Here is a 57,671-nt window from a genome sequence, read left to right as displayed (position 1 = left end):
GTCAATCAGGACCCGTGCATGGGGTCGGACGCCGAACGTGCCGCGATGGCCGCCCACAGCGAGGCCAACCTCCCGTACGGCGCGGGGGAACACGAGTGTCCGTTCCCCGACCTGGCGGAGGCGATCGCGGTGACGGCGGTCGACTGCCTGCTGCAACGGCTGCCCGATGTCCGGTTCGCCGACGGAGCGTCCCTGACCTGGCGCCCGTCCGTCATCGTGCGCGCCCTGGAGGCCCTGCCCGTCCGGTTCGCCCCGACCGCTCGCTCGGTCCCAGCCTCGGAGGTTCCCCCTCGTGCTTGATCCGACGCCACCTCAAGTGACCTTGCTCGACCCGCGCGACCCCGTCGTGGCCGAGGGGCGCGGCCTCAGGGACCAGGGCCCCGTGGTGCGGGTCCGGCTCACCGGCGACGTGGAGGTGTGGGCCACCGGGGACCACGCCACCGCGCGCGAGGTCCTCACCCACCCGGACTTCCGCAAGAACCCGGCGCACTGGCAGGCGTACACCGACGGTGAGGTGCCCGACAGCTGGCCCTTGCTGGAGCTGATCACGCTCTCCGGCATGCTCAACGCGGACGGCGATGACCACACCCGGCTGCGCAAGCTGGTGGGCAAGGCCTTCACACCGCGCCGGATCGAGGCCCTGCGGCCACGCGTCGAGGAGATCGTCCGGGGCCTGGTCGACGAGCTCGCGGCCGTGCCCGGCCCGGTCGACCTGCGGCAGGCCTTCGCTCTGCCGCTGCCCATGGCCATCATCTGCAGCCTGTTCGGGCTCGATCCGGATCGGAGCGAACAGCTGGCCGACAACTTCGCGGCGCTGCACGACGAGAGTCGTGCCGATGAGGCACCGGCGGCGAAGGCCGGTCTCGCCGCCGTGATCGGTAAGCTGATCACGGAGAAGACCGCGGCGCCCGGCGACGATCTGACGTCGGCGCTGATCTCCGCCCACGGCGACGGGCAGGGCAGCCTCAGCGAGAAGGAGCTGACGGAGACCCTGCTCCTGTTCCTCTTCGCGGGGCACGAGACCACCGCCAACCTCATCGGGAACGCGGTGGTGAACCTGGTCGGCCATCCCGAACAGCTGGCCCTGGCACGCGAGTCGGACGCATGGCCCTCGGTCGTGGACGAGACGCTGCGCCGCGACAGCCCGGTCCGCACGGTGATGTTCTACTACGCCGCCAAGGACGTGCCCCTGTCGGGCACTCGGATCAAGGCGGGTGAGGCCGTGGTGATCCATGTGGCGGCCACCGGGCGCGATCCCCGCCAATTCGGCCCGACGGCAGAGGAGTTCGACACCCTTCGGCAGGCCGCCGCCTCCCACCTCGGGTTCTCCCACGGCATCCACTACTGCATCGGGGCCCCGCTGGCGAAGATGATGGGCACGACCGCCCTCCGGGCCCTGCACGGCCGGTTCGACGTCGAACTCGTCGGCGATCCTGTGCCGGTGGCCTCGTACTCATCCAATGCCGCCCGAGCGTTGCCGGCTCTGCTGAGGAACCGGACGAGCCCCTAGCCGAGAAGAGGCGACAAAGGTGGGCTGATAGTGTCCCGGCGCAGGCCATCGGACACAGCCTGTCACGGACGGGGAGCGTGAACGTTGGGAGGGCTGACCCCCATGCATTCCACCGGCACCCCCGAGCCCGAGCACCGTTCCGGCCCCGGTCGCCTGGTCCCCGGACGGGTCTCGACGGCCCTGCGCAAACGCCTTGCCTGGAGCCTGGAAGAACGTCGCGCCGCTCGCCTCATCTACAAGGAACTCCAACTGGCCCCCGACGCGGGGCTCATGGACCTGGTCGAGGCCGTCGGGAAGAAGCGGGGCCGTCCCATCGAGATCGTCCAGCGCCCCCTGAGCCCGCAGGCGACGGGCATGTGCCTGCCGGGGAAGGACGGGGACCGCATCGTCATCACCACCAACACCAGCCCGCATCACCAGCGTTTCATCCTGGGCCACGAGCTCTTCCACCTGCTCGAGGGCGAGGAGGACGACTGCGTCAGCGGGCACCACTTCCAGGGCGCCGACGCCCTGGAGAGCGAACTGTCGTCGCTGCCACCAGGGTTGGTGGACGAAGTGCTGAGCGGTCCCGTCTTCTTCCGTACGACGTTCGAGCGCAAGGCGGAGTGGCGCGCGGAGGCGTTCGGGACGGTCGCCGCGCTGCAGCTGACCGGGAAGAAGGGCGCGGGGTCGCTCACTTCCGCCTTCGCCAACCGGCGGTTCCACTGATGTGGCACCTGGTCCTCACCACGGTCAACCTCGCCATCGCCGCGTTCTCCCTCATCCTGGGATGCGCCAAGGCCCATGCGGCGCGGGGCAATCCCGACCTCACCCTCAAACTGACGGCCTCGGTCCTGATCCACTGCGGCGTGATCTTCCTGCTGTGCACGCCCGCCGTCTACCGGGCGGTGGGAGCGGCAGCGGGCTCCGCCAACCTTCCCGCCCTCATCGTCAACTCGGCCACCCTGCTGTGCCTCGGCCACGCCCACCTGATGACTCAGCTCTGGCACCCGGCCCGCAAAGAACGGACCGCGCTGCGCCGCACGATCGCGACCTGGGCACCGGTGTACGGCACCGCGGTCATCCTGATGGCCGTCCTCTACGCCTGGGCCGACGTGCAGGGCCCCGCCCGCCCCCTCCGCTACGCCGCGGCCTACGCCGACATCTGGCAGGTCGTCGCCTTCCAGGTCGTCTACTCGGCCGGCATCGTCGCCACCGCGCTGGTCACCATGCAGCAATGCCGTGGAGTCGTCATGCCGGGGCGCCCCGACCTCGACGTGGCCCTGCAGAAGAGCCTCAAGGCCTTCGCGACCGCCGTTGCCCTGGACATCGTCAACATCGCCCTGACCCTCACCGCGGTGATCTCGGCCGTCAGCACGGGCACGCACCGTCTCGACTTCCTTGCCGAGTGCGCGTGGCTCGCCACCATCGCCAGCGGCGTGGCCGCCAGTTTCGCGCTGGCCCGGCTCGTGTTCAGCTCCCGGCGCGCGGAGCGCCGCGACTGCCGGACGATGGAACAGCTGTGGAAGGTGGCGACCCGGCTCGGCGAGGACAACGGACAGCTCGTCCTCGCCCCGCAGCCGCTGTTCTGGTGGCGGAACTGGCGGGTGGAACTGCTCCGCCGGCTCGCCGAGATCCGCGAGGGCGAGCGCGTCCTGAGCCCGTGGTGGAGCGGGGCACCGGCCCAGGCCGTGGCCGGTCTTGCGGACCAGGAGTCCGACCTGCCCCGCGACTTCGACCTCGTCGCGGCGCAGGCCGCCGCCGTCGTGCTGCACGCGGCACACGCGCGCGGCCAGGGCCGCCCGCCGCTGCCGGACGCATCGCGCCTGAAGGCCATGCCCGGCGGCAGAGTCCCCGAGGAGGAGGAGCGGGCCCACCTCGTCCTGGTGGCACGGCACCTGAACCTCCCGCTGGTCTTCGAAGCCGTCACCCGCTCCAGCCGCTGAAGGGCGCCGTCAGTCCCCCAGCGGCGCCGCGAGGAGGTCGCGGACCTCTTCCGCGGATGTCTCCTGGAGCTCGTCCGTCACGAGCACCCAGCGCGTGATGCCGACCGACTCCAAGAAGGCCAGGTCGTGGCTGGCGATCAGGAGTGCTCCCTCGTACGACTCGAGCGCGCCGGTCAGTTGGCGCACGCTGGCCAGGTCGAGGTTGTTCGTCGGCTCGTCCAGCATCAGGAGCTGAGGAGCCGGGGCGGCGAGCATCATCGCCGCGAGCGCGGCGCGGAAGCGCTCGCCGCCCGAGAGGGTGCCCGCCTGCTGTTCGGCGCGTGCCCCCTTGAACAGGAAGCGCGCGAGCTGGGAGCGGATGTGATTGTCGGTGAGACCGGGAGCCAGCCGTGAGACGTTCGCCGCGACGCTCAGGTCGTCGTCCAGGACATCCAGGCGCTGCGGCAGGAACCGCACCGGCACGGACGTCCTGACCTCGCCGGACAGCGGGGCAAGATCCCCGGTGAGGGTGCGGAGCAGCGTCGTCTTGCCCGCGCCGTTGCGCCCGACGAGGGCGATCCTTTCCGGCCCGCGCACCTCCAGGCTGCCGTCCCGCAACTTGCCGAACTGCGGGCGCAGTTCGCGCAGGGTGAGCACCGTGCGGCCCGTGGGCACCGCGGTGTGCGGAAGGCTGACGCGGATCTCGGCGTCGTTGCGGATCGCGTCCGCGGCCTCCTCGCGCCGCTCGCGCGCCTCGTTGAGCCGGTCCTCGTGCAGGCCCCTGAGCTTGTCCCCCGACTCCTGCGCGGAGCGCTTCTTCTCGCCCGCGACGATGCGCGGGGCGCGCCGCTGGGCATCCATCTTCTTGCTGTGCCGCTGGCGCCGGGCCACCTTGACCTGGGTCTCCTCCAGTTCGCGCTTCTGGCGTCGTACGTCGGCCTCCGCTGCCCGCAGCATCCGCCCGGCCGCCTCCTGCTCGGTGGCAAGCGCCTCCTCGTAGGCGGACCAGCCGCCGCCGTACCAACTCACCGATCCGGCGCGCAGTTCGGCGATGCGGTCCACTCGCTCCAGCAGGTCGAGGTCGTGGCTGACGACGACCAGGACACCGGTGCGCCAGGAGTCGACGGCCTCGTAGAGCCGGCGCCGGGCGAACAGGTCGAGGTTGTTGGTCGGCTCATCGAGGAGCAGCACGTCAGGGCGTTCCAGGAGCAGTGCGGCCAGGCGCAGCAGAACGGTCTCCCCGCCGGACAACTGACCCACGGTGCGGTCGAGTTCGACGTCGCCGAGCCCGAGTGAACCCAGCGTGGCCAGGGCTCGCTCCTCGACGTCCCAGTCGTCGCCGACCGTCTCGAAGTGCTGCTCGCGCACGTCTCCGGACTCGATGGCGCGCAGCGCGTCACGCCGCTCGGCGATGCCGAGGGCCTGGTCGACGCGCAGGGTCGTGTCGAGGGTGATGTTCTGCGGCAGGTAGGCGAGGCTGCCGCCGACGGTCACCGAGCCCTGGGACGGGCGCAGTTGACCGGCGAGCAGGCGCAGCAGGGTGGACTTGCCCGCACCGTTCGTGCCGACGAGTCCGGTGCGGCCGCGTCCGATGCTGACGGAGAGCCCGTCGAAGACGCTCGTGCCGTCCGGCCACTGGAACGACAGGGCGGAACAGGTGAGGGAGGCGCTGGGCGTGGTGGGTACAGACATGATGACTCTCGCAGTCGCAGGCGCGGTGGACAGGGGGTGTCGTATGCGAGCACCACGCGGCGACCGACCGAGAGAGAGGAGGTGCGGCGGTCCGGAAGATCGAGGGACGGCTCATGCACCGAGGTCGCATCCACGCGGGGTCACGGGCGGCACGGCAAGGCCGGCTGCGGCGTGACGGGCGTACGGCGAAGGCCGTACGGCGCGATGATCGCGAACCTCAGATGCGCAACGTCCACCTCTATCGGAGACAACAGGACCGTTGAAACGATAACGACCGCGGGAGCGAAAGGCAAAGCCTTTGGTCACCTCCTGAGGCTCCGGAAGGCCCCAGAGGTCACCGCCGCGCCTGGATCAGGGCGTGCGTGCCGCTGGTGCGCCACCCCTGGCCGTGCTCGGCGACGAGCGTCGCCTCGGTCCGCTCGTCGAGTCCGACGATCACGTCGGACTTCAGCGTCCGCAGGGCGGCCACCGGGCCGGGGAAGTACGCGGTGCGCTCCTCGAACGGCGTGGTGGCCGGCCACAGTTGATCGCCGACAAGGCGCCGGTAGTTCAGGTCGCCCTTCATGACGGTCACATCGGCCCCGGCGAACTCCTGGCGCAGGTCGTCGGGCATGTCGGCGTACGGCAGCGGGGCGCAGGAGAAGGTGTGGCTGCGGACGGTGAGCCGGCCGGTACCCATGGCCGACCACAGGCGCTCGCCCACCTCGGCCGCGACGCCCCGCGCGCCGGTCAGGTGGCGCAGGCAGTCGATCACGTCGGCGGTCATGGCGTCCGAGACGTAGTACGGGTAGGGCTTGACGTGCAGCACGACCCGCTCGGCGCGCCGGTGCCGCAGGAGGTGGTCGATGAGGATGAGGTCGGGCAGGAGCTCTCGTCCCGCGTTGTCCGCGACCAGGCACAGCGTGGCCGCGCCGCCCTCGGGCAGCAGCGACCACAGCAGCGCGGAGTCGTCGGCGACGAGACGTGAGTCGGCGGCCCCTGCCGCGCCGCCGCCCACGGCGAAACCCAGGTCCGCGCGGTTGCCCCACAGCGCACCGAGGAGCAGGGCCTGACGCTGCTCGCCGAGGGGCCGCAGGGTCAGCCCGTCCAGGGCAGCCAGCTCATCGGCGGCCTCCTTGGTGTGCAGCTCCGCCTGCTTGAACGGACGGAACGGATCGATGCCCTGCCAGGGCCCGGCCTCGAAGTACCCGACAGCGGTGAGAAGTTGACGGTAGAAGTAGCTCTCGGACCACAGGAAGGGCGCGTCGAACCAGGACAGACCGACGTACTCACTCCCCCAGGCCTCCCACAGGTGGCGGTCGTGCGCGTCGGGTCCCGGCGGTTCGATCACTCCCTGCGTGGCCTGCGTCAGCAGGGCGTCGAGGGCGCGATGCTGACGCGGGCCGTAGGGGAAGGCGTCGCGCACCTTCTTGATGAGCGCGGGATGCCGCTCGGCGAGCACGCTCCGGGGGAAGGAACCGGGCACGTTGCTCAGGATGACGCGCGCTTCGACTGCTTCTGGCATGGCCTGCTGATCCTCCGGTTCGGTACTCATTTCGCACTCGGCGCCCATGCGGCACTCGACCGCTGGCGCGAGGAGCCGGGCAAAGGGTCTCATCAACCGGGCGGCGTCGGCCTGGCGACGTCCCGAAGGCCCGCTCCGTTGCCTCCGAAGGTGAAATGTCCCCGCTCCTTCACCTTTCCTTCTCACCATTTGACGTCTCATGGGCGGGCCTGACTACGGTGTCCGGCCCTCTATCCCCCACGTTTCAGAGGTACAGCTACATGCCCGCATTCAACCGCCGACGCTTCCTCCAGGCCGCGGGTGGCACCGCAGGCGTCGCGGCTCTGTCCGCCAGCATCATGCGCGCCGCCGACATCCCGGCCTCCGCCAGGTCGGGGTCGATCGACGACGTCGAGCACATCGTGGTGCTCATGCAGGAGAACCGCTCCTTCGACCACTATTTCGGCACGCTGGGCGGCGTACGGGGATTCGGCGACCCCCGCCCGTTGATGCTGGAGAGCGGCAAATCCGTATGGCACCAGTCCGGTGGCGGCGAGGAAGTCCTGCCCTACCACCCGGACGCCGACGATCTGGGAATGCAGTTCATCGCCGGGCTGAGCCATGACTGGGAAACCGGTCATCAGGCGTGGAACAAGGGCAAGTACGACGACTGGATCGCGGCCAAGACCTCCGGGGCCATGGCCCACCTGACCAGGGAAGACATACCGTTCCACTACGCGCTGGCGGACGCCTTCACGGTCTGCGACTCCTACCACTCGTCCTTCATGGGCGCGACCGACCCCAACCGCTATTACCTCTACTCCGGGCACGCCGGCAATGACGGCAAGGGCGGCGGACCGGTCCTCGGCAACGAAGAGGCCGGTTATGACTGGACCACTTATCCCGAGCGCCTGGAGAAGGCCGGCGTGTCGTGGAAGATCTACCAGGACACCGGCGACGGACTCACCGAGGACGGGCTGTGGGGCTGCCTGGAGGACGCCTACCGCGGCAACTATGCCGACAACTCCCTGATGTTCTTCAACAAGTTCCGCGACGCCCGCCCCGGCGACGCTCTTTACGAGAAGGCGTGCAAGGGGACGAACGTCAAGGAGAGCGGCCATCTCCTCGATGACCTCCGGGCGGACGTCAAGGCGGGCAAACTCCCGAAGATTTCCTGGATCGCCGCTCCGGAGGCGTTCTGCGAGCACCCCAACTGGCCCGCGAATTACGGTGCTTGGTACATCTCGCAGGTCCTTGACGCACTGACGTCGAACCCCGAGGTGTGGAGCAGGACGGCCCTGTTCATCACCTATGACGAGAACGACGGCTACTTCGACCACGTTCCGCCGCCCTACCCGCCGGCCGACTCCTCGTGGGGCGCGTCCACCGTCGACACCGAGCTCGACTTCTTCCCCGGCGACAGCGATTACAGCGCGGGTCCCTACGGGCTCGGCATGCGGGTCCCCACCCTCGTCGTCTCCCCGTGGTCGACCGGCGGCTACGTCTGCTCCGAGGTCTTCGACCACACCTCCGTCATCCAGTTCATGGAGCGCCGTTTCGGCGTCCACGAACCGCACATCTCCCCCTGGCGCCGCGCCATCTGCGGCGACCTCACGTCGGCCTTCGACTTCGGCCTCAAACACACCAAGCCCGCGTCCCTGCCGAGCACCGACGCCTATGAGCCGCCGGACGACGAACGGCACGACAGTTACACCCACTCACCGCCGGCCTCCCCGGCCCTGCCCAAGCAGGAGAAGGGCGCAAGGCCCACCCGGCCCCTCCCCTACGCGCCCCTCGTCACCGCTGCCGTCAAACCCACCGACGGGAGCATCGAGCTCACCTTCGCCCCCGGTGACGAAACCGGGGCCTGCTTCCTGGTCACCTCCGGCAACCGCGACGACGGGCCCTGGACCTACACCGCCGCGGCCGGCAAGAAGATCTCCGACACCTGGAGCACCGGCCCCTCCGAAGGGGCGTACGAGCTGACCGTGCACGGCCCCAACGGTTATCTGCGGACCTACGAGGGCACCGCCGCGACCACGAGCCCGGAAGTCAGCGCCCATCACGACAAGAGCACCGGCCGCCTCAAGCTCACCTTCACCAATCCCGCCAAGTCCGCCTGCCACCTCACCGTCACCAACGCCTACGGCGGCAAGAGCACCGGGCTCACCGTCGCCGCGGGTGGCCGAAAGACCCGCTGGGTCGACCTCGGCCACAGCAAGCGCTGGTACGACCTGCGCGTACGGTCCGACAGCGACAGCGCCTACCTGCGCAGGTTCGCCGGACACGTGGAGACGGGCGAGGCCGGCACCAGCGACCCGGCGCTGCGCACCGCCTGACCGCTCACACCTCGTCGCCCTCGCTCTCGCCTTCTCCTTGGCCTTCGCCGGCCGGCCTGACCCGTACGTGCATGCGCTCGCCCTGCGCCCCGAACAGGACGAGGAATTCCACGGGGATGTCGCCGGCGTTGGCGAAGCCGTGGGGCGTGCGGGTGTCGAACTCGGCGGCTTCGCCCGCCGTGAGGACGAGGTCGTGGTCGCCCAGGGCGAGCAGCAGGCGGCCGGAGAGGACGTAGAGCCATTCGTAGCCCTCGTGCATGCCCTGCTCGGGGCGTGCGGTCTTGCTGCCGCTCTTCTTGGCGACCGGCATGACCTGCTTGTAGGCGTGCATGCCGCCGAGGTACCGCGTCAGGGGGACCCAGGTGTTGCCGTGGCGCAGGAACGGCCTCGGATGGATGCGCGGGTCGCCGGTCTGCGGCGCGCCGACCAGTTCGTCGAGCGGGACGCCGTACGCCTTGGCGAGGGGCAGCAGGAGCTTGAGGGTCGGCTCGCGCTGCCCCGCCTCCAGCCGCGAGAGCGTGCTCAGGGAGATGCCCGTCTCCTCGCTCAGCCGGGCCAGGGTGGCGCCCCGCGCCTTCCGCAGCGCCCGCAGCCGCGGCCCGACGGCGGTCAGCACATCCGTGAGTTCGGCCTCGTCGCTCATCCCTCCATTTGCCGATGCGGCAAATAACTTTGTCAAGCCGAGGCGGTCGCACGCAGGGTTGCCACAGAGCAGAAGGAGCCCACATGAGCGACCAGCACACCCACGCCCACACCGCCCCCACCTCCCCGGCCGCCGGGGCTTCCACGACCTCCGCCGCAGCGGCCGAGGCGTTCTGGGACGAGCGCTACAACCAGAGCGGCCGCCTGTGGAGCGGCGAACCCAATGCCGCACTCGTCCGCGAGACCGAGGGTCTGACGCCGGGCAGCGCCCTGGACCTGGGCTGCGGAGAAGGGGGCGACGCGATCTGGCTCGCACGGCAGGGCTGGCGCGTCACCGCCACCGACATCTCCCGCGTCGCCATGGACCGGGCAGCCGAGCACGCGGCTCAGGCGCAGGTCGCCGACCGCGTCGACTGGCAGCACCACGACCTCGGCGCGTCCTTCCCCGCCGGGAGCTACGACCTGGTCTCCGCCCAGTTCCTGCACTCCCTGCACGAGATGCCACGCGAGCAGATCCTGCGGGGCGCCGCCGCGGCCGTCGCGCCGGGCGGCACCCTCCTGATCGTCGGCCACATGGGCTTCCCGGCCTGGGAGACCGCATCGCACCCCGGAGTGGACTTCCCCACCCCGCAGAAGGTGCTGGCCTCTCTCGACCTGGCGGCCGACCAGTGGGACGTACTCGTCTGCGACACCCATGAGCACTCCCTGACCGACCCCGACGGACAGCCCTCCACACGCACCAATTACACCGTCAAGGCGCAGCGCCAAGCCCCGAAGGACTGACCGCCCGCCAACACGATCGGACCGTGGTCTAATCGCTGCGGCCATCGTGAGGGAGGCGGAGCATGTCCACGCGCGGCGCGCCCGAAGGCGCGGCATCGGGCTCCGGTGCGGACCGGTCCGATCCGCCTCCCGGCTTATGGGCCAACCCCAACTACCGTATTTTCCTGGGCATCCAGACCCTGTCGGCCCTGGGTGACTCCTTCTCGTACGTCGCGATCCCGCTCCTCGTCCTGCACAGCACAGGATCGATCGTGCAGATGGGGCTCGTCACGGGGCTGACCGGCGTCGCCTCGATCGCCACCGGTCTCTTCGCCGGGGTGATCGCCGACCGGGTGGACCGGCGACGGCTCCTGATGGCCGCCGACGCGGCGCGCTGTCTCCTGTACGCCGTGATCCCGCTGGTCTGGCTCTTCGCGGCGCCGATGTGGCTGATCTACTCGGTGGTTCCGCTCGCCGGCGCCTTCTCCATGCTCTTCCAGGTGGCGTACGTGACATTGGTGCCCGCCATCGTCGAGCCCGGCCAGATCACCAAGGCGAACGGGCACTTGTTCGGTACGTACGCCGTGGCGAGCACGGGCGGGCCGACGCTCGCGGGCTTCGTCGCCTCGGCGTTCGGACCCGCCACCGCCATCGGGATCGACTCCGTGACATTCGCCGTCTCCGCGGCCGGCATCCTCTTCGTCCGCGTCCGCGCGACGCGGCCGCCCGACGACGACGCGAACCAGGACCAACGGGCAGGCGTGCGCGGGGAGTTCCTGGCCGGGGCCCGCTTCTTGTGGGCGCATCCGGTGCTACGCCCCCTGACGGTGCTGCTGTCGCTCCTGACGTTCCTCACGTACGGACTGACCGACGTCATCATCTTCCGGGTCAAGGAGGACCTCGGCCACGCGGACAGCACGGTCGGCTACGTCCTGACGGCCGGGACCGTCGGCACCTGCCTCGCCGCCTTCGCGGTGGACCGGGTGCGCAAACGCCTGGGATTCGGGGTCAGTTGGATCACGGGATTCGCCCTGGCCGGCATCGCCATCGCGTGCCTGGGCCTGTCGGAGAATCTGCCGACGCTCGGCGCGCTCGCGGCCGTCATCCTGTTCTGCACCGCCTTCACGGGGATCTGCTCGATGTCCTTGCGCCAGGAGGTGACGCCGGGTCACCTCCTCGGGCGGGTCACGGCGTCCTTCTGGACCATCCACTCCGCGCTCGGGCCGCTCGGCGCCGCCGCCGTCACGGCCGCGGTCGCGGGATTCGGCGTGGCCGCGGTCGGCCTGCTCATCGGGGTGAGTGTCGTGTGCATCGCCCTCAGCGGGGCGGCGACGGGCATCGGCGGAGCCACCGGCCGGGACCGGTACGTCGCCGGTTCAGCCCGTGACGATGCCGGCGACGAGGTTGATCGTCGTGGCCAGGATGCTCGCGCCGAAGACATAGGAAAGCAGGCAATGCCGTAGGACCACCGCGCGGATCGTGGAGCTGGAGACGTCCGTGTCGGAGACCTGGTAGGTCATGCCGAGGTTGAAGCTGAAGTAGAGGAAGTCGCTGTACGCGGGCGGGTCGTCGGAGTTGAAGTCGATGCCGCCCGTGGGGGCCAGGTAGAAGAGGTACGCGTAGCGGGTGGCGTACATCAGGTGGAGCGCCGCCCAGGCCATGAACACGCCGCCGAGTGCCGTCGCGGCCGCGGCGTGGCTCATGCCCGAGTCGCCGAGCAGGAGCAGCACCACGATGCCGATCAGGCCGCACAGGGCGGCCCCGACGACGACGAGTTCCTCGGTGACCGGCCGGAACTCCTCGCGCCGCACGTTGCGGTGGGTGGTGGCGGCGTCCATGGGCCACAGCACGATCCAGCCCGCCACGACGAAGAGCGTCTGCGCCGCGGCGATACCCGCGAGGATGCCGAGCGGCGCCCTGGTCAGTGCGCCGACCACCGCGCCGATCGCCGCCCCGAGGACCGCCGCCCCGGCCAGGCGGGGCACCGCGGAGAGCGGCAGCAGACGCTTCACGCGCTCAGTGCTGCAGGACGACGACTGCCTCGTCCGTGTAGGCCAGGAAGGTGAGTGTCTCCTGCAGGTACAGCTCGATGCCGCTCGCGTCGTGCGCCGTGTAGCCGATCGCCAGGTCGTGCCCCAGGAGCAGTTCGAAGTCGCCGCCGCGGGTGGACAGGACGAACGCGCCGCTCAGCGCGGGCGCCCAGATCGGATCGCTGCCCATGATCCGGCCCAGGTGCGCCGCGATCGGGTAGCCGTGGTCGGAGGTCTCGCTGACCTCTCGGTACTCCTCGGCGCCGAGCAGAAGTGCGTAGGGGCCTTCGACTCCGGCCAGCCTCAGCGCCGTGAGGGCCCGGCTGATCGCGTCGGGGTAGTCGAGCGGTTCGCCGGGCAGGGTGAGCACCGGGTTGGACGTCCGCTCGCGCAGCCCTTCGACGCCCGCCGCCGCGTATCCGTCGAAGATCGTGCGGTCCTCCGCGAACGCGATGGCGCGCGCCGCGTCCTTCACCGGCTGCCAGTCGGAGTCGCTCGAACCGCGCTCGACGTCGTCCACGGCGGCCCGGCTGACGGTGAACGGCACCCGCAGTTCGACCAGCGGCTTCGCCTCGCGCAGCCGCGCGCTCACGCCGGGGGCGGGCGAGGTGATGTCGGCGAGGTGTCCGGTGCCCGCGGCGGCGAGCTTCGGCCCGGCCGGGTCGGGGACGTCGACGACCCGGCGGCCCGCGACGAGGCGGCGGAAGGTGCGGCGGGCCTCCTCCTCGATCTCGGCCCAGGCTTCGGGGGTGATCGGGGCGAGCTCGCGGTGCAGGTTGTTCGGGGCGGCGGGGGTCGTCATGGCGCTCAGGCTCCTTTCAGACTGCCGATGCCCAGGGAGGCGTCGGAGGCGGCGTCGGCCACGGGGGCGGTGTCGGCATCGGCTTCCGCATCGACTGCCGCATCGGTGGGCGCGAATTCGGGGAGGTCGCCGAGCAGGTCGGCGTCGGGCACGAAGAACAGGCCGCCGGTCACGGCAGTGGAGAAGTCGAGGATGCGGTCCGTCCGGCCCGGAGGGTCACCGAGGAACATGTTGCGCAGCATCTGCTCCGTCACGGCGGCCGTGCGCGCGTAGCCGATGAAGTACGTGCCGAACTCGCCGCGGCCGACCTGCCCGAACGGCATGTTCTCGCGCACGATCTTCCGCTCGACCCCGTCGTCGTCGACGATCGTGTTGAGCGTGACGTGCGAGTCGTCCGGCTTGATGTCGTCCGGCAGTTCCACGTTGTCCTGCTTGGTGCGTCCGATGACGTGTTCCTGCTCCTCGACGGTGAGCGCCTGCCAGGCCGCCATGTCGTGCACGTACTTCTGCACGATCACGTAGCTGCCGCCCCGGAACCGCGGATCCTCGTCGCCGACGAACACGGCGTCGGCCGCCGCTCCTCCCCCGGGGTTCTCGCTGCCGTCGACGAACCCGAGCAGGTCGCGCTCGTCGAAGTACTTGAAGCCGTGCACCTCGTCGACGACGGTCACCGCGGGTCCCAGCCGCTCCACGATGAGCCGGGCCAGCTCGAAGCAGAGGTCCATGCGTCTGGCGCGCAGGTGGAACAGGAGGTCGCCCGGGGTGGCCGGTGCCTGGTGGCGGGGGCCTCGCAGCGGCTCGAAGGGGTGCAGTTCACGGGGCCGCGGCCCGGCCACGAGCAGGTCCCACCCGCGGGAGCTGATGCCCGCCACGCAGGTCAGTCCCTCGTCGGGGTGGCGGAACGCCACCGATCGGGTCAGCCCCGCCAGGTCGGCGAGTGCGTCGCGCACGGCGGCCTCACCACCGGGGGCCACGGTGGCCACCAGGAACACGGCGGCCCTGGCAGGCGGTGTGACCACGGGCTGCGGGGTGACCATGAAACTCCAGAGGGACCAAAGGATCAAAACGGACAGGGTCAGCGTATGCGCGCCCGCCTGGACGCGCAGGTCATCGGACGGCGGTGATCGTGACCTTGACGTGTTTCATGATCGGCTGGTCGCTCTGGGTGCTGTAGTCGCCGAGCGCGCACAGCACGTTCATCTCGGGCATGTAGCCGGCCGCGCAGCCCCGGGGGATGTCGTACGGGATGGCGAGGTAGCCGTTGAGGTGGCGTCTGCTGCCGTCCTTGGCGGTGCTGGTGATGTCGACCGGGGCGGATTCGGTGATGCCGCGCTCGCGCATGTCGTCCCGGTTCATGAAGACGAGCGTGCGCAGGTTCTTGATGCCTCGGTAGCGGTCGTTGTCGGAGTAGATGGTGGTGTTCCACTGGTCGTGCGACCGCATGGTGCCCAGGGCCAGCGTGCCGGGCGCGGGGACGACGTCGGGCAGGGCGGCGACGGAGAACTCGGCTCGCCCGGACGGCGTACGGAAGACCAGCTCGCGGGCGGGCTGCTTGATGCGGAAGCCGAGGGGAAGGCGCACTCGGCGGTTGAAGTCCTCGAAGCCGTCGAGGGCCTGGGCCATGGTGTCGCGGATGCGGTCGTAGTCCTCGATGTACCACTCCCAGGGGGTGGCGCTTTCGGGCAGGGCCGCTCGGGCCATGCCCGCGACGATCGCCGGCTCGGAGAGCAGGTGCGGTGAGGCGGGGCGCTTCATGCCGACGGACAGGTGCACCATGCTCATCGAGTCCTCGACGGATGTGCTCTGGACGCCCTTGCGCTGATGGTCCTTCTCGGTGCGGCCCAGGCACGGCAGGATGAGGGCCTTGCGGCCGTGGACGAGGTGACTGCGGTTCAGCTTGGTGCTGACCTGGACGGTGAGGTCGCAGGTCCGCAGTGCCTCGTAGGTGTACGGGGTGTCGGGCGCCGCGAGGGCGAAGTTGCCGCCCATGCCGACGAACACCTTCACCTCGCCCCGGTGCATCGCCTTGATGGTGGCGACGGTGTCCAGGCCGTGCTCGCGGGGCGGCTCGATGTCGCAGACCTCGGCGATGCGGGCCAGGAACTCCTCGCTGGGGCGGTGGTCGATGCCGCAGGTGCGGTTGCCCTGGACGTTGCTGTGCCCGCGCACCGGGGAGGGACCCGCCCCCTCCCGACCCAGGTTTCCGCGCAGGAGCAGCAGGTTGACGATCTCCCGCGCCGTGTCGACGCCGTGCTCGTGCTGGGTGACGCCAAGACACCAGCTGACGATGCTGCGGTCGGCGTCGCGGTACACGCGGGCCGCCTTGAGGATGTCGGCGCGGCTGACCCCGGACTGGTTCTCGATCTCCTCCCAGGGCGTGGCCTCGCACAGGGCGCGGTACTCGTCGAAACCGGTGGTGTGCCGGTCGATGAACTCCCGGTCGAGCGCCTTCGGGTCGGTCGGCGACTGTTCGAGGACCGCCTTCGCCATGCCGCGCAGGAGGGCCATGTCTCCGCCGATGCGCGGTTGCAGATTCAGGGTGCTGGTCCGTGTCGCCTTGTTGAGTGCCATGTCCGTGAAGTCGTGCGGGACGATGGTGCGGGTGGCGGCGGCCTCGACCAGCGGGTTGATGTGCACGATCTGCGCGCCGCGGCCGTACGCGTCGGCGAGGGCCGTGAGCATCCGGGGCGCGTTCGAGGCCGCGTTGACGCCCAGGATGAACAGCGCGTCGGTGACTTCCCAGTCCTTGAGGTCGACGGTCCCCTTGCCGGTGCCAAGGGACGCCGTGAGCGCACGGCCGCTGGCCTCGTGGCACATGTTGGAGCAGTCGGGGAGGTTGTTCGTGCCCAGTTCACGGGCCATCAGCTGGTAGAGGAAGGTGGCCTCGTTGCCCAGGCGGCCCGAGGTGTAGAACGCGGCCCGGTTCGGGTCGTCGAGGCCGCGCAATTCACGGCCGACCACATCGAACGCGTCCTGCCAGCCGATGGGCACGTAGTGGTCCGTGTCGGGGTCGTAGACCATCGGCTCGGTCAACCGGCCCTGGTTCTCCAGGTCGTAGTCGCTCCAGCCGTACAGCTCGGTCACCGAGTGGGCGGCGAAGAAGTCACGGCCGACCCGCTTGCGGGTCATCTCCCAGGTGACGTGCTTGATCCCGTTCTCGCAGATGTCGAGGTGCAGCCCCTTGGTGTCGTCCGGCCAGGCGCAGCCGGGGCAGTCGAATCCGCCGTCCTCGTGGTTCATCCGTTTGATCGCCCGCGGCCCGTCCACCAACGCGCCCTCGCGCACGAGGAATTGGGTCACGCTCTTGGCGGCGCCCCAGCCGGCGGCCGGATGATGATAGGGACGAAACTCCGGATCGCCGGTGGGTACGGGGCCCGCACCGGGCTCCGGCCGCTTCTGCTCCTCGTCGGACGCGCTCAAGACTGTCAACCTTCCGCCCTGCGGACATGCGCCCATAACGGCACTTTCCGCCCAGGCTAGGCCTGCCGTGCCATCCTCGCCACGGCTGGCGGCCTCCGGACCGAACCGGTACCCGCCCTGATGGCCGCGGTCAGCCGTGGGCCTTCGGCAGTCGCACCGTCAGGGTCACCATGCTCCCGCCGGGGCCCGCGGAAATGGTGAGCTCGTCGGTGAGCAGGCCGGCGAGCCACAGTCCACGCCCGCCCGCATGACCGTCGAGTCCGGGAGCCAACTCAGGAATGACGTCGGCACTGAAGCCGGGGCCCATGTCGTGGATGTGGCAGGCAAGATGGCCGTTGCTGCGCTGCAGGACCAGCGTGCCGCCGCCACCCGCGTGCTCGACCGCGTTGACCGCGACGGCGTCCAGAGCCACGATGAACTCGCTGCGCCGCGGCTCGGCCAGGCCTTGGTGGTCTGCGTACTGTTCGACGAGCATCCGCAGCCGGGGCAGGTCGTCCTGGGTGAAGCGCGATTCCAGCAGCGTGACGGGCGGGACCTCGCGAGGACTTGGCGTGGTCGTCATCAGCGGCCCACCTCACTGATCACCATGTGCGGCACCTGGTCGGCACCCGCTCGGCGCAGTATGCGGGCCGATGTCGGTGGACAGTGGACCCGGACCGGTCCGTGCGGGTGCTCCAGAACCAGCCGCAGCAGATCGACCGCGCAGGCCACGCCGAGGAAGACGAGGCCGGACAGGTCCACGGTCAGCGGCCCGGAGCCCTCACTGCGCCTGAGCCCTTCGCGCACGGCGCCGATGAACTCCTCCCGGGTGGCGACGTCCGCCTCACCGACCAACTGCACCAACCCCTCCGCCTGTTGCACGTGCAGGGCACCCAGGTGGGGAAGCAGTCGGCAGGGGTGTGCCTCGTGCATGGCCTCCAGGACACCGGGGTTGAACCAGCGGCTGTCGTAGGCGCAGATCTCGGTGTAGGGGCGGTCGGTGAACAGATGCTGGGCGTGGGACTCACGGTGCATCATCACCTCGACGTCGGCGCCGAGATCCCCCACCCAGTGCATGTCGATGTAGGTGCGCAGCCCGCTGTAGCCCTCGGCCAGGGCCCGTTCGGTCTCCTCCGTGATGCGCTCCCACTGCCGGTTGGGCGTGAACGCGTCCTGGGGGTGGATGAGGGCGCGCATGCTGCTGAGCACCAGCTGCCCCTGTTCGCGAGCGGCTCCCAACAGGGCCCCCGGCGCGTCCAGCCGGTCCCACACCTGTTCCTCGTGCATGTGCGGAGCGGCGAAGACCATCACCTTCTCGCGCTTCACGAGCCCGGACCAGGCGAAGGCGGACACCACGTCGCGGCCCGCATCGTCGTCGGCGTAACTGACGAAAGCATGGTCGCCCGCCCGCAGGTGCTGGACCGGGATCGTACCCACCGACGCCGAGCGGGCATCCGCCATCTCTCACCTCCGGGACCCAAGGGCCCGACGGGAACAAGTGCGGGCCATACGTTAGCGGCCCGTACCGCACGGCCGCGCAGCCCCGCAGAAAGCGACAGCCGACTGACGCTGCCGCCTCTCAAGGCGATCGAGAGTGCGCGAAGTTGATCCGTTCCGGGCTGGTTCTGTTCGCCGGATTCAGGACTTCGCGAGCGTGCGCTCCACGAGTGTGCGCGCGTAGGCGGTGTCCAGCCGGCTGGGGCGGAAGAGGATGCGGTACATCATCGGCGCCACGATCTGGTCGATGACCTGCTCGATGTCCGGGACGGCCTCGCCCCGGTCCGACGCACGGGACAGGACGATGTCGATCTGGTCCGCGGCGAAGGCGGAGCACTGGCCCGCGTTGCTCCCGTCCGGGTCGCCGAGGAGCGCGTCCCTGATGTACGCGCGCCCCGGCGGGGATGCCATCTCGTCGAGGAACTGCTCCGCCCAGGCGCCGAGGTCCGCACGCAGGGTGCCGAGGTCGGCCGGCGGCCCTTCAGGGCGCAGGTGTTCCACTGCGACGTCGGACAGGAGCTCCTGCAAGTCACCCCACCGGCGGTAGATCGTCGACGGCGTCACCCCCGCGCGGGCGGCGACGAGAGGAACGGTCAGTGCCTCGCGGCCCACCTCGGCCTGCAGCTGACGGACCGCCGTGTGGACCGACTCCTGGACACGGGCGCTGCGCCCTCCGGGCCTGACCATGGGCTTGGGACTCATGGCTCCACTTTATCTCCCTAACGCAAAATCGTTGCTTCTAAGCGCCGCCACCGCCACTCCAGCCACTCGCGATGACCGTTTCCTTTCGCGTGGCCACCTCATAGGCATGCCCGGCCCGCAGCACGGTCGCTTCGCCGTGGGGGCGGCCCATCAGCTGCATCCCGATCGGCATGCCCGCGTGGTCCTGACCGACGGGCAGGGTCAGCGCCGGTACGCCCGTGATGTTGGCCGGGGCACAGAGGCGGACGTAGCTGTCGGAGACGGCCTCCACCGTGCCGTCCGCCCACTCCACGCTGTCCTGACCGGACTTGACCGCCGTCATCGGTACCGACGGCGCCGCGATCACGTCGACGTGGCCGAGCATCTGCGCCCAGGCCTGGCGCATGAGCGCCCTCGCGCGCTGGGCCCGGAGATAGTCACCGGCGGTCACGAGCTCGCCCGCCTCCAGCAGGACACGGACGTCCGGCGCGTACAGCTCAGGCGTCGAGCGGAGCGTCCGCTCGTGGTACGAGGTCGCCTCGGGGACCATCAGTCCCCACTGGACGGCCTGGATGTAGCGCGCCATCGGGATCTCGACCTCGACGAGTTCGGCCCCCAGTTTCTCGAGCTGCCCGATGGCCCGGCGCACGCTCTCCTCGACCTCGGGGCTGATTCGCTCGAAGTAGTGGTTGCGCGGCACTCCCACCCGCAGCCCCGCCAGGTCACCCGCCTCCGGGGTGTCCCAGCCACCGGTCACGGCGGCGTGTCCGGCGGGGCCGCGCCGGACACGCCCCACCAGCGCGTCGAGGACCAGTGCGGCGTCCCGCACCGTGCGGGTCAGGGAGCCGACGTGGTCCAGGGACCAGGACAAGGACGTCACGCCGTGGCGGGGGATCAGGCCGTACGTCGGCTTGAGACCGACCACGCCGTTGAGCGCCGCGGGGACGCGGATCGAGCCGCCGGTGTCGGTCCCCAGCGCGAAGGTGGCCTCACCCGCCGCGACGGCGACGGCCGAGCCCCCGCTCGACCCGCCCGCGACACGGCTGTGGTCCCAGGCGTTGTGCGTCTGAGGGGTGGTCAGTCCGTACGCGAACTCGTGGGTGTGGGTCTTGCCGAGCAGCACCGCTCCGGCCCCGGACAGGCGCGCCGCGACGGTGCTTTCGCCTTCGGCGACGTGGTCCGCCCTGACGCGGGAACTCGCCGTGGTGGGCATGCCCTTGACGTCGATCAGGTCCTTCAGGCCCATGGGTATTCCGTGCAGCGGGCCGCGCGAGCGCCCCCTGGCTATCTCACGCTCGGCCTCGGCCGCCGATCGTCTGGCGGAGTCCGCGGTGACGGTGACGTAGGCCTGGTGGCGGTCTTCCACCGCGGCGATGCGGTCCAGCACGGAATCGGTCAGCTCGACCGGGGACAGCTCCCCCGCGGCCACCGCGGCGGCGGCATCGGCGAGCGACAGCTCAAACGGCTGCATCTGCGTCCTCCAGCCCTGCCGCATGTACGTCTTCCGGCGCGGCCGAGTAGGACATCGCGGGCGGCGTCTCCCCGAAGTCCAGTTCGCGCAGCATGGCGATGACGGAGTGGATGTGACGGGCGGTCGATGCCACCACCTCGTGACGGTCGTCTGCCAGCGGCAGGCCCGCCCGGAGTGCCCCTCGGGCGGCCTCCTGCGGGGTGAGTTCGGCGGCGTCCATGCGGGCCCTCTCGAATCGGTTCGGCTCGTCGCCCTGTGCCGGTCGGAGGCCCACTCCAGCGCGACGACACTCAAACGCTAATTGTTTGCTTTAACGCGACGATAGGCCCTACGCTCACTTAACGCAAACGCATTGCTTTTAGTCATGGGGCAGCGTCACGCCCACGCACAAGACGAAGGAACACCGCATGCCCGCCACCGCACACCGCGCCGCCATCCGCCACGACCCCCCGGCCTGGACCGTGGGAGACATCACCGTCCACCGCGTCGACGAAGTGCCCCTGCCCCCGCAGACGGGCCCCTGGCTGCTGCCCGGAGCCACTCCCGAGGTCGTGGCCCAAACCCCTTGGCTACAGCCGGACTTCGCGGACGAACAGCGCGTCCCGCGGCTCGCGAGCCACAGTTTCGCGGTCGACGTCGACGGACTGCGCGTGCTCGTCGACACCGGGATCGGCAATGGCAAGCAGCGGGCCAACCCCGCGTGGGACAACCTGGACAGCGACTACCTGAAGCGGCTGACCCAAGCGGGGTTCGCCCCCGACTCGGTGGATCTCGTCGTCCTGACCCACCTGCACACCGACCACGTCGGCTGGAACACCCGGGCGGACGGAGACAGTTGGGCGCCCACCTTCCCCAACGCCCGCTACCTCACGACCCGCACCGAATGGGACCACTGGGCCGGCGCCGACATGGACGAGGCCCGGCGCCAGATGTTCCGGGACTCCGTGCACCCCATCAAGGACGCGGGACTGCTCGACCTCCTCGACCTGCCTCTCGACGGCTCCGGCATCGGCATCGCCCCGGGCATCCGCCTGCGCCCCACTCCGGGCCACACGCCGGGCCAGGTGGCGGTGGAGCTGAGCAGCAACGGCGAGCGCGCGCTCATCACCGGTGACTGCATCCACCACCCGGTCCAACTGGTCCACCCCGACCTGGGAAGCTGCGTGGACACGGACCCCGCCACGGCGGCAAGGACCCGCCGGGAGCTCCTCAGCTCACTCTCCGGCACCGGCACGCTGCTCCTCGGCAGCCACTTCCCGCCGCCGACCGCCGGCCACGTGGTCCCCGAGGGAGACGCCTACCGCCTTGTCCCCGCAGCCGACAACCCCAAGCTCTCGGCTACTTGAGGTACGGACCGTCCGCTTCTCGGCGAGAGGGCCGACGCACCATCAGCCCGGACCGAACATCTCTCGGGGGCCGGACAGGCCCCCGGTTCAGCCTCGCTCGAAGACGGCGACGCTCCGTGCGGGGACGCAGAAGGTGCCCGAACTCTTCTCGTACGAAGACGACTTGACCACCGGGTCGGCACCCTTCGCCTGGACGGGGTGCAGCGAGTACGCGCTGCCCTTGAGATCCGCGACGCGCTGCTTCTGCGCGTCCGGGGTCGCGTTGAAGACGACCACGAGGTTCCCGAGCTCCATGGTGATGACGCCGGGAGTCTCGGCGGACGTACCCGAGAGCGGGTACGAGAGCCGCGACTGGACCTGGCCTACCGTGGCCAGGGAGAACGCGGGCTCGGTCGCGCGCAGCTTCACCAGGTCCCGGTAGGCGGCCGACGTGCCGTTGATCTCCGCGCAGCCCGGGGTCAGGGACGCGGATGTCAACAAGGGCTTTCCGTAGGGCCACTTGTCCTTGTTGTCGGCGGCCGGGGGCAGTCCGCGTCCGAAGCCGTTGCCGTCCCTGCAGTCCCAATGCAGTGCGTTGAACCAGTCGCCGCTGTCGTAGGAGTTGCGGTCCAGGGACTTGGAGCGCAGCAGGTCGCTTCCGGCCTGGGACAGGGACGGGCCCTGGGCCAGGGTGGAGGTCGCCATCGCGAGCACCTGCATGCGGGAGCGCTCGGCGGCCGTGGTGTCCGCGGGCAGCTTGAAGGCCAGGGCGTCGTACAGCGATTCGTTGTCGTGGGCGTCGGAGTAGGAGAGGGCGTCGCCGGGGGCCGCCGCGTAGCCGGCCGGGGCGCCGTTGTAGTCGACCTCGGAGCCCTTGACCCGCTTTCCGGCGGAGTCGGTGAAGGTGTACGCCGCGAGATTGCCGGTGAGGGCCACCTTCAGGAGGTCCTGGTAGTGCAGGAGCCGGGCCTTCTGCTCGGCCGGGGTGCCGTTCGCCTTCGACGCGTTGGGGTCGGTGAACAGGCCGCTGGCGAAGCCCTGGACGCCGGGGTCCTCGTCGAAGGGGCCGCCGCCGCGCACCGCGTCACGGCCGCGGTCGGAGAAGGTGGCGATGCCCGTGCCCGCCATGTTCTTCTGGGTGGCCTGGACGAAGCGTGCGTCGTCGGCGATCTCCCCGAAGTTCCAGCCCTCGCCGTACAGGACGATCTTCTTGCCGTCGACGCCGTCCTTCTTCGGGGTCAGCGCGTCCAGGGCCTTGCGTACGGCCAGGATGTTGGCCTTGGGGTGGTGTCCCATCAGGTCGAAGCGGAAGCCGTCGACCTTGTACTCCCTGGCCCAGGTGACAAGGGAGTCGACCACGAGTTTGCCCATCATGGCGTTCTCGGGGGCGGTGTTGGCGCAGCAGGTGGAGGTGGCGACCGTGCCGTCGGCAAGCAGGCGCTGGTAGTAGCCGGGCACGATCTTGTCCAGGACGGACTTGTCGGCCTGGCCGCTCGCGACGGTGTGGTTGTAGACGACGTCCATCACGGTGCGCAGACCGGACCCGTTGAGGCCCTGCACCATCTGCCGGAACTCGACCGTGCGGCGGGTTCCGGAGGGGTCGCTCGCGTAGCTGCCCTCGGGCACGGTGTAGTGCAGGGGGTCGTAGCCCCAGTTGTAGGCGTCCTTGGCTGCGGTCTTGGTGACGCAGGCCTGCTGTGCGTCGGAGTCCGGGGCGGGCGCCGTCAGGTCGCAGTCGGGCGTGGCCTGGTCGGCGGCGCGCTCGGGAATGGTGCCTATGTCGAAGGCGGGCAGCAGGTGGACGTAGGAGGTCCCCGCCGCGGCCAGCTCGCGCAGGTGCTTCATGCCGTCGGACGCCGTGTCGGTGAAGGCAAGGTACTGACCGGGGTGACGCGCCGTGCGGTCCTCGACGGAGAAGTCGCGGATGTGCAGTTCCTGGATCTGCGCGTCGCGCAGCGGAGTAGCCTTCGGCTTCTTCAGCCGCTCCCAGCCCTTGGGGGCGAGCCTCGGGTCGGCGAGGTCGACGGCGATGCTGCGCCGCGAGTCGGCGGTGAGCGCCGTGGAGTAGGGGTCGGTGACCTTGTTGGTGACGACCTTCTGGACGCTGGGCGCCCACACCTTCACGATGTACCGGTACTGCTTGCCCGTCCAGCTCCTGGCGCCTGCGACGGACCACACGCCGCTGGTGTCGTCGCGGCGCATCGCCACGCGTCTGCCGTCGAGTTCGAGGCTGACGGACTGGGCGGTGGGAGTCCACAGGGCCAGGGTGGGGCGGCCGTCGCGGAACTGCGGGCCGAGCGCGGCCTTGGTGGCGGTGGCGCTGTAGAGGTCGTCGAGTACGCCCTGCGTCTGGACTCCGGTGGCGGTGAGCAGGGTGCCGTCGGCGCTGCTGCGGGTGGCGACGAGCTGGCCGGTGAGGGCGTGGCGGACCCGGTCGCGGTCGCGTGGGTCGACGGTGAAGGCCGCGTAGCCCTTCAGGTGCGGGTACTTCTTGCGCTGGGCGTCGGTCAGGCCGGCCTCGGCCGGGGCGAGGCGGATCCGCCGTCCCTCGCCGGCGAGTGCGCCGTCCTTGACGGTCAGCTGCCCGTCTTGGGCGTACACCAACTCCTGGGTGGCGGCGTCGTCTTGGACGTCCCAGGCGACGGTGTTGCGGTCGACCCACTGCGCCCGGGACGTGGACAGGTCCAGATCGGCGGGCGCTTCAGCGGCGGCAGGTGCTCGGGGCGCCGCGGTGGCCGAGGACGTCAGGGGCGCGACCGCGGCGAGCAGGGCGAGGGCCGTGGTCACGAGGGTGCGGCGGGGGGAGCCGGTCAAGGGTGCTTCTCCTTGCGGATGACGGGATACAGGGACGGCGGCGGAAGGGGTACAGGGGTGTGGCCGCCCGGCGGCGGGTAAGCGGAAGCCGGGCGGCCTGTCGTGCGGGCTGAGCGGGCCGGGCGGGAGACGCTCAGCAGCTCTTGGCCCCGGTGTGCAGGGCGAGCGCGGTGTTCGGCGCCACGGTGGCCGTGAACTGGCCCGAGCCGTTGACGGTGACGCTCCTGCCGCTCTGGACGTCGCAGTAGCTGCCCGCGGCGAGGGACGTCTGGAAGGTCCGGGCGACCGAGGAGCCCTCGTGGTTGATGACCACGTATGCCTTGTCGCCGCGGCCGAACGCGATGGCGTTGTTGCCGTTGTCCCACCAGTGGGTGATGCCTGTTCCGCGTGCGGTGTTGCGGAACTTGACCATGCTGCGGATCTCGGGCCAGGCGTGCTGGCACTTCCAGCCGTCGCTGTAGCAGGCGTTCACCTGGCCGCCGCCCGGCGATCCCGCGTCGATGTTGCTGAACTCGTAGCCGGAGTGCACGTCCGGTGAGCCGTAGGGAAGGGCCAGCATGAAGACGTGCGCGAGGGTGTAGTTCGCGCCGTCCTTGTAGCTGAGGGTCTGGCCGTGCCGCTCGGTGTCGTGGTTGGCGACGAAGACGGCGGCCGATCCGCTGGGCATGTAGCCCCAGCCCTCACCGAAGTTCTTCAGGTAGGCGAGCTTCTCGTTGGTGAACACGCGCTTGAGGTCCCAGCCGTAGCGGAACTCCTGGGCGTCACCGGTTGCGGTGTACTCGCTCGGGGAGACCGCCTCGCCCGCGCCGTGGATCGTCTCCTGCTTGAGGTAGACGCCGGGGTTGCTGAGCCGGGACTTGATGTTCTTCAGGTCGTCCACGGGGATGTGCTTGGCCGCGTCGACCCGGAAGCCGTCGACGCCCAGGGACAGCAGGTCGTTCAGGTAGGCCGCGACCCGTCCGCGGACGTACTCCTCGCCGGTGTCGAGGTCGGCGAGGCCGCCCAGTTCACAGTTCTGGACGTTCCCGCGGTCCTGGTAATTGCTGATCTGCGACCGGCAGTCGTCCATGTCGGCGCCCGAGTACGTGCCCGGGTAGTCGTACTTGGTGAACGCTGAGCCCGCCGAGCCGGTGCCGGAGGCGTTCGTCATGTGGTTGATCACCGCGTCCGCGACGACCTTCACTCCGGCCGCGTGGCAGGTGTCGACCATGTTCTTGAACGCGTTCCGGTCGCCGAGCCGGGTGCCGATCTTGTAGCTGACGGGCTGGTAGGCGGCCCACCACGCCTCGCCCTGGATACGTTCCTGGGGCGGGGAGACCTGTACGTAGCCGTATCCGTCGGGGCCGAGCTGCTGCGTGCACGCCTTGGCCACCGAGTCGAACTTCCACTCGAAGAGCACGGCGGTGACGTCCTTGCCGCCGGGCGGGGCGGCCTGCGCCTGCGGGGCTCCGGCGACGATGCCGCCCGCGGCACCCGCCACCAGGGCGAGGGCCGCGGCGACGGGTCTGCGGACTCTGGTCTTTCGGCCGGCCATGAGGGCCTCCTGCATGAGTGAGGTGTGACTGCATGAGTGAGGTGTGACCTTGTCCGGCAACGCGCCGTGCCCGTCAGGCCGTTGAAGGATGTTGCAGAAACATTTCAACGCCGTTTTCGGTCGAGACCGTACGACCCCCGGGAACCTCGGTCAACCCTCCGCGCACACTCTCGCGGCAGACGCGGAGCCCTGGGATGCCATGCGCCGCAAAACCTTCCGCAAGACCTTGCGACGATGTTACGTTCAACCATGACTCCGGTCCGGGCGGCCGGGGGTCCCGGACAACGGGCCCCACGCGCCCGGCCGTTCGGACCGGTCATGGAACGGGGAGGCCCCGGAGCCACCATCACGACCCCGCTGCCCCGACCGGGCAGGCACCGGGAGCCTCCCTCTCAGCGCCCCGGCTGCGCCGTGGAGCCACGCACCACCAGCTCGGGCTGGAAGACGAACTCCGTGTGCTGCACCGGGTTTCCGTGCAGCTCTTCGAGCAGGGCCCCCACCGCGGCGCTCGCCATGGCCTGCACCGGCTGGCGCACCGTGGTGAGCGGCGGGTCCGTGAAGGCGATCAGGGGCGAGTCGTCGAAGCCGACCACGGAGACGTCACCGGGCACCGAGAGACCGCGCTCGCGCACCGCACGCACCGCGCCGAGCGCCATCATGTCGCTGCCGCAGACCATCGCCGTGCACCCCTGGTCGAGCAGCGCGCTGGCCGCCGCGTGCCCGCCCTCCACCGTGAACAGCGTGCGCTGCACGAGCTGTTCGGCCTCCCCCTGTTCCAGGCCGAGCAGCGCGTGCAGCGCCGCCGTGAACCCCTCCGCCTTGCGCAGCGAGGGGACGTAGCGGGTCGGGCCGATGGCCAGACCGATCCGCTGATGGCCCAGGTCGACGAGGTGGCGCACCGCCATCCGCGCGGCCGCGCGGTCGTCGGGCGAGACGAAGGACACCGGGATGTGCTCGTTGTAGCCGTTGATCAGGACGAACGGCACTCCGCGGGCGTGCAGTTCGAGGTACCGGGTGGGATCGGCCGTGGTGTCGGCGTGCAGCCCGGAGAGGAAGACGATCCCGCTGACCCGGCGCTCCTCCAGCTGCTCGACCAGCTCGTCCTCGCTGGCGCCGTCCGGCATCTGGGTGCACAGCATCGGCGTGTAGCCGTGCCCGGACAGGACCTGCTCCACGACCTGCGCGAAGGCGGGGAAGATCGGGTTGCTGAGCTCGGGTATGACCAGGCCGACCAGGCCCGCGCTGTGCCGCTTGAGCCGCATCGGCCGCTCGTAGCCGAGCACGTCCAGGGCGGCGAGCACCCGGCGCCGGGTGCCGGCCGCCACCCCCGGCTTGCCGTTGAGCACCCGGCTCGCGGTGGCCTCGCTGACGCCGGACTGGGCCGCGAGGTCCGCGAGCCGCGGGGCGCCCCGGTCCGACCGGTCGGCGTCCCGCGGCGGGGAGAGGGTCACACCGCCCACCAGACGGTGGTGTCGGCGGGCAGCTCGATCTTGCCGTCCGCGGTCTCCACTTCGGCGTTGGACAGGAGGATCCGGCCGGGGGCCGGGATGCGCACCGCAACGCCGGTGGTGTTGGCCGTGCACACGAAACCGTCGCGGCGGAAGGCCAGTACGCCCTCGGGGGCATCGAGCCACTCCAGCGAGTCGCCCGCACCGAGCCCCGGCTGCTCCCGGCGCACGGCAAGGGCGCGGCGGTACAGCTCCAGGGTCGACGCGGGATCGCCGGTCTGCGCCTGGACACTGAGCTCGCCCCAGCCTTCGGGCTGCGGAAGCCAGCTGCCGCCCGCGCCGAATCCGTAACTGGAGCCGTCGGTGGTCCACGGGATCGGCACCCGGCAGCCGTCGCGGAACCCGTCCTGCCCGCTCGCCCGGACGAACGAGGGATCCTGCCGCACCTCGTCGGGCAGCTCGGTGACGTCCGGCAGCCCCAGCTCCTCGCCCTGGTAGACGTACGCGGAGCCGGGCAGCGCCAGCATCAGGAGCGAGGCCGCGCGGGCGCGGCGCAGGCCGAGCGCGCGGTCGCCCGCGGTGCGCAGCTGGGTGCCGAGTCCGGGCGGGTTGGCGAACCGCGTGGCGTGGCGGGTGACGTCGTGGTTGGAGAGCACCCAGGTGGCCGGGGCGCCGACGGGACGCATCGCGGCCAGCGACACGTCGATGACCTCGCGCAGCTCCGTGGCGTCCCAATGGGTGCCCAGGTACTGGAAGTTGAAGGCCTGGTGCATCTCGTCCGGGCGCACATACGCGGCCGCGCGCTCGACGGTCGGGGTCCACGCCTCGGCGACGAGAATGCGCTCGCCCGCGTACTCGGTCAGGACCTTGCGCCAGCTGCGGTAGATCTCGTGCACGCCGTCCTGGTCGAAGAACGGCATGACGTCGTTGCCGAGCAGCTTGAGTTGGTCGCTGCGGCCGATGTCGGGCAGACCTTCGGCCTTCACCAGGCCGTGGGCGACGTCGACGCGGAAGCCGTCGACGCCCATGTCGAGCCAGAAGCGCAGGATCGAGCGGAACTCGTCGTGGACGGCGGGGTGTTCCCAGTTGAAGTCGGGCTGCTCGGGGGCGAAGAGGTGGAGGTACCACTCGCCGTCCGGCGTCCGCGTCCAGGCAGGACCGCCGAAGACGGACTCCCAGTCGTTGGGCGGGAGTTCACCGTTCTCGCCCTTTCCCGGGCGGAAGTGGTAGCGCTCGCGCAGGGGCGAGCCGGGGCCCTCGCGCAGGGCGCGCTGGAACCAGTCGTGCCGGTCGGACGAGTGGTTGGGCACCAGGTCGACGATGATGCGCAGGCCCAGGTCGTGGGCGTCCCTGACCAGGGCGTCGGCGTCCAGGAGGCTGCCGAACATCGGGTCGATCGCGCGGTAGTCGGCGACGTCGTACCCGGCGTCTGCCTGCGGCGACGAGTAGAAGGGGCTGAGCCAGACGGCGTCGACGCCCAGGTCCCTGAGGTAGGGCAGGCGGGCGCGGACACCGTCCAGGTCGCCCATTCCGTCGCCGTTGCCGTCGGCGAAGCTGCGCGGGTAGACCTGGTAGATCACCGCGCCACGCCACCAGTCCGTGTGGGTGCCGGAGGCGGGGGCTGCAGGGGCAGCGAGATGCTGGGTCATGTCTTCCCTGAGATCGAGAGGTCGAGTGCGAGGGGGGTTGCGTGCCGTGTCAGGACTTCGTCGCGCCGGCCGTGAGGCCTGAGACGAGGTGGCGCTGGACGAAGCCGAAGATCACCGCCGCGGGCACCGCGACGATCACGGCCGACGCGGTCAGCGAGCCCCAGTCGCTGGTGTACTGATTGACGAAGGTCTGCAGGCCGCCCGCCAGGGTGAGGTTCTCCTCGCCGGTCATGAAGGCGGAGGCGTACGCGACTTCGGCCCAGCCGGTGATGAAGCTGTAGAAGCCGGTGACGGCGAGACCGGGCTTGGCCAGCGGCACGATGAGCCGCCAGAAGGTGCCGAACGGGTTGAGTCCGTCGACCCGCCCGGCTTCGTCGATCTCCACCGGGATGGTGTCGAAGTACCCCTTCATCATCCACGCGCAGAACGGCACGGCGATCGTCAGATAGGTGACGACCAGGCCGACGGGCTGGTTGAGCAGGCCCAGGTTCGCCAGGAGGTTGTAGAGCGGCACGATGAGCACCGCGACGGGGAACATCTGGGTGATCAGCAGGAGCCACATCAGCGAGCGCATGCCGGGGAACCTGAAGCGGCTGACGGCATAGCCGGTGGTCGCGGAGATGAAGACGCCGATCACCGTGGTGAGGCCCACGACGAGCAGGGAGTTGCCGAGCCAGCTCAGGAACTCGGTGTCGTTGACGACGTGGTCGTAGTTGCGGAACGTGAAGTCCTTGACCAGGTCGGTGGAGAACGCCTCGCTCGTCGGCTTGAACGAGGTGATCAGGAGCCACAGCGGGGGAAGCACCGCGGTGGCGGAGGCGAGGAGGAGGCCCACGTGGAGCGCGACGGAGGCCAGCGGACCGCGTTCGCCGCGCTCCCCGACCTTCGCCTTCGGCCGACTCGGGGACGGGGTCTTCCCGTCGGTCATGGTGGTCACCACACTTCTCCCTGCTTGCGGAGCGCGCGGCGGTAGACGACCGCGAAGAGCGAAAGGAGCAGCAGAATGATGACGCCCCAGGCCGCGGATCCCGCGAAGTCGCGCGGGCTGACGACGAACGAGAGCCGGTAGGCGTACGTCACCAGGATCTCGGTGGCGTCTCCCGGACCGCCCCGGGTGAGCAGGAAGATCACCGGGAACATGTTGAAGGTCCAGATGCCGCTGATCAGGATCACGGTGCTGCTGACGGTGCGCAGACCCGGCAGGGTGATGTGCCGGAAGCGCTGCCAGGCGTTCGCGCCGTCCATCTCCGCGGCCTCGTAGAGCTCACCGGGGATCGACTGGAGTCCGCCGAGCATGGCGACCAGCATGAACGGGACGCCCAGCCAGACATTGACCGTGATCACCGAGAGCTTGGCCCAGGTGGGGTCGTTGAGCCACGGGATCGCGTCGATGCCGCCACCGGCGAGGATCTTGTTGAGGATGCCGTTCTTCTCGTTGAAGAGCAGGCGCCAGGTGAAGACCGAGACGAAGGCGGGCACCGCCCACGGCAGGATCAGCGCCATCCGGTAGAAGGAGCGCCCCGCCAGCTTGCGGTTGAGCATGTTCGCCAGGACCAGGCCGAGCGTGAAGGAGATGGCGACGCAGGAGACGGTCCAGATGATCGTCCAGGTCAGCCGGTCCCAGAAGATGCCGTCGGAGAGGACGGCGGTGTAGTTGTCCAGACCGACGGACTTGTAGGTCGCCGGGATGTGGTTGACGCCGATGGTGCGCTCGACGTTCGCCTCGTTGGCGTCGGTCGTCGAGAGGTAGAGGCCGCGCACCAGCGGGTAGCCGATGATCACGCCGATCACGGCCACCACGGGGGCGACCATGGCCCAGGCGTACCAGTGGGTGGACAGCGACCTGCGCAGCCGTCCGGGGGTCTTGCCGGTCCGCGGGCCGCGGCCGCGGACGCTCTGGGCGCCCGCGGCCTTGGCCAGCGACTGGCTGCTGTCAACAGCCATTTACTTGTAGTCCTTCAGCAGCTTGCGGTAGGCGTCGCCGACACCCTTCGCCCCGTTCTCGGGGGAGGTCTTGCCGCTGAGCACCTTCTCCATCTGCAGCCGGATCGGCTCGAACAGGGCGTTGGCCTCCGGGATCCAGGGCCGCTCCACGGACTTGTCCACGGCCGGCTTGAAGAACTGGACCATCTGGTTGTCCTTGACGGACTTCACGTCGTACACCGAGGTGCGGGTGGGCAGCAGGCTCAGCTTCTCGGTGGTCTGCTGCTGCACCTTGGCCGAGCTCATGTACTTGATGAACTCGTAGCTCGCGTCGAGGTTCTTGGATCCCGCGTAGGCCGCGAGGTTCCAGCCGCCCTGCGGGGATGCCTGCCGGTCGCTGCCGCCGGGGACCGGGGCGATGCCGAGGTTGTCCTTGTCGCCCTTGAACGACTTGCCCTGCAGAGCGCCTTCGATGGACCAGGGGCCGTCGAGCGCCATCGCGACGTCGCCGTCCTTGAAGGCGTTGAGCTGGTTGTTGTAGCCGTCGCTCGCGTCGGTGGTGGCCGCCTTGGAGTCGACCAGGTCCTTCATGACCTTGAAGGCCGCGGCGCCCTGGGGGTCGTCGACGGTGATCTTCTTGTTCTTGGTGTCGAGGAGGTCGCCGCCCTCGCCGTAGAGGTACGGGAGGTAGTAGTACGGGTCGTCGCCGCGGAGGTAGAGGCCGGTCTTGCCGGACTTCGACTTGATCTTCTTCGCGGCGCTCTTCACCTCGTCGAAGGACTTGGGCGCCTCGACACCGGCCTCCTTGAGCATCTTCTTGTTGTAGAAGAGCGCCAGGGTGTCGATGGTCTGCGGGGCGGCGTAGGTCTTGCCCTTGAACTTGGTGCTTGCCGCGGCCTGCGGGAGGTAGTCGTCCGCCTTGTCCAGGGCGGGGGTGCCCTCGAGCGGGGCCAGGTAGCCCAGGTTGGCGAAGTCCGCGACCCAGGCGACCTCGGTGCGCATCACGTCGGGGGCGCCGGAGTTGCCGCCGGCGGCGTTCTTGAACTTGGCGTTGGCCTCGCCGAACGCGACGCTCACGTAGTTGACCTTGACGTCGGGGTGGAGCTTCTCGAAGCCCTTGGCGAGCTTCTCGTAGGTCCCCTTCTCGGCGTCGTTCGAGGTGTCCCAGAAAGTGACGGTGCCGGACAGCTTGCCCGAACTGTTCTTACCGCTGTCACCGTCATCGCCACCGCACGCTGCCGCTGTCAAAGCCAGGGCCGCGACCAGTGCGGTGGCCGCTATGCCACGCCGCATGTGAACTCCTTCAACTGATCCCGGAACAAGGGGAGGCGAAACCCCCAACAGAGCTGCCTCCTACGAGCCGCACTCGACGCGGCGCCGGGTTGCCAGGGAACGTAACAGGATTGAAAAGCGCCGGAAAGACCTTGCGAGAAATTTCTGCAAGGTCTGCTGATCGTTACTTCTGTGTGTCCTTACGGTTGCTCTTGCTGCGCTTGACAGGCCCCTGAGGTGGGGTAATTACTCCCCGCTTCGCCCCGAATGCCCCGCAAGTACCTTGCAGAGTCAGTACTTGCTGCAAGCTTTCACAACCAGTGGGCAAGCAGGCAGATCACCGGTACAGTCCCTGCATGACCGCACGGCTCGTCGACATCGCAGCGCAGGCGGGGGTGAGCGAAGCCACCGTCAGCCGCGTCCTCAACGGCAAGCCCGGTGTCGCGGCGGCCACCCGCGAATCCGTACTCGCCGCCCTGGACATGCTCGGCTTCGAGCGACCCACCCGGCTGCGGCAGCGCAGCGCCGGCCTGGTCGGCCTGATCACGCCCGAGCTGGACAACCCGATCTTCCCCGCGCTCGCCCAGGTCATCGCCCAGGCCCTGACCCGCCAGGGCTACACACCGGTGCTCGCCACCCAGACACCCGGCGGCTCCACGGAGGACGAGCTCACCGAGATGCTGGTGGACCGCGGCGTCTCCGGGATCATCTTCGTCTCCGGACTGCACGCGGACACCACGGCCGACATGGAGCGCTACGAAGTGTTGCGCGGCAAGGGCGTGCCCTTCGTCCTCGTCAACGGCTTCTCCCCCAAGGTGCAGGCCCCCTTCGTCTCCACGGACGACCGGGCCGCGGCCCGCCTCGCCGTCACGCACCTCGCGTCCCTCGGCCACACCCGCATCGGGCTCGCGGTGGGCCCCAAGCGCTTCGTGCCGGTGCTGCGCAAGATCGAGGGCTTCCAGATCGGCATGCGCGAACGCCTCGGGATGTCACCCGAGGACTCCGAGCAGCTCATCGAGCACTCCCTCTACACCCTGGAGGGCGGACAGGCAGCGGCGGGCACACTGATCGGCCGGGGCTGCACCGCGATCGTGTGCGCCAGCGACATGATGGCGCTCGGCGCCGTCCGGGCCGCCCGGGAACGGGACTTGGAGGTGCCGCGGGACATCTCGGTGGTCGGTTACGACGACTCCCCGCTCATCGCGTTCACCGATCCCCCGCTGACCACCGTCCGCCAGCCGGTCCAGGCGATGGGCCAGGCCTCGGTCCGCACCCTCCTGGAGGAGATCGGCGGAACCCCGGCTCCGCACAGCGAGTTCGTCTTCATGCCGGAACTGGTGGTCCGCGACTCGACCGCATCCGGCCGGTCCGAGCGTCGCGAGACGTAGGCCGTGCCCGTCGCCGGCGCGTACGCCTGTACAGGGCGGGCAGCCGACCGGACCACCGCGTACCTGAGCGACGATGGCCGGGTCCACCACGGAGCGACACGGAGCGACACGGAGCGACACGGAGGAGGAGACATGGCATCGCAGACCGACGTGCGCACCGGCCGTGTGCTGTACGGGTGCATGGGGATCGGCGGAACGTGGGACACCACGCCGTACACCGCCAAGGACATCGCCGGGGCAGAGGCCGCCGTGGAGGCCGCCCTTGAGGCCGGCGTCACGGTGTTCGACCACGCCGACATCTACCGGCACGGCAAGTCCGAGGCGGTCTTCGGGGAAGTGCTCGCGAGGTCGTCCGGACTGCGCGAGCGGATCGTCCTGCAGACCAAGTGCGGCATCCGCCTCGCCGACGGCGAACGGCCGGGGCTGTACGACCTGCGGGGGCCGAGCATCGTCCAGCGTGTCGAGGAGAGCCTCACCCGGCTGCGCACGGACGTGATCGACGTACTGCTCCTGCACCGCCCCGACCCGCTGACGGGCCCGGAGGACATCGCGAAGGCGCTCACCTCGCTGCACGGGCAGGGCCTGGTGCGCAGGTTCGGTGTGTCGAACATGAGCGCCGCGCAGATCGCACATCTGCGGGCCCACCTCGACGTGCCGCTGGTCGCCAACCAGCTGGAGATGAGCCTGGAGAGCCGCGACTGGGTCGAGGCGGGCGTGCTCGTGAACACACCGGCAGCGGCCGACAACGGCTTCCCGCACGGGACGCTCGAGTACTGCGCCGCCAACGGCATCCAGCTGCAGGCCTGGGGAGCGCTCGCCCGGGGCCGCTTCACCGGCGGCGGTGACTCACCGACCGCTCGGCTCGTCAGCGACCTCGCCGCCCGCAAGGGGACGACACCGGAGACGATCCTGCTGTGGTGGCTCCAGCGGCACCCGGCCCGGATCGCCCCGGTCATCGGCACCAGCCGCCCCGAGCGCATCCTCGCCTGCCGGGACGCCGTGCACCGCGAACCGGAGCTCACCCACGAGGAGTGGTACGACCTGTGGGTCACCGCCCGCGGGGGCCCGCTGCCGTAGGCGCCGGGCAGCAGGCGCCAAGCGCTCCTACAGACGCCGGATGATCTGTGCCCCCACCCTCTCGACCGGCGTACGGCTGTAGACATGCACCAGGGCAAGGTGGAAGAGCGCCGGAGCCAGCGGGGCCCACCGATGGATGCGGTCGTCCCGCAGGACGTACTTGATCACGGCTGCGGGACGGAACGGCACGTAGTCGATGGTCTGGTGCTCCCATCTGTCCGCCACTCCCCTGCTCATACGGGCCTGCAGGTCCTCGCGGGTCAAGTCCTTCAGGCGAGCGTAGAAGTGGGCGCTCCAGTGGCGCTTGTCGATGTCCAGGACGAAGGCGAGCAGTTCGAGCGAGTACTCGTGCGGCTCGACGGCCAGTTCCTCGCGCATGCCGCGCCGGGCCACCGCGTGCAGGTCCGGGGCGCTCCTGCCGGACGAGTCGATGTGCCGGGACATCCCTTCGTTGACGGAGGAGTTCCACACCCCCGGTGCCATTCTGACCCGGTCGCTGCGCCGACTGACGACGAGCGTGTCGTCGGCGGTCACCACCGCGACGTTCACCGCGAAGCTGCACTGCAGGAACGCGGGGGCCCGCAGGGGGTCGTCCGGGTCGAGATGGCGGGAGCGGGGTGTCGTCCCGTCGGCAAGTCGGCGGTCCAGTTGCTGGGCGGCGAGAAAGGTGTAGTAGTCCGTCGGGCGCAACCGCAGGTGCACTTCCGGCTGCTCGTCGAGTGCGGTCCGCGAGACGTCGAACGACTCGACGGCGTAACGAGGGCCGTTCCACAGCGGTGTCCGGCCCTCGGCCCGCAACCGTGTGCTCTCCTCCTCGATCTCCGCACGCCACGCGACCATGTCGGACGGCAGCTCGATCTCCTCGTCGAGCACCTGGATGTAGACGGCTTCGGCGGGGATGGACGACTCGCCGTCCCCCTCCACGATCAACGCCGAGGTGTGGAGCGGCCCCACCGAGAAGGTCCTCCAGGCAGGGCTTGACTCCTCACGCTGCCTCAGGCTGCGTACCGCGCGCGTGGAGCGCGTACGCAGGCGGTACCAACCGTTCTGCAACGGCTGCTGGAACAGCACCGCGAACAGCATCCCCAGCATCGCGCCGACGACTCCATTGGCTACATCTATCCCGCCCATGCCACGCAGCGTAGAGGGATGTTGATCACGGCGGGCGTCAACTCCGCTGATTCCGGCGGCCATTATGGATGCCGTGCCCAAGCCGGCCGTCTACGTCCAGCCCCTCGTGAGCCAGAAAGCCCGCAGCCTCGGAGCCCTCGGTGAGCAGTGGCTGGCCGAGCTGCCCGGTCTCATCCGTGAGCTGGAGCGGCGCTGGTCCATCGAGGTCGGGCCGTCGCTGCCCGGCGGGACCGCCTCCTACGTGGCGCGGGCCCGGACCGGGGACGGGCGGGACGTGGTGCTCAAACTCTCCCTTCCCGTAACGGACTTCGCAGCCCAGGTGCAGACCCTTCGCCTCGCGCGGGGCCAGGGGTACGCCGTGCTCCTCGCCCACGATCTCGACCGTCACGCGATGCTCCAGGAAGCGCTCGGTCCTTCGATGGATCGGCTCGGTCTCGCCCCGCGGCAGCAGATCGAGACGTTGTGCGCCATGCTCCAGAGCGCTTGGCGGGTGCCTCGCGTCCCGGGGCCAAGCGTCGACCCGGCCCAGGAAAAGGCCCTCGCCCTGGGCGAGTTGGTCGGGCGGCTGTGGGAGAGCCTCGGCCGGCCCTGCTCGGAGCGGGTCCTGGCGCAGGCCCTGACGTACGCCGAACGGCGCGCCGCCGCGTTCGATCCCGAGCGTTGCGTCGTCGTGCACGGCGACCCTCATCCGGGCAACGCGCTGCGGGTCACCGCGCCGCGGGCCGGGGCAGAGGCGGGGTTCGTCTTCGTGGATCCCGACGGGTTCCTCGCCGATCCCGCGTACGACCTGGGGGTCGTACTCCGCGACTGGTGCGGGGAGTTGAGGGGCAGGGACAGGGCTTCGGCCGTGGCGCTTGTCCGCTCGTACTGCGCGCTGCTCGCGGGGCGGACCGGGGTGGAGCCGCGGGCGGTCTGGGAGTGGGGCTTCCTCGAGCGTGTCTCCACCGGGCTCTATGTGCTCGGCTTCGGTGCGGAGGAGCTCGGTCGGCCGTTCCTGGACACGGCGGAGTTGCTGGCCTGAAGAGGGGCTGCGCAGCGCCGCCGCCCCCATGTCCTTCGAGGAACAGCCTCAGGCGAGCCCCCCGGTCGCTCCCACACCACCAGCGACGGGCTGCGGTCGGACGCCGTACGTCCGGAGGGAGGCCATCGATCCTCCGGACGACCGCGCGGCCCGTCTGCTGTCCCGTCTAGCCGCAGTACTTGTCCCGGCTCGGCCGCTCGCCCGTCGCCAGGTAGTGGGAGACGGTCCGGTCGCCGCACGCATTGCCGTTGTCGAGGTAGGCGTCGTGTCCGGTCGAGTCCACCGTCACCATCGTGGCTCGCGCGCCCAGGGACGTGCGGAGCTTGAGGGCGCCGCCGAGCGGGGTCGCCGGATCGCGTTCGTTCTGGATGAGGAGGATGTTGGACGGGCCGCTGTCGGTGATCCGCACCGGGGCCTCCTCCGGCTGGAACGGCCAGGCCGCGCAGGGCATCGCGTTCCTCGGCATCCCCGCGGTCAGGGGGTACTTGGACCGGCTCTCGGCGACCTCCTTCGCGTACGCGCCTGTCGACCCGGGCCACTCGATGTCGTTGCAGAGGACCGCGGAGCCCACCGCGACGGCGTTCTGCAGCACCGCCTCCGGGGGAGCCTGCGGCGCGGGCAGGACCGTGCCCTTCCGGGCGGCCAGGATCAGCTTGGCCAGGCCGGGGAAGTCGTCGGGGTCGTAGAGCGTGTTCAGGAGGGTCTGGCGCAGGACGTTTCCGTTGAGCTCCTCGGGGTTGGCGCCGGGCCATGGGATCGGTTCGCGGTCCAGCTCGGCGGCCAGACGCAGGAAGAGCGGGCGCACCTCGGCAGCCGTCCGGGCCAGGCGGTCCGGATTGCCGGGCGCCGAGGCCCACTTGGCGAACTCCGGGAAGGTGTCCTCGACGCCCTGCTCGTGCCCGGCGAGCCAGCCGCGGGAGACCCGCGCGGGGTCGGGGTCGTCGTTGCTGTCGAGGACGATCCGGTCGGTGCGGTGCGGGAAGAGCTGGCTGTAGACCGCGCCGACGTAGGTTCCGTACGAGACTCCCCACGCGGAGACCTTCCGCTCGCCGAGCGCCGCGCGGATGCGGTCGAGGTCGCGGGCCTGGTTGGCGGTGCTGATGTGGCGGATGAGGTCGCCGCCGTTGCGTGCGCAGGCGTCCGACACCCGCCGGGCGGCGGTCATGTTCCCGGTGATGGAACCATCGGGAGCGGGCCAGGGGCGCAGTCCCGTCGTCGCGAGGTCGGCTTGGCCGAGGCCACAGCTGACCGGGGTGGAGCGGCCGAGGCCACGGGGGTCGAAGCCGATCAGGTCGTAGGCGTCCCGGACCGCCTGCGGCAGCTTCTGGCCCTTGCCCGAAGGGTTGTTGATGCCGGAGCCCCCGGGCCCGCCGGGGATCAGGAGCAGTGCGCCGCGGCGGGCCGCGGGGCTCTCGGCGGGGATGCGCGAGACGGCGATGCCGATCCGCTTGCCCTTGGGGTGGGCGTAGTCCATCGGGACTTCGACGGTGACGCACTCCTGGCGGGGGTCGAGACCGCTGCCCTTGCACGGCTGCCAGTCAAGGGACTTGGCCGTGGCGGGAGTGATGGGGACGGCGGGCGTGGAGGCCGTCGCGGCCAGCGGCGCCGTCAGGCCGAGGACGGCCGCGGAGGCGGCGAGCAGGGCTGCGTTTCGCTTGATCTTCGTCATGGGACGAGCCTGGCCGATCCTTTACGGCCGCCACATCCTCCCAACTGTCTTATGCGGATGGGGGTTTGCCCCCGCCTTCCCCCTAGGGGACGCAGGGTCGGATGTGGCGGGCGCCACACAGATCAAGGTATGTGACTTAGGTTAGGCTAAGCTAAGTTATCGAGTGCTCGCCTCTTCCGGAGGCGCTTCTGCCAAGGAGATTGACGCAGCATGACCTCACTCACCTGCCGCATCCGCCGTACCGCCGCAGTCGCCGTGGCCCTCGCCGCGGGCAGCGCGCTGGCCCTGACCGGCACCGCGTCCGCGCAGCCCGGCAAGACCACCGGCAAAGCGTCCGGCTCGACCGTCGAGTCCGCGCCGCTCGTGAAGGGGCTCTACCAGTCCGCGTACTCCGAGCGGAACAACGTGCTGTGGGCCACCTCCGCGGTGGGCCGACCGCCCGTCACCACCTCCAGCCTCCTGAAGGTCGACCCGCGCACGCTGAAGGTGAAGGAGACTTACACGCCTCCGGTCACCAACGCCGAGACCGGCGCCGTCGAGGCTGTCTACGGAGTCGCCGTCGACGACGAGCACAACACCGTCTGGACGACGAACACCCGCGACAACTCCGTCGCCGTCTACGACCAGCGCACCGGCAAGCACCTCGTCTCGCTGCCCGGCGTGAACCACGCCCGTGAGGTCGTCGTGGACGCCAAGCACAACACGGCGTGGGCGAGCAGCTTCGGCGACGGCACCGTCGTGGCCTTCGACACCCGCACCTTCAAGGAGAAGAAGCGCGTCACGGTCGAGGGATCGAGCCCGACCGGCCTCGCGGTGAACGCACGGACCGGCGCCGCCTACGCGGCCGACCTCAACGGCGACCGCATCATCGAGATCACCCGGAAAAGCGAGAGCCCCCGCCTCATCCCCACCGGTGACGGCCCGATCTCCATCGCGCTCTCCAAGGACGGCCGCACCGCCTACACCGCCGACCAGGCCGCCGGCGGCCTCTCGGTCGTCGACCTCAAAAAGGGCACCGTCACGAAGTCCGTGCCGACCGGCGCGGGCGCCCTGTCCGTCGCCACCGACCGCCGCTCGGGCAGCGTCCTGGTCGCCAACCGGACCCCCGGCACCGTCACGGTCGTCGACCCCGCCAAGGGCGCCGTCGTGGAGACCCTGGCCACCGGCGCCAACCCCAACCACGTCCAGGTGACGGACGGTACGGCGTTCGTGCTCGACAAGTCCGGCACCGGCCCCGAGGGCCAGGACCAGGCGCACCGCATCCGCATCGGCCGCTGAGGCTCGCGACAGCTGATGTTCGCGGCACCTGCGGCTCGCGGCCTCTGAGGATCAGGCCGCTCCGCACCTCCCCAAGTCCGGCCCGCCACCCACCCGTGGCGGGCCGGACGCCGTCACCGGTCGGTCGCCGGTGAGGGGCTACGACCCGAGCCGCTGGCCTCGTTCGCGCAGCGCGCCGCGTGCCTCCGCGGGGCCGCCCGGCCTGCGCAGCCTCGTACGTACGAGATGGCTCTGCGCCGCGACGGTCGCGATCACGCCCGCGCCGAGCAGCGGCCAGGCGAAGGGACCCGCGGCGATCACGGCGGTGACCAGGAGCGGTCCCCCGCTGCGCTGGGCGGACGAGGAAAGGCCGTGCACCCCGAGGTAGGCACCCTGGGCGTCATCGGGGGCGAGCGCGATGGAGAGCTCCCAGGACGCGATGGCGTGCAGGATCTCCGCGAAGGTGAACGCGATCGCCGCGACCACCAGCGCCGTGACGGTCGGCCAGATGCCACCGGCCACCGAGGCGGTCATGGCGGCGCAGCCGACGACGAAGCACGCGGCGAGCGGCACGAGGAGCCCGCGGGCCTTGTCCGGCGTGCTCCCGAAGCGGGACAGCGGGACCTGGCAGCAGACCACGAGCACGCAGTTGAGGACCATGAGCAGCGGCGCGAGACCGTGCGGGGCGTCGGTGGCGTGGACGATCCACAGGGGCATGCCGACCTGCAGCACCGCGTCGTCGAGGAAGAGCGCCGCCTCGGTGGCGGTGAACAGCAGGTAGGGGCGGTCGCGCCAGGGACTGGACGGCCGGGCCCGCGGGGCCGGTGCCGTGGAGTCGGTGACCACCCGGGAGGGGGAAGGCGGTTCGGCGCAGCGCAGGGTGAGGACCGCGGCGGCGAGGAAGCTGAGGACGTTGCCGATGAGCAGGACCTGGTAGGCGTGGGTGGTGCCGACGGCGAGGGCGAGCGCACCGGCCAGGCCTCCGATGGCCCAGCCCGCGTTGGAGACGGAGCGCTGCACTGCTTGGTACTTGGTGCGGTCCGGGCCCGCGATGCGGGCGGCGTACAGCTTGGTGAGGACGTTGGACCCGCGATCCGCGAGGCTGCTGACGGCCGAGTAGACGAGGAGCAGGGAGAAGTTGTCCGTGGTCAGCAGCGCCAACAGGGCGATGGCCTGCTGGACTTGGGCGCCGATGATGACGCGGGTGACGGGGAAGCGGTCGGCGAGGTGGCCCGCGAGCGGTGCGCCCGCGATGCCGACGGCCCCCGAGACGCCCATGAGCACGCCGACCTCGGCGACGGAGAGCCCGGTGACCAGGGTGAAGTAGAGGGCGGCCGCCCCCATCCAGAGTCCGGTGCCCGCCTTGTTGATCAGTGCGATCCAGAGCATGCGGCGGCCGTCGACACCCCCTGGTATGCGTGCGTACAGCGCGGCCCGCCTGCGGCTGAGGCTCACCTCACCACTCCCCCTTGACTCCGGCTTTTGTATTGATACATACTTGATTACGTGGCAGCACAATATGCGATCAGTGGCGCGACCGCCAAGGGAATCACCTCCTCCGTCGAACAGGCCGTGACCGAGGGCGGTTTGGCGCCGGGTGACGCGCTGCCTCCGGTGCGCAGGCTCGCCGACGATCTCGGGGTCAGCGCGGGGACGGTGGCGACTGCCTACAAGGAGCTCCGGCAGCGCGGGATCGTCGTGACGCGCGGGCGCGGCGGAACGGTGGTGGCACAGGCCCCGGCCGTCGGAACACGCCGGCCGCCGAAGGTGCCGCAGGGGGTGCGCGACCTGGCGGGCGGGCATGCGGATCCGGCGCTGCTTCCGGTGCTGCTGCCGCCCGACCGGGTGGACCCCGTCAGCGGTTCGCACCGCGGTTCGCCGCGCCGTGCGGAGCTTGAGGAGCTGGCCCGCGCGTGGTTCGCGCGGGACGGGGTGCCCGACGGCCGGGTGACCTTCGCGCACGGGGCGCTCGACTGCATGGCGCGGCTGCTGTCCGTGGAGTTGAAGCCCGGGGACGCGGTGGCCGTCGAGGACCCCGGGTTCCACCATCTCCTCGATCTGGTACCGGCGTTGGGCCTTCGCATGGTGCCGGTGGCGGTGGACGACGAGGGGATCAGGCCCGATGCGTTGCGCGGTGCGCTGCGGGCCGGGGTCAGGGCCCTGGTGTGCAGCCCTCGCGGACAGAACCCGATGGGTGGCTGCTTCTCGGAGGCACGGCGGGACGCCCTGCTCGGCGTTCTCGGCGGTTTCCCTGACGTGCTGGTCGTCGAGGACGATCACAACGCGGACATCGCCGGGCCGCCCGCGTACTCGCTGGCCGCCGGCGGACTCGAACGCTGGGCGCAGGTGCGGACCGTGTCCAAGCATCTGAGCGTCGACCTGCGGTGGGCGGCGCTGGCGTGCGATGCCACCACGCTGGCCCGGCACGAGGGGCGGATGCTGCTCACTTCGGGGTGGGTCAGTCACGTACTGCAGGAGACGGTCGAGCGCACGATGGCCGATCCCGCCGCGCGAGCGCTGGTGGGGCGGGCCGAGCGCGCCTACACCGAGCGGCGCCGGGCACTGATCGAGGAGCTCGCGCGGCGCGGGATCCCGGCGCGCGGGGCGAGCGGGATGAACGTGTGGGTGCCGGTGCGGGACGAGTCCGCGGTGGTCAACGGACTGCGATCGCGGGGGTGGTGGGTGGCCGCGGGGTCACGCTTCCGTATCGCCACGCCCACCGCCGTACGGATCACCACCGCCATGCTGGAGGTGGCGGACACGGCGCCGCTCGCCTCGGACTTCGCCGCGGTGCTCGGCGAGTCCGAGGCCACGTACGGGGGTTGATCCGACGGCGAGCGGGACAATGGACACGGCGTCCGCCGTCCCGCCTCGCCAAGGTCCGCTCCCCCGTGATCCGCTCCCCGAGTTCCACTCCCCGAGGTGCCCGATGATCAGCTGGCGTCGACTCGACGAACCGGACTTCCCTCTGCTGCGGCGGTGGCTGGAGCAGCCGCACGTCGCGCGCTGGTGGAACCACGAGACGTCGCCCGAGGCGGTGGAGCGCGACTTCGGCCCGGCGGCCCGCGGAGAGGAGGCGTCGGAGGATCTGCTCATGCTGCTCGACGGCGAGCCGTTCGGCCTCGTCCAGCGCTACCGCTTCGCCGACTACCCCGAGTACGGCGCCGAGTTGGCCGGCCAGGTGGAGATCCCCCGGGGCGCCATGTCCATCGACTACCTCATCGGGGATCCCCTCCGGGTCGGCCAGGGGCTCGGCACGCGCATGATCCGGGCGGTCGTCGAGGCCACCTGGACCGACCACCCCGATGCCACCGCGGTGCTCGTCCCCGTGCATGCGGGCAATCGCGCGTCCTGGCGCATCCTGGAGAAGGCGGGCCTGCGGCGGGTCGCCGACGTGTCACTGGAACCGGACAACCCCATCGACGACCGCGCCCACCACCTCTACCGAATCGACCGCCCCACGGACTGAGCCGCGGGCGGCTCAGAAGGGCTTGGTCGGAAGGTACTTGCCGTCCAGGGTGATGACGGCGCGCTCCCCGCCCTCCGGGTCGGCGACCTTCTTCACGTCGAGCCTGAAGTTGATCGCGCTGATGATGCCGTCGCCGAACTCCTCGTGGACCAGGGCCTTGAGCGTGGTGCCGTAGACCTGGAGCATTTCGTAGAAGCGGTAGATGGTCGGGTCGGTGGGGATCCCGCCGGGGATGGAACCACGCGTCGGAATGGTCTGGAGCAGCATCGCCGCGTCGGCGTCCAGACCGAGGAGCTCGGCGACGGCCTGCGCGGCCGGCTCCGGCAGGGCGTGCTGGCCGAGCACGGCGGCGGTGACGAAGGCGACCGAGTAGCCGGTGACGTCGGCTATCTGCTGCCAGGACAGATCCTTGCGCACCTTGGCCTCGACGGCGGTGACGGCCAGGGTCTGGCGGGCGGCGGGGTCGAACTGGGCTTGCGTCATGGGAAGACTTCCTTACGTGGTTGACGTGATGGGGGTGACGGGCGTGATGGGGGTGACGGGCATGGTGGGCGTGGTGGCGTCGTCGCGTGACGGTCAGGCGTTGACGGCGGCGGCGTCGAGTTCCTCGACCGTGCCGGTGGGGATGTCGTAGACCCAGCCGTGCAGCGCGAGCGTGCCCCGGAGCAGGGCGCGGGCCACCGAGGGGTGGGTGGCGAGGTTCGCCAGCTGGGCCCGCACGTTCTCCCGTACGAGGTCGGCCAGCTGTTCCGTACCCGGCCCATCGGAGTCCCCGGCGCGGACCCTGGCCAGGGAGGCGTCCGCGTGGCGCAGCCAGTCGGCGACGGCAGGCAGGCCGCCCAGGTCGTGCTGCTCGGCGAGTGCCGTCATCGCCCCGCAGGCGGAGTGCCCGCAGACGACGACGTCCGTCACGCCCAGGACGGCGACGGCGTACTCGATGCCGGCCGCCACCCCGTCCGAGCCGGGTGCGTAGGCGGGCACGAGGTTGCCTGCGGTCCGGATGACGAACAGCTCACCCGGCTCGCTCTGGGTGAGCAGCTCCGGCACCACCCGGGCGTCGGAGCAGCCGATGAAGAGCGTCGTCGGCGTGTGGCTGTCCGCGAGGTGGGTGAAGAGGTCCGCCTTCGCCGGAAAGACGTCGCGCCGGAAGCGCGCGACACCCTCGGTGAGGTCCTGCATGGTCACTCCCTTCGGTGGCATCGGCCCCGGTGGGGCTGACGAGATCCACCATGCATGACCTGGACCTATAGCGTCCAAGACGTAATTGCCATACCAGTCATCGATGCCATCTATAGTTGAGGGCATGGCCTTGGAACTGCGCCACCTGCGCTATCTGCTCGCCGTCTCCGAGCACGGCAACTTCACCCGCGCCGCCGAAGACCTGCGCATCTCCCAGCCGACCCTCTCCCAGCAGATCAAGCAGCTGGAGAAGTCACTGGGCGTCCAGCTCCTGGACCGCACCGGCCGCAGCGTGCGCCTGACCGACGCCGGGGAGGCCTACGTCCCCTACGCGCGCCGCGCCCTGCGCGACCTCGCCGCAGCCGAGCGCGCCGTCCTCGACGTACAGGACCTGACCCGTGGCCACCTGCGCCTGGCGATGACACCGACGTTCACGGCCTACCTCATCGGTCCGCTCATCGCCCGGTTCCACACCCGCCATCCGGCGATCAGCCTCGACGTGCGCGAGATGAACCAGGACAGCATCGAGGCCGCGCTGCTCGCCGACGAACTCGACCTGGGAATCGCCTTCAGCGCGGACCACCTGCCCGGCATCACCGGAACGGCGCTGTTCACCGAGACCCTCGGCCTCGTCGTGGGGCCCCGCCACCCGCACACGGGACGCGACGAGGCACTGCCCGTGCGGGAGATGACCGACGGGCTCGAACTGGCCCTGCTCAGCGGCGACTTCGCCACGCGCGGCCACATCGACGCCTACCTCGCCGCACACCAGGTACGGCCGCGCATCACCGTGGAAGCCAACTCGATCAACGCCCTGACGGAGATCGTCCACCGCACCGGCCTGGCCACGGTCCTGCCCGACGCGCTCACCCGCGACCACCCCCACCTGCACCCCGTCCCGCTCACCCCGGCACTGCCCGCCCGCACGGTGGTGCTCCTGCGCCGCGACAGCGCCTACACCAGTGCCGCGGCGCAGGCGCTGACCCGGCTCATCCGGCAGTGGGAAGCGTGATCCCGTCGAGGCGCTCGCGCTGCTCGTCGCTCAGCCGCAGGTCCCCCGCGGCGACGTTCTCCGCCAGGTGGTCGAGCGAGGCGGTGCCCGGAATCGGTAGCACGACGGGTGAGCGGGCGAGCAGCCACGCCAGCGCGATCTGCGCCGCGGTGGCGTCGAGTTCGGCCGCGACGGCAGCGATCTCGGCCGTCGCCGTCGAGGCCGCCGGGTGGACCGGACGCCAGGGCAGGAAGGCGATCCCGGCCGCGTCACAGGCGTCGAGCACGGCCTCGTGCTCGCGGTCGAGCAGGCTGTAGCGGTTCTGCACGCTGGCCACGTCGACGATGCTCCGCGCCTCGTCGAGTTCGTCGACGGTGACCTCGGACAGGCCGATGTGGCCGATCTTTCCCGCGAGTTGGAACTCCCGCAGCGCGCCGAGCTGATCGGCGAGCGGGACCTCCGGATCGAGGCGGTGCATCTGGAGCAGCCCGATCCGCTCGACGCGAAGCCTGCGCAGGGCCTGCTCGACCTGCTCACGCAGGAACTCCGGCCGTCCGTTGACCGAGGCCTCTTCGCCCGGCCGTGGCCGCTCGATGGCGACCTTGGTCGCGATCAGCAGGTCGTCCGGATAGGGATGCAGCGCCTCGACCAGAAGTTCCTCGTTGGCGCCCCAGCCGTACATGTACGCCGTGTCGATCAGTGTGATGCCCAGTTCGACGGCCCGCCGGGCCACCGCGACGGAGGCCTCCCTGGCCGCCCCGGCCTCGGTCGCGAGGCGCATCGCCCCGAACCCGATCCGGCGCACGCCGATCTCACCGCCGATGCGGAAGGTGCTCGATGTCATGTGTCGCGTCCACCCCTCAGTCGACGCGCCACGTTACCGGCGAACTGACCGCGCCGCGTGTGCGGAATAACTTCGCGGCGCCCGCCACGAATTGCGCATCCCCGTGCATTGACGGCGCACCCCGCCCGGTTCAGGGTGTTTCCTCCGACAAATCTCCGGCGCGTCTCCCACGCACCTCCGGACGCACCTCCGACGCACCTCCGACAGGACCTCAAGAAGGGCTCCCTTCATGCGAAGACGCGTCTTTGTCCGTGGACTGACCATCACCGGCGCGGGGTTGGCCCTGCCCGTGCCATTAGCCGGCGCCGCTCCCCCGCGGCCCGGCACCGGCACCGCAGCTGCTGCCTGGCAGCAGGTCGCCGCCCCGGCCGCACAGGCGGCCGCCCACCTGCTCGCGGTCGCCGCCGCGAGCCCCGATCGCGCCTGGGCCGTGGGTGAACAGGGGCGCAACGGAAGCACCGTCGGCACCCCGCTCGCCCTCAGCTGGAACGGCTCCGCCTGGTCGCTGACCGACCTCTCCCACCTGACGTACCGCGGTGGCCTGCGTGCGGTCGCCGCCGGTCCGGACGGCGCGGCCCGCGCCATCGGCACGAACACCGCGGGGCACGATCAGCTCCTGGCGTGGGACGGCACGACCTGGCGCGAGGCGGACTTCCCCGGCCGGGGTGAGCCGGGCACGCGGCTGACCGGCGTCGCGTCCGCGCCCGGCGGCGGGTTCTGGGTGTCGGGGCGGCACGGTGACCGCGCCGGGCTGATGCGCGGCAACGGCACGACGTGGCGCTGGTGCAGGCCGCTGCCCGACGAGGCCGCGCCCACCCCGTCCGGCGTCCACGTGACACCCGGTGGTGAGGTGTGGGTCCACGGCGACGTCATCGCCCGCTGGGACGGCGCCTGGACGGTGGTGCCCCGCACGCTCGGCATCCGCGCCTCGGTGACCGGTCTGCTCCCGGTCGCGCACGACGACATCTGGCTCACCGGATTCGCGTACGGCGTGGGCGGGCCGCCCGGCAAACCGCCCGGCGTCACGCTGGAGCACTGGGACGGCACCCGGTGGAGCAGCGTCACGTCGCCTTTCACCGTAGGCCTGTTGAGCGGCATCACGGCGGACGCGGCGGGGCGGCCCGACCGGATATCCGGCTGGGACTTCTGGGACCAGAAGCGCGCCCACTACCTGCGCTGGGACGGCACGGCCTGGATCAGTGAACGCGGACCGGAGACGCCATCCACCTTTCTGCCCCAGGGCATCGCCCCGATCCCGGGCACGGACGGCGGCTACTGGTCGGTGGGCACGACGTCCTTCTCGCCGTTCCCACCCGCCCAGCTCCGTGTGGAGCGCTTCGGCTGACCCCGACCGGTGCTGCCCGCCCGGCCGCTAGGCGCGCGGCGCGATGCTGAAGTCGAACGCGGAGGTTCCTGGGTCCACCGCCGTCACCCCGCCGTCGACGGTCAGTGTCGCGCCGTTGACGAAGGACGCGGCGGGCGAGAGCAGCCAGGTGATCGCCTCGGCGACCTCCTCCGGCTCACCCGGACGGCCCGCGGGGACGAGCCGCGTCGCCTCCTTGTACGCGGCGTCGGCGCTGCCGTCCCCCAGTCCTGCCTCCTCGGCGAAGCGCGTCATCCGCCGGTCGGCCATCTCCGTCCGCACCCAGCTGGGGCACACGGTGTTGGCGCGCAGCCCTGCCTTGCCGTAGTCGACGGCGAGGGAGCGGCACAGTTGGAGGAGCGCCGCCTTGGACGTCGCGTACGCCGCGTTGGCCACGCCGTTGCGCAGTGCGGCGACCGAGGCGACCGCGACCACCGAGCCGCGCGCCTCAAGGAGGTGGGGAAGCGCGGCCCGCAGCAGGAGGAAGGGCCCGGTGAGGTTGGTGCGCATCACGGCCTCCCAGTCCTCGTCGGAGAGGTCGCCGACTGCTCCGCTGCGCCCGACCCCGGCGTTGAGCACGAGCCCGTCGATGCGGCCGTAGGCCTCCATGGCCGCATCGACGAGGCCCGCGACCTCCGCGGGGTCTCCCGCGTCGGCGGGGTGGGCCAGCGCCCCGGTCTCATCGGCGACCCGGTGCAGCGGCTCGGGACGCCGCCCGGAGACGACCACGCGGTGCCCGGCCGCACGCAGCTGCCGGGCCGTGGCGGCGCCGATGCCCGTTCCGCCGCCGGTGACGACGACAACTCGGCTCTCTGTCATGCCTGTTCAGCCTCCGGACGCAGTCGTGAGCACATGACCGCGATCATACGTAGGCCGCTCACGACCACGTCCGGATGGCCTGCCGCAAGGCCCGCTGCGGGCCCCTTGGCCCCTACTCGTCGATCGCCGCGCCGAACGCCGCGGCCGTGCCCGGCGCACCGAGCGACTCGGCGCCGTACGTCCAGGAGCCCGACGCGGTGATGCCACCGGCCCCCGCGGACAGGACCCACACCACTCCGTCCCCGGCGTTCTCGCCGGGCGCGGCGGCAAGCAGACCGAAGCGGCCGTCGCGGTTCGGGTCCGTCAGGCGCACCTGGGCGCCCCACTTGTCGCCCTTCTCGGCCACGCCGGGGATGTCCGCGGAGTTCTGGTCCCAGGACTTGGCGCCGATCCCCGTCATGCCCTCGTGCGAACCACGCAGCACCCAGGCCGCTCCGGCGTCCGCGACCGTGCCGATGTCCTCGCCCGGTGCGCCGATCGCGACGTCCGCGAAGCCGTCGCCGTTCGTGTCCGCCACGGACAGGTCGGCGCCCCAGCCGTCACCGCGCTCGGCGGTGCCGGGCACGTCCGAGCTGTCCTGCGTCCACCACTTGGCCTCGTCCTTGAGGCCGTCCGCGTCGCCGTAGCGGACGCCCACCAGGCCGCCGGTCATCGTTTCGCCCCCGTCGTCGGGGGAGTTGGGCTCGCCGGTCACCAGGTCGTCGTAGCCGTCGTTGTTGATGTCGCCGGACGCGGCCACGGGGCCGCCGCGCAGATCCTGCTCGTACGCGAGGCCGTCGGCGTTCCCCGAGAAGTGCGCGGACCAGCCGTGCCCCGGCTCGTCGCCCACGGACACGCCGGACACGACGAGGTCCGCGTAGCCGTTGTCGTCGTAGTCGCCTGTGGTCAGCGACTTCGGCAGGATGTCGCGGCCGTCGGCCGCCGCGGACAGCCGCTCGGTCGCCTGCCGCTTCAGCGGGGCCTGCCCGTCGGCCTGCGGTGCGGCGTCGTACGCGAAGAGCTCCAGGTCGTCACGGTCCAGTACGGCGAGCACGTCGCCCGGCGTCTCGCCGGTGAAGTGCGCCGCGGCCAGGCCGAGGCCGAACTGCTCGCCCTTGGTGGGCTCCTGGGTCTCCAGCCAGTCGCTGGCCTCCCCGCTGAGGCCCTGCTTCGAGCCCCACAGGATCGCGACACCACCGGCGTCCGCCGTGTCGCCGATGTCCTCGCCGGGGATGCCGACGATCGCGTCGTCGAAGCCGTCCCCGTCCAGGTCGCCGGTGGCGACGGCCTTCCCGAAGCCGTCACCCGCCTCAGCGGCGCCGGCGACGCCGGCCGTCGACTGGCTGAACCGGGCGACGTTGGTGGTGCCTATGCCTCTGGACGATCCGTACTGGGCGGTGACGAGACCGGCGCCCTTCTGGCCGCTGACCGTCGCCCCTGGGGCTCCGACCAGCACGTCCTCATATCCGTCGCCGTTGAAGTCACTGTTGCGGTCGTTGGCGTGCGTACCCCCGGGGGTGCCAGCCACAGCGGAGGGGGCAGCGGCGATGCACGCCCCGGTGAGAAGGAGGAACGAGGCCGCGGCGAGGGCGGCCGAACGGTTCTTGCGCACGAGCGGCTCCTGTGAAGGAAAGTGGCCGGGCAGGCGCGAGGGTGTCCGGAAAGGGCCCGTTCCTTGTCCGGCGCCCTGTTCGACACCGCATGGGGCACAAGGGTTGTACGCGGCCTTCGATTCCAGGCTGATCCTCGGCTCAGCCGCCCTTCTTGGTGACCACGAACCGGCCGATGACCAGGCAGTCGATCTCGGTGGCGAGGAAGCACTCCAGCGCGTCGCGCGGTGAGCAGACGATGGGCTCACCGGCCACGTTGAAGGAGGTGTTGAGGAGGCAGGGCACATCCGTGTGCGCCGTGAAGGCGCGCAGCAGCTCCGCGAGCGCGGGATTCTGCCGCTCGTCGACGGTCTGGACCCGCGCCGTGCCGTCCACGTGACACGCGCCGGGGATCCGCTCCTGGAACTCCTTGCGCACCGGGAAGACGAACGTCATGTACGGGGAGGAGGTCTTCTTGCCCATCTCGAAGACGCGGGGAGCCTCGGATGCGAGGACGACGGGCGCGAACGGGCGGAAGGGCTCCCGGTGTTTCACCCGGAGATTGATGATGTCCTTGATGTCGGGGAAGGCCGGGTTGGCGAGGATGCTGCGGTTCCCCAGGGCGCGCGGTCCGAACTCGGCGCGGCCCTGGAACCACCCCACGACGTTCTTCCCCGCGAGCAGCCGCGCCGTCCTCTCGGCGACCGCGGAAGTGTCGGGCTCCTCCTGCCACTCGACGCGGTCCGTGTACTCGGCCAGTGCGTCGAGGATCTGCCGCTCGTCGTACGAGGGGCCGAGGTACGGGGTGGTGACAGCGTCCGCGGGCCGGTTCCTGAGACCGGCGGTGTACACGGCAGCGCCGATGGCGACACCCGGGTCGCTGGCCCCGAAGCTGACCTCCATGCCGGTGAACGAGGACCGCTCCAGCATCTTCGTGTTGGCCACGCAGTTGAGCGCGAGACCGCCCTCGAAGAGCAGGGTGTCCAGGCTCGATGCGGCGGTCAGGGCCCGCAGCTGATGCGCGGTCACGGCCTCGACCATGTGCTGGGCGAGACCGGCCACCTTGACCCGGAAGTCGAACTCCTCGCGCTTCTCGCTGTCGCCGCCGAACAGGTCGTCGAACAGTGCGTGGTAGCCGCCGATGTCGCTGGGGATCGACAGGGTGTACGAGCCGTTCTCGTGCAGCCGCACGACGCGCTCCAGCAGAGGGTTGTGCTGCGGCGGCGGGCCGTAGGCGGCCAGGCCCATCACTTTGTACTCGTCGTTGTTGGGGACGAACCCCAGATAGCGGGTGATCCTTCCGTAGGCCACGCCGAGCGAACTGGCCATGTCGACGGTGCCCTCGTCGAAGAGCCGGACCACGCCGTCGCGCAGCTCACCCATGACGGAGGAGAGGGTCTCGGCCCGGCCGTCGCTCACCAGGAACGCCGCGTCGCCTCCGCCCGCCAGATAGGCGCCGCACATGAGGTGGGCCAGGTGATGGGGCACCAGGGTGAGCTTGTTGGGGTCCAGCGCGTGGCCGGTGCGCTGGACGAAGTCGCCGTACACCGCCTCGCGGCTGAGCATGTCGGTGTAGAGCTCACCCGTGCGCCGCAGGGCGTCGAACTTGGCCGCGACCGGCATGTCGGCGCCGGATATCCGCGCGATCATCTCCTCGGCCACGGTCGGCGAAAAGCGCCAGGGGAAAGCGACGACGTCCACCTGGTCGAGTTCGACACCTGCGGATTCCAGGCACCATCTGATCGCGTTCGCCGGGAAATCGGAGGTCTTCTTGACCCGGCTCAGCTGTTCCTCCTCGACGGCGGCGACCACCTCGCCGTCGATAGTCAGAGCCGCCGCGGCGTCGTGGCCCACCAGAAGATTGCGGCCGACTCCGGTCGCCCCGTAGAGACGTCCGAAAAGCTCCGCGCCCCTGGTGAATCCGTTGTATCCGAGCACGATCACGGGCGTTCAGCCTCCTCATAGGCTCAATTGCACTGCTGGAACTGCTACTTGACTCACGTAGATTTCAGTTAGAGTGCCATCGATGTACATCGAAGACCGAAAGGAACCGCTTCGTGGGCAGCAATTCATCCACCGATCTTCCGCTGGTCAGCACGGTCGTCGCCGAGGGGTTCGACCGCTGGAGCCCGCCACTGCACAAGGAATTCGAGAACAACACCCATAACGGATGCATCAGCCGGACGCTGGTGAAAGAGACCGAATCGGTGCGCGTCTGGGAGGCCCATCTCCAGCCGGGAGAGCGCATTCCCGTCCACCGGCACGTACTTGATTACTCGTGGACTGCCCTCACTCCTGGAAAAGCCCGCCAGCACGCGAGTGACGGCAGCAGCCGCGAAATATCGTATGTCCGCGGGCAGACCCAGCACTTCAGTTTCTCCGGCGGGCAATACCACCTCCATGACCTGAAGAACATCGGCGACGAAGTTCTGTCGTTCGTGGTCGTCGAGATCAAGGACGGGGCGAACGAACCCCTTCCGTTGGATGACACCGTCGGTTCCTGATCCGGTTCCTGACCGGGCTCACACGGCGGCGGAGAGCGCCGCGAGCAGCGCGTCGTTCGCGCGCCGGTTGCCGATGGAGATGCGGCAGGTGGCGGGGATGAGGAACCCGACGTCGGCGACCACGATCCCCGCGTTGTGCAGCTGCTCCATGACGCGCTCGTGCTTGTGGAGCCGCACCAGCAGGAAGTTCGCCTCCGAGGGGAACACCCGCTCCACAGCCGGGTGTTCGGCCAGCATCCGGGCCATCCGGTCGCGCTCCGCCCGGATGTGCCGGACGCTGGCCAGCGCCCGTCGCGCGTTGGTCAGCCGGTCCCGCACGGCGCTCTGCGACGCGTCGGTGAACCCGAAGGGCACCTGCACCCGCCGCAGGGCGTCGATGATGCCGGGCTGCGCCAGGGCGATCCCGCAGCGGGCGCCGGCCAGCCCCCATGCCTTCGAGAGGGTTCTGAGCACGATGAGGTTGTCGTGCTCGGCGACAAGACCGGCGTACGAAGGCTTCTCGCTGAACTCGACATACGCCTCGTCGATCACGACCAGGCCCCGTGTGCCGGTGACGACGGCCCGCACCTGCGCCGGATCGAGCCTGGTCCCGACGGGGTTGTTCGGATCGCACAGTATGGTCACCCGCGGATCGGCCGCCAGGATCCGCTCGGTGTCGAGCTCGGACAGGTCGTCGCCGCGCAGGGGCACCTCGACCAGAGGCAGGCGCAGCAGTCGGGCGAAGTGGGCGTAGAGCGGGAAGGTGGGCGGCGTGACACACACGCTCTCACCGGGCGAGGCAAGGGCCGCCAGGAGCAGCATGACGCCGTCGACCGATCCGCTGGAGAACAGTAGATGGTCCGCGGTCAGCGCTCCGGTGCCCTCGTGGCCGGGCAGCTCGGAGATCGTGGACAGGTACGTGCCGGCGAGCTCCGCCGTGTCGAGGTGGGGGTATTGACTCGCGGTACCCAGGAACGGGTTGGTGTTGCTCGACAGGTCGATGGTGTCGAACCTCGGCTGGTGACGGGCGCGTGCCGGCCCCGGGACCGGCACGGTCGTGACGGGAGGAGCGGCGAACCGCGACAGTGCCGACTCCCCCGACGCCTCCTCACGGGCCGTGAGGCCTTCGGCGCGCAGCCAGTGGTCGAGGGGGACGAACAGGTCGGCTCCGTGGCGGCGCTTGTCGTGGGTCTCCCCCGGGCCGAGATGGACCCAGTGCAGTCCGGAGCGCCGGGCCTGGAGGTAGAGCCCGTACAGGGATGTCGCGTGGAAGTCGCTGTCCGCGGCGGGGTCGTCGGGGTCGGCGGCCTGCGTCAGGTGGTAGAGCCCCCGGCCGTTGTGGGACCTGGCCGTGAGCGCCACGTGGACCACGCTGTCCCCTCGGCGGCGCACGAGCATCTCCGTGCGCTCCGCGAGGACACCGTCCGCGAGTGCGGCGAGGGCCTCGGCGCCGTACGGGTTGTGGCCGCCTCCGTGCCGCTCCGCGCGGCGGCGGTGGAGTTCCACGAAGGCGTCGCGCGCCCAGGGCGACCCGCCGAGCTCGCTCAGGCGGATCCGCTCCCAGGTGAGGTCGCGGGAGAGCGCCTCGTGGCAGCGTCGGAGGGCGCGTTGCCGGCGACCGCCGAGGCGGGCGCGCAGGAGCTCGTCCACGTCCCCGGTCAGGCGGACGACGCACTCGGCTCCGGCGGCGAAGGGGACGAAGCCGGCCGCCCGCAGCGCGCCTGGGTCGTCGGTGCGGCGTACGTGGGGCACCAGGATCTGGGGTACGTCCAGCGCCTCCGCCCGGCGCACGAGCTCATCGACCGTGTGGGCGGTGGGAGCCGGGCCGGTCGGGTGGTACAGGGCCGCGCCGCCGACCAGGGTGGGGCGTTCAAGGACGCCGGGCTCCAAGCCGCTCAACGCGGCTTCACCTGAGCCCAGTTGGGCCAGGGAGCCCACCGGTTCGTGGTGACCGAGGGCCGCGCTCAGCACCCGCTGAAGCGCCTCTGCATCTGTGGGTCCGCGCATGCTAGTGCCCCGCTCCTTGCTCCGCCGCCTGCTCGTCGACGTACGGGTCGATACGGTCGCGGTACTCCTCGAACAGCTCGGCCAAGGTGCGGGCGATGCCGGCCTTCCAGTCGATGGAGCAGTCGCCGATCAGCCCGCGGCGGACCTCGTGGTCGAAGATCGCCGTCTCCCGGCTGTAGTCGCTACGGTCCAACTGGACCGGCACGCCGGTGAGTTCGGACATGTACTCCAGCAGGTCGGTCATGCCGACCTCCTCGTCGCCGCCCCAGTTCACCACCCGCGCGGGCGTACCCGCCGCGCCCCACAACAGCGGCACCTGCCGGACGAGGTCATCGGTGTGCAGCAGGTTGCAGTAGTTCTGTCCCTGGCGGGGCACCGCGCACGGCTGCCCCTTCCGCATCTGCTTGAACAAGATCATGGGTACGCCGCCGTGGCCGTACGGGCCGTAGGCGATGTTGAGCCGGGCGATGACCGTCGGCAGTCCGAGCGCTTCGGCAAGCCCCCGCGCCACTCCTTCGGCGGCGAGCTTGCCGACGGGGTAGGTCGGCAGCCACGGCACCGCTCCGCCCACGGCGTCGCCCTCGCGGTACCGGTGGGTGCTGTCGGCCCGGTCGTAGACCACCCCCGACGAGACGTACAGGAACGCCTCGGCGCCGGAGCAGTGGGTCATCAGCCGTGCGGTGCCCGCGGCGTTGATCCGCGCGGTCTCCGCGAAGTCCTGGCCGTCTCCGCGGTGCACCGCCGAGTGCAGGACGTGGGTGAAGTCGCCGGGCAGCTCCCCGAGTTCGTCGGTGGCCATGTCCCAGGTGAAGGTGCGGGCGCCCATGTTCTCCAGGGCCTTGCGTGCGGCCGGGTCGCCGAACCGGCCCAGGCACCACACCTCGTTGTCCGGGGCGAGCGCCTCGGCGACGGGCATCGCGACCTGCCCGGTCCCACCCGTGACGAGAATCTTCTTGCCTTGCATTCCTGTGTCCGTCCTTAACCGAGCGCGCGGGTCAGTTCGTGCCGCAACGTTGCCTGGAAGGTCTGCACGTGCTGCGGGCTCATCAGGGTGTAGTGCTCGCCGTCGACCTCGATGTACTGGTTGGGGTTGCGGGTGAAGTCGTCCCAGTGGCGCAACTGGCCGTCCAGCCACTCCTGTTTGGTGCCCTTGAGCGGCGTGCAGTAGAAGACGCGTACGTCGTCGACCGACCCGGAGGGTTCGTAGGTGCGGCCCAGGTGCACCATGTTCTGCGCCAGGTGCACCCAGGTGGTGAACCGCTCGACGGTGAGGTCCAGTTCGGTCAGGCGCCGTTTGGGTGCGTGGTCGACCAGGTAGGCCAGTTGGTCGGCTTCGGGCAGGGGGCGCAGGGTGGCGGTGAGGCCTTCGATGTCGGCGGCGGCGATCAGCTCCAGGAACAGCGCCAGGTTGATCGCGCCGTCGGTGAAGGTGATCTCGTTCATGCGCACGGAGATGCTCGGCGGCAGGTTGAAGACGCCCACGAACCTGACCTCGTCGCCGTCGGCCTCGAGGCGCTTGGCGATCTCGAAGGCGACCGCTCCACCGTAGGAGTAGCCGGCCACGGCGTACGGACCGCTCGGCTGGGCCCGCCGGATCGCCCCCACATAGGTGGTGACCATGTCGTCGAACGACTCGAAGTGGCTCTCGCCCTGACCGAACCCACGGGCCCGCAACGCGTAGAACGGCCGTTCGCCGGTGAAGTACTTGGCGAGATTGACGAACACGAGGACCTCCCCCAGGCCCGGGTGCACGCAGAACAGCGGCGTTCCGTCCCCGGTGACCTGGAGGGGAACCAGCGGGTCGTAGGCGGAGTCTCCGTCGGCGTTCCGTGCGGCGGTCAGGCGTCCTGCCAGGGCGCGCACGCTGGGGGCCTGCAGGAGCGTGGACATCGGCACGTCGTCGATGCCGAACTCGGTCTGTATCTCCAGTTTGAGCCGCAGCACGTCCAGCGAGGTGCCGCCCAGGTCGAAGAAGCTGGCGGTCGTCGAAACTTTCTGGGTGTTCAGGACGCGTGCGTAGACATCGGCCAGGGAGATCTCGACGTCGCCCTCCGGCGCCGCGTAAGCGCCGAGGAAGCGGGAGGTCACCGCGTCCGACCTGCGGACCGCCCGGTCCAGGGCGCCGGCCTCGACGGACGCGCGCAGCCGCGAACGCTGGATCTTGCCGAGGTTGCCGCGGGGGATCTCCGCCTCGTCGACGGGCAGGATCAGCTGGGGCCGGAAACCCCAGTGCATCACCGTCGAGCTGCGGATCGCCACGAGGGCGCGGTACACGGCCGAGTCGTCGGCGGGGTCGCCCGCGGGGACGAACGCGACGGCGAGCTGTTCGGAGTCGGCGCCGTCCGGCCGGATCGGGAAGGCCGCGACCTGCCCGCGCTTCACCCCGTCCAGTTCGTCGAGGACCGCTTCCAGGTCGTGGCTGTAGTAGTTGACGCCGTTGACGATGACGGAGTCCTTGGTCCGGCCGACCAGTGTCAGCCGGCCCGCGGCGTCGAGACATCCCAGGTCGCCCGTGCGGAACCAGCCGTCGGGGGTGAACGCCTGGGCGGTGGCCCGGTCATTGCCGAAATACCCGTCGGTGACCATCGTGCCGCGCAGCTGCACCTCCCCCGATTCGCCCGACGTGGACCGGTCGGCGGCGGTGGAGGCAAGCACCGTGCCGTTGCCGTCGACGATGCGGATGTGCAGTCCTCGTACGGGAGCGCCCAACGGAGGGAACTCCGTCTCCAGGTCACGGGCGGCGAATTCACGGTTGAACACGCTGCCCGCGCACGTCTCGGTCATCCCGAACGCGGGCACGATCACGTCGTGGCGCAGTCCGTACGGGGAGAGTGCGTCCAGGAAGGCCCGGACGGTGCCGGTCACGGTGGCCTCGCCGCCGGAAATGATGTGCCGGACCCGCGAGAGATCCAACTCGGCCTGGGGTACGGGGCGTTGGGCGAGCGCCTGGTTGATCTGCCCGAACAGGAAGTTGGGCGTGAACGTCACTCTCACCCGGTGGGCCGCGAGCAGCCGGAGAAATTCGACGGGATCCGCGAGAACCGTGGCCGGGGTCGCCATGACCTGATCGGCGCCGTTGAACATCGGCAGCAGGTTGGCCTCGATCGCCGCTATGTGGTCGGCCGATATCCAGTTCAGCGACGTGTCGTCGGGCCCCAGATCCAGCGCCCCCGCCTTCCCCGCCTGCGCCGCGACGAGGTTGGCGTGGGTGAGCCTGACCGCCTTGCT

The 57,671-nt window shown here is 70.4% G+C and carries 47 protein-coding genes and 1 pseudogene (2 of these 48 running past the window's edge); 17 read left to right on the top strand and 31 right to left on the bottom strand.

The features are described from left to right. The 4 genes from AC07AG_RS02365 to AC07AG_RS02350 form a co-directional block, all read left to right on the top strand. Positions 1-300, top strand: partial view of a cytochrome P450 family protein gene (locus AC07AG_RS02365; RefSeq protein WP_478750991.1) — the final stretch only. It extends 885 nt beyond the left edge of the window; only the last 300 of its 1,185 coding nucleotides appear in the window; its start codon lies beyond the left edge, outside the window; its stop codon occupies positions 298-300. 16 nt (positions 301-316) lie between these two features. Then, positions 317-1,510 carry a cytochrome P450 family protein gene (locus AC07AG_RS02360; RefSeq protein ID WP_478750989.1) on the top strand — a complete coding sequence of 398 codons (1,194 nt, stop codon included), beginning with the start codon at positions 317-319 and terminating at the stop codon, positions 1,508-1,510. Between the two features lie 102 nt (positions 1,511-1,612). Continuing rightward, entirely contained in the window at positions 1,613-2,218 is a 606-nt protein-coding gene (locus AC07AG_RS02355; RefSeq protein WP_478750988.1) for an ImmA/IrrE family metallo-endopeptidase, read from the top strand. After that, complete coding sequence (locus AC07AG_RS02350; protein WP_478750986.1) at positions 2,218-3,435, top strand: DUF6545 domain-containing protein; 1,218 nt, start codon at positions 2,218-2,220, stop codon at positions 3,433-3,435. Before AC07AG_RS02355 ends, AC07AG_RS02350 begins: the two co-directional genes overlap by 1 nt. 9 nt (positions 3,436-3,444) lie before the next feature. On the opposite strand, the gene AC07AG_RS02345 is transcribed toward AC07AG_RS02350, so the two are convergent. Together AC07AG_RS02345 and AC07AG_RS02340 are read right to left on the bottom strand one after the other, a co-directional pair. After that, positions 3,445-5,106: an ABC-F family ATP-binding cassette domain-containing protein gene (locus tag AC07AG_RS02345; protein WP_478750984.1), complete on the bottom strand. Its 1,662-nt coding sequence runs from the start codon at positions 5,104-5,106 to the stop codon at positions 3,445-3,447. 334 nt (positions 5,107-5,440) lie between these two features. Beyond that, the gene (locus tag AC07AG_RS02340) at positions 5,441-6,610 is read right to left on the bottom strand and encodes a damage-control phosphatase ARMT1 family protein (protein ID WP_478750982.1); all 1,170 of its coding nucleotides are present in this window, start codon (positions 6,608-6,610) and stop codon (positions 5,441-5,443) included. 260 nt (positions 6,611-6,870) lie between these two features. Here AC07AG_RS02340 and AC07AG_RS02335 point away from each other — a divergent pair, with 260 nt between their 5' ends. Next, positions 6,871-8,928 (top strand): phosphocholine-specific phospholipase C, encoded by a 2,058-nt coding sequence (locus AC07AG_RS02335; RefSeq protein ID WP_478750980.1) that lies wholly within the window; start codon positions 6,871-6,873, stop codon positions 8,926-8,928. 4 nt (positions 8,929-8,932) lie between these two features. Here AC07AG_RS02335 and AC07AG_RS02330 read toward each other — a convergent pair whose 3' ends face one another. Continuing rightward, on the bottom strand, positions 8,933-9,571 hold the full coding sequence (locus tag AC07AG_RS02330) for a helix-turn-helix domain-containing protein (protein ID WP_478750979.1): 639 nt from the start codon (positions 9,569-9,571) through the stop codon (positions 8,933-8,935). A gap of 83 nt (positions 9,572-9,654) precedes the next feature. On the opposite strand from AC07AG_RS02330, the gene AC07AG_RS02325 reads away from it, so the two are divergent. After that, positions 9,655-10,353, top strand: coding sequence for a class I SAM-dependent methyltransferase (locus AC07AG_RS02325; RefSeq protein WP_478750977.1), 699 nt, complete (start codon positions 9,655-9,657; stop codon positions 10,351-10,353). A gap of 62 nt (positions 10,354-10,415) precedes the next feature. After that, positions 10,416-11,795, top strand: coding sequence for an MFS transporter (locus AC07AG_RS02320; RefSeq protein ID WP_478750975.1), 1,380 nt, complete (start codon positions 10,416-10,418; stop codon positions 11,793-11,795). Here the strand turns inward: AC07AG_RS02320 and AC07AG_RS02315 are convergent. The 9 genes from AC07AG_RS02315 to AC07AG_RS02275 all read right to left on the bottom strand — a co-directional run bounded on the left by AC07AG_RS02315 (position 11,709) and on the right by AC07AG_RS02275 (position 20,432). Then, positions 11,709-12,344: a DUF1345 domain-containing protein gene (locus AC07AG_RS02315; protein ID WP_478750973.1), complete on the bottom strand. Its 636-nt coding sequence runs from the start codon at positions 12,342-12,344 to the stop codon at positions 11,709-11,711. The two genes, AC07AG_RS02320 and AC07AG_RS02315, sit on opposite strands and share 87 nt — an antisense overlap. A 4-nt stretch (positions 12,345-12,348) precedes the next feature. Next, entirely contained in the window at positions 12,349-13,164 is an 816-nt protein-coding gene (locus AC07AG_RS02310; RefSeq protein WP_478750971.1) for a family 1 encapsulin nanocompartment shell protein, read from the bottom strand. Positions 13,165-13,169: 5 nt separating this feature from the next. Beyond that, positions 13,170-14,201, bottom strand: a complete 1,032-nt coding sequence (locus tag AC07AG_RS02305; protein ID WP_478750969.1) for a Dyp-type peroxidase — start codon at positions 14,199-14,201, stop codon at positions 13,170-13,172. Between the two features lie 70 nt (positions 14,202-14,271). Then, complete coding sequence (locus AC07AG_RS02300) at positions 14,272-16,584, bottom strand: FdhF/YdeP family oxidoreductase (protein ID WP_478750967.1); 2,313 nt, start codon at positions 16,582-16,584, stop codon at positions 14,272-14,274. A gap of 130 nt (positions 16,585-16,714) precedes the next feature. Continuing rightward, entirely contained in the window at positions 16,715-17,146 is a 432-nt protein-coding gene (locus AC07AG_RS02295) for an ATP-binding protein (protein ID WP_478750965.1), read from the bottom strand. Next, the gene (locus AC07AG_RS02290; RefSeq protein ID WP_478750963.1) at positions 17,146-18,024 is read right to left on the bottom strand and encodes an MEDS domain-containing protein; all 879 of its coding nucleotides are present in this window, start codon (positions 18,022-18,024) and stop codon (positions 17,146-17,148) included. Before AC07AG_RS02290 ends, AC07AG_RS02295 begins: the two co-directional genes overlap by 1 nt. Positions 18,025-18,201: 177 nt before the next feature. Further along, positions 18,202-18,762 (bottom strand): TetR/AcrR family transcriptional regulator, encoded by a 561-nt coding sequence (locus AC07AG_RS02285; RefSeq protein ID WP_478750961.1) that lies wholly within the window; start codon positions 18,760-18,762, stop codon positions 18,202-18,204. 37 nt (positions 18,763-18,799) lie between these two features. Beyond that, entirely contained in the window at positions 18,800-20,212 is a 1,413-nt protein-coding gene (locus AC07AG_RS02280) for an amidase (RefSeq protein WP_478750959.1), read from the bottom strand. Beyond that, positions 20,199-20,432 (bottom strand): hypothetical protein, encoded by a 234-nt coding sequence (locus AC07AG_RS02275; protein WP_478750957.1) that lies wholly within the window; start codon positions 20,430-20,432, stop codon positions 20,199-20,201. The genes AC07AG_RS02280 and AC07AG_RS02275 overlap by 14 nt, the downstream gene beginning before the upstream one ends. A gap of 187 nt (positions 20,433-20,619) precedes the next feature. Here AC07AG_RS02275 and AC07AG_RS02270 point away from each other — a divergent pair, with 187 nt between their 5' ends. Further along, entirely contained in the window at positions 20,620-21,558 is a 939-nt protein-coding gene (locus tag AC07AG_RS02270; RefSeq protein WP_478750955.1) for an MBL fold metallo-hydrolase, read from the top strand. An 87-nt stretch (positions 21,559-21,645) separates the two neighbouring features. Here the strand turns inward: AC07AG_RS02270 and pulA are convergent, their stop codons facing one another. The 7 genes and pseudogenes from pulA to AC07AG_RS02235 all read right to left on the bottom strand — a co-directional run bounded on the left by pulA (position 21,646) and on the right by AC07AG_RS02235 (position 32,198). Beyond that, positions 21,646-24,351, bottom strand: a complete 2,706-nt coding sequence (pulA, locus tag AC07AG_RS02265; RefSeq protein ID WP_478750953.1) for a pullulanase-type alpha-1,6-glucosidase — start codon at positions 24,349-24,351, stop codon at positions 21,646-21,648. 136 nt (positions 24,352-24,487) lie between these two features. Next, a pseudogene (locus tag AC07AG_RS02260) lies at positions 24,488-25,885 on the bottom strand (alpha-amylase); the annotation flags it as partial. A gap of 392 nt (positions 25,886-26,277) precedes the next feature. Beyond that, positions 26,278-27,345: a LacI family DNA-binding transcriptional regulator gene (locus AC07AG_RS02255; protein WP_478750951.1), complete on the bottom strand. Its 1,068-nt coding sequence runs from the start codon at positions 27,343-27,345 to the stop codon at positions 26,278-26,280. Beyond that, a complete protein-coding gene (locus AC07AG_RS02250; RefSeq protein ID WP_478750949.1) occupies positions 27,333-28,982 on the bottom strand; it encodes a glycoside hydrolase family 13 protein in 1,650 nt (549 codons plus the stop codon). Before AC07AG_RS02250 ends, AC07AG_RS02255 begins: the two co-directional genes overlap by 13 nt. A gap of 49 nt (positions 28,983-29,031) precedes the next feature. Next, on the bottom strand, positions 29,032-29,910 hold the full coding sequence (locus AC07AG_RS02245; RefSeq protein ID WP_478752185.1) for a sugar ABC transporter permease: 879 nt from the start codon (positions 29,908-29,910) through the stop codon (positions 29,032-29,034). A 5-nt stretch (positions 29,911-29,915) separates the two neighbouring features. Next, the gene (locus tag AC07AG_RS02240) at positions 29,916-30,926 is read right to left on the bottom strand and encodes a carbohydrate ABC transporter permease (RefSeq protein ID WP_478750947.1); all 1,011 of its coding nucleotides are present in this window, start codon (positions 30,924-30,926) and stop codon (positions 29,916-29,918) included. After that, positions 30,927-32,198, bottom strand: coding sequence for an extracellular solute-binding protein (locus AC07AG_RS02235; RefSeq protein ID WP_478750945.1), 1,272 nt, complete (start codon positions 32,196-32,198; stop codon positions 30,927-30,929). Between the two features lie 335 nt (positions 32,199-32,533). Between AC07AG_RS02235 and AC07AG_RS02230 the strand changes: the two genes are divergently transcribed. Next, on the top strand, positions 32,534-33,565 hold the full coding sequence (locus tag AC07AG_RS02230; protein WP_478750943.1) for a LacI family DNA-binding transcriptional regulator: 1,032 nt from the start codon (positions 32,534-32,536) through the stop codon (positions 33,563-33,565). A gap of 132 nt (positions 33,566-33,697) precedes the next feature. Then, a complete protein-coding gene (locus AC07AG_RS02225) occupies positions 33,698-34,642 on the top strand; it encodes an aldo/keto reductase (RefSeq protein WP_478750941.1) in 945 nt (314 codons plus the stop codon). A gap of 27 nt (positions 34,643-34,669) precedes the next feature. Here the strand turns inward: AC07AG_RS02225 and AC07AG_RS02220 are convergent, their stop codons facing one another. Beyond that, a complete protein-coding gene (locus tag AC07AG_RS02220; RefSeq protein ID WP_478750939.1) occupies positions 34,670-35,773 on the bottom strand; it encodes a hypothetical protein in 1,104 nt (367 codons plus the stop codon). Between the two features lie 73 nt (positions 35,774-35,846). On the opposite strand from AC07AG_RS02220, the gene AC07AG_RS02215 reads away from it, so the two are divergent. Next, positions 35,847-36,794 (top strand): aminoglycoside phosphotransferase family protein, encoded by a 948-nt coding sequence (locus AC07AG_RS02215; protein ID WP_478750938.1) that lies wholly within the window; start codon positions 35,847-35,849, stop codon positions 36,792-36,794. Between the two features lie 166 nt (positions 36,795-36,960). Here AC07AG_RS02215 and AC07AG_RS02210 read toward each other — a convergent pair whose 3' ends face one another. Continuing rightward, positions 36,961-38,463: an alpha/beta hydrolase gene (locus AC07AG_RS02210; RefSeq protein WP_478750936.1), complete on the bottom strand. Its 1,503-nt coding sequence runs from the start codon at positions 38,461-38,463 to the stop codon at positions 36,961-36,963. A gap of 210 nt (positions 38,464-38,673) precedes the next feature. On the opposite strand from AC07AG_RS02210, the gene AC07AG_RS02205 reads away from it, so the two are divergent. Then, the gene (locus AC07AG_RS02205; RefSeq protein ID WP_478750934.1) at positions 38,674-39,741 is read left to right on the top strand and encodes a YncE family protein; all 1,068 of its coding nucleotides are present in this window, start codon (positions 38,674-38,676) and stop codon (positions 39,739-39,741) included. 138 nt (positions 39,742-39,879) lie between these two features. Here the strand turns inward: AC07AG_RS02205 and AC07AG_RS02200 are convergent, their stop codons facing one another. Then, positions 39,880-41,175, bottom strand: a complete 1,296-nt coding sequence (locus AC07AG_RS02200; RefSeq protein ID WP_478750932.1) for an MFS transporter — start codon at positions 41,173-41,175, stop codon at positions 39,880-39,882. A 51-nt stretch (positions 41,176-41,226) separates the two neighbouring features. Between AC07AG_RS02200 and AC07AG_RS02195 the strand changes: the two genes are divergently transcribed. Further along, a complete protein-coding gene (locus AC07AG_RS02195) occupies positions 41,227-42,546 on the top strand; it encodes an aminotransferase class I/II-fold pyridoxal phosphate-dependent enzyme (protein ID WP_478750931.1) in 1,320 nt (439 codons plus the stop codon). Positions 42,547-42,649: 103 nt separating this feature from the next. Continuing rightward, positions 42,650-43,189 carry a GNAT family N-acetyltransferase gene (locus tag AC07AG_RS02190; RefSeq protein WP_478750929.1) on the top strand — a complete coding sequence of 180 codons (540 nt, stop codon included), beginning with the start codon at positions 42,650-42,652 and terminating at the stop codon, positions 43,187-43,189. A 12-nt stretch (positions 43,190-43,201) separates the two neighbouring features. Here the strand turns inward: AC07AG_RS02190 and cynS are convergent, their stop codons facing one another. Both cynS and AC07AG_RS02180 read right to left on the bottom strand, forming a co-directional pair. Beyond that, the gene (gene cynS, locus AC07AG_RS02185) at positions 43,202-43,672 is read right to left on the bottom strand and encodes a cyanase (RefSeq protein ID WP_478750927.1); all 471 of its coding nucleotides are present in this window, start codon (positions 43,670-43,672) and stop codon (positions 43,202-43,204) included. Between the two features lie 93 nt (positions 43,673-43,765). After that, positions 43,766-44,368, bottom strand: a complete 603-nt coding sequence (locus tag AC07AG_RS02180; protein ID WP_478750925.1) for a carbonic anhydrase — start codon at positions 44,366-44,368, stop codon at positions 43,766-43,768. 124 nt (positions 44,369-44,492) lie between these two features. On the opposite strand from AC07AG_RS02180, the gene cynR reads away from it, so the two are divergent. Next, on the top strand, positions 44,493-45,380 hold the full coding sequence (gene cynR / locus AC07AG_RS02175) for a transcriptional regulator CynR (protein ID WP_478750924.1): 888 nt from the start codon (positions 44,493-44,495) through the stop codon (positions 45,378-45,380). Here the strand turns inward: cynR and AC07AG_RS02170 are convergent. Beyond that, positions 45,358-46,203: an aldo/keto reductase gene (locus AC07AG_RS02170; protein WP_478750922.1), complete on the bottom strand. Its 846-nt coding sequence runs from the start codon at positions 46,201-46,203 to the stop codon at positions 45,358-45,360. The genes cynR and AC07AG_RS02170 overlap by 23 nt on opposite strands. Positions 46,204-46,432: 229 nt before the next feature. Here AC07AG_RS02170 and AC07AG_RS02165 point away from each other — a divergent pair, with 229 nt between their 5' ends. Further along, positions 46,433-47,548 carry a hypothetical protein gene (locus AC07AG_RS02165; RefSeq protein ID WP_478750921.1) on the top strand — a complete coding sequence of 372 codons (1,116 nt, stop codon included), beginning with the start codon at positions 46,433-46,435 and terminating at the stop codon, positions 47,546-47,548. A 27-nt stretch (positions 47,549-47,575) separates the two neighbouring features. Here AC07AG_RS02165 and AC07AG_RS02160 read toward each other — a convergent pair whose 3' ends face one another. The 3 genes from AC07AG_RS02160 to AC07AG_RS02150 form a co-directional block, all read right to left on the bottom strand. Then, on the bottom strand, positions 47,576-48,385 hold the full coding sequence (locus AC07AG_RS02160) for an SDR family NAD(P)-dependent oxidoreductase (RefSeq protein WP_478750919.1): 810 nt from the start codon (positions 48,383-48,385) through the stop codon (positions 47,576-47,578). A gap of 112 nt (positions 48,386-48,497) precedes the next feature. Further along, complete coding sequence (locus AC07AG_RS02155; RefSeq protein ID WP_478750917.1) at positions 48,498-49,976, bottom strand: esterase; 1,479 nt, start codon at positions 49,974-49,976, stop codon at positions 48,498-48,500. A 139-nt stretch (positions 49,977-50,115) separates the two neighbouring features. Beyond that, complete coding sequence (locus AC07AG_RS02150; RefSeq protein WP_478750915.1) at positions 50,116-51,897, bottom strand: carbamoyltransferase family protein; 1,782 nt, start codon at positions 51,895-51,897, stop codon at positions 50,116-50,118. A 113-nt stretch (positions 51,898-52,010) separates the two neighbouring features. On the opposite strand from AC07AG_RS02150, the gene AC07AG_RS02145 reads away from it, so the two are divergent. Next, the gene (locus AC07AG_RS02145; protein ID WP_478750913.1) at positions 52,011-52,457 is read left to right on the top strand and encodes a cupin domain-containing protein; all 447 of its coding nucleotides are present in this window, start codon (positions 52,011-52,013) and stop codon (positions 52,455-52,457) included. Between the two features lie 18 nt (positions 52,458-52,475). Here the strand turns inward: AC07AG_RS02145 and AC07AG_RS02140 are convergent, their stop codons facing one another. The 3 genes in view from AC07AG_RS02140 to AC07AG_RS02130 are tightly spaced (at most 14 nt apart) and all read right to left on the bottom strand, a layout consistent with a single transcriptional unit that may run on beyond the window. Next, positions 52,476-54,443, bottom strand: coding sequence for an aminotransferase class I/II-fold pyridoxal phosphate-dependent enzyme (locus AC07AG_RS02140; protein WP_478750911.1), 1,968 nt, complete (start codon positions 54,441-54,443; stop codon positions 52,476-52,478). 1 nt (position 54,444) lies between these two features. After that, positions 54,445-55,407: an NAD-dependent epimerase/dehydratase family protein gene (locus AC07AG_RS02135; RefSeq protein WP_478750909.1), complete on the bottom strand. Its 963-nt coding sequence runs from the start codon at positions 55,405-55,407 to the stop codon at positions 54,445-54,447. Positions 55,408-55,421: 14 nt separating this feature from the next. Beyond that, positions 55,422-57,671, bottom strand: partial view of an alpha/beta fold hydrolase gene (locus tag AC07AG_RS02130; protein WP_478750907.1) — the 3' portion only. It continues 495 nt past the right edge of the window; 2,250 of the gene's 2,745 nt are visible here — the last part of the coding sequence; its start codon lies off the right edge, out of view; its stop codon occupies positions 55,422-55,424.

It is taken from the genome of Streptomyces sp. NPDC044044 (assembly GCF_056434405.1).
Note: the sequence above shows the minus strand (reverse complement) of the source record. Positions and strands in the feature narration are given on the sequence as shown.

Bases quoted from the DNA above. Each gene is read 5' to 3' on its own strand.
- AC07AG_RS02355 (WP_478750988.1), top strand. From the start codon at position 1,613: ATGCATTCCACCGGCACCCCCGAGCCCGAGCACCGTTCCGGCCCCGGT.
- AC07AG_RS02350 (WP_478750986.1), top strand. From the start codon at position 2,218: ATGTGGCACCTGGTCCTCACCACGGTCAACCTCGCCATCGCCGCGTTC.
- AC07AG_RS02345 (WP_478750984.1), bottom strand. From the start codon at position 5,106: ATGTCTGTACCCACCACGCCCAGCGCCTCCCTCACCTGTTCCGCCCTG.
- AC07AG_RS02340 (WP_478750982.1), bottom strand. From the start codon at position 6,610: ATGCCAGAAGCAGTCGAAGCGCGCGTCATCCTGAGCAACGTGCCCGGT.
- AC07AG_RS02335 (WP_478750980.1), top strand. From the start codon at position 6,871: ATGCCCGCATTCAACCGCCGACGCTTCCTCCAGGCCGCGGGTGGCACC.
- AC07AG_RS02330 (WP_478750979.1), bottom strand. From the start codon at position 9,571: ATGAGCGACGAGGCCGAACTCACGGATGTGCTGACCGCCGTCGGGCCG.
- AC07AG_RS02325 (WP_478750977.1), top strand. From the start codon at position 9,655: ATGAGCGACCAGCACACCCACGCCCACACCGCCCCCACCTCCCCGGCC.
- AC07AG_RS02320 (WP_478750975.1), top strand. From the start codon at position 10,416: ATGTCCACGCGCGGCGCGCCCGAAGGCGCGGCATCGGGCTCCGGTGCG.
- AC07AG_RS02310 (WP_478750971.1), bottom strand. From the start codon at position 13,164: ATGACGACCCCCGCCGCCCCGAACAACCTGCACCGCGAGCTCGCCCCG.
- AC07AG_RS02305 (WP_478750969.1), bottom strand. From the start codon at position 14,201: ATGGTCACCCCGCAGCCCGTGGTCACACCGCCTGCCAGGGCCGCCGTG.
- AC07AG_RS02295 (WP_478750965.1), bottom strand. From the start codon at position 17,146: ATGACGACCACGCCAAGTCCTCGCGAGGTCCCGCCCGTCACGCTGCTG.
- AC07AG_RS02290 (WP_478750963.1), bottom strand. From the start codon at position 18,024: ATGGCGGATGCCCGCTCGGCGTCGGTGGGTACGATCCCGGTCCAGCAC.
- AC07AG_RS02285 (WP_478750961.1), bottom strand. From the start codon at position 18,762: ATGAGTCCCAAGCCCATGGTCAGGCCCGGAGGGCGCAGCGCCCGTGTC.
- AC07AG_RS02280 (WP_478750959.1), bottom strand. From the start codon at position 20,212: ATGCAGCCGTTTGAGCTGTCGCTCGCCGATGCCGCCGCCGCGGTGGCC.
- AC07AG_RS02275 (WP_478750957.1), bottom strand. From the start codon at position 20,432: ATGGACGCCGCCGAACTCACCCCGCAGGAGGCCGCCCGAGGGGCACTC.
- AC07AG_RS02270 (WP_478750955.1), top strand. From the start codon at position 20,620: ATGCCCGCCACCGCACACCGCGCCGCCATCCGCCACGACCCCCCGGCC.
- AC07AG_RS02250 (WP_478750949.1), bottom strand. From the start codon at position 28,982: ATGACCCAGCATCTCGCTGCCCCTGCAGCCCCCGCCTCCGGCACCCAC.
- AC07AG_RS02245 (WP_478752185.1), bottom strand. From the start codon at position 29,910: ATGACCGACGGGAAGACCCCGTCCCCGAGTCGGCCGAAGGCGAAGGTC.
- AC07AG_RS02240 (WP_478750947.1), bottom strand. From the start codon at position 30,926: ATGGCTGTTGACAGCAGCCAGTCGCTGGCCAAGGCCGCGGGCGCCCAG.
- AC07AG_RS02235 (WP_478750945.1), bottom strand. From the start codon at position 32,198: ATGCGGCGTGGCATAGCGGCCACCGCACTGGTCGCGGCCCTGGCTTTG.
- AC07AG_RS02230 (WP_478750943.1), top strand. From the start codon at position 32,534: ATGACCGCACGGCTCGTCGACATCGCAGCGCAGGCGGGGGTGAGCGAA.
- AC07AG_RS02225 (WP_478750941.1), top strand. From the start codon at position 33,698: ATGGCATCGCAGACCGACGTGCGCACCGGCCGTGTGCTGTACGGGTGC.
- AC07AG_RS02220 (WP_478750939.1), bottom strand. From the start codon at position 35,773: ATGGGCGGGATAGATGTAGCCAATGGAGTCGTCGGCGCGATGCTGGGG.
- AC07AG_RS02210 (WP_478750936.1), bottom strand. From the start codon at position 38,463: ATGACGAAGATCAAGCGAAACGCAGCCCTGCTCGCCGCCTCCGCGGCC.
- AC07AG_RS02205 (WP_478750934.1), top strand. From the start codon at position 38,674: ATGACCTCACTCACCTGCCGCATCCGCCGTACCGCCGCAGTCGCCGTG.
- AC07AG_RS02190 (WP_478750929.1), top strand. From the start codon at position 42,650: ATGATCAGCTGGCGTCGACTCGACGAACCGGACTTCCCTCTGCTGCGG.
- cynS (WP_478750927.1), bottom strand. From the start codon at position 43,672: ATGACGCAAGCCCAGTTCGACCCCGCCGCCCGCCAGACCCTGGCCGTC.
- AC07AG_RS02180 (WP_478750925.1), bottom strand. From the start codon at position 44,368: ATGCAGGACCTCACCGAGGGTGTCGCGCGCTTCCGGCGCGACGTCTTT.
- cynR (WP_478750924.1), top strand. From the start codon at position 44,493: ATGGCCTTGGAACTGCGCCACCTGCGCTATCTGCTCGCCGTCTCCGAG.
- AC07AG_RS02170 (WP_478750922.1), bottom strand. From the start codon at position 46,203: ATGACATCGAGCACCTTCCGCATCGGCGGTGAGATCGGCGTGCGCCGG.
- AC07AG_RS02165 (WP_478750921.1), top strand. From the start codon at position 46,433: ATGCGAAGACGCGTCTTTGTCCGTGGACTGACCATCACCGGCGCGGGG.
- AC07AG_RS02160 (WP_478750919.1), bottom strand. From the start codon at position 48,385: ATGACAGAGAGCCGAGTTGTCGTCGTCACCGGCGGCGGAACGGGCATC.
- AC07AG_RS02140 (WP_478750911.1), bottom strand. From the start codon at position 54,443: ATGCGCGGACCCACAGATGCAGAGGCGCTTCAGCGGGTGCTGAGCGCG.
- AC07AG_RS02135 (WP_478750909.1), bottom strand. From the start codon at position 55,407: ATGCAAGGCAAGAAGATTCTCGTCACGGGTGGGACCGGGCAGGTCGCG.